At 60.7% G+C, this 56,145-nt stretch carries 58 protein-coding genes and 1 tRNA gene (1 of these 59 only partly in view); 24 read left to right on the top strand and 35 right to left on the bottom strand.

What is annotated here, in order from left to right:
- The 18 genes from CSE6_RS26050 to aceA form a co-directional block, all read right to left on the bottom strand.
- Positions 1–276: VCBS domain-containing protein (locus tag CSE6_RS26050; RefSeq protein ID WP_202967601.1), on the bottom strand; the 276-nt coding region annotated here is incomplete at its 3' end.
- Positions 264–1,451: a retention module-containing protein gene (locus CSE6_RS09380; protein WP_059440397.1), complete on the bottom strand. Its 1,188-nt coding sequence runs from the start codon at positions 1,449–1,451 to the stop codon at positions 264–266. The genes CSE6_RS26050 and CSE6_RS09380, both read right to left, overlap by 13 nt.
- A 257-nt stretch (positions 1,452–1,708) precedes the next feature.
- Positions 1,709–2,347, bottom strand: coding sequence for a DNA-binding response regulator (locus tag CSE6_RS09385; protein ID WP_045840509.1), 639 nt, complete (start codon positions 2,345–2,347; stop codon positions 1,709–1,711).
- Between the two features lie 33 nt (positions 2,348–2,380).
- Complete coding sequence (locus CSE6_RS09390; RefSeq protein ID WP_059440398.1) at positions 2,381–3,793, bottom strand: HlyD family type I secretion periplasmic adaptor subunit; 1,413 nt, start codon at positions 3,791–3,793, stop codon at positions 2,381–2,383.
- Positions 3,790–5,928 (bottom strand): type I secretion system permease/ATPase, encoded by a 2,139-nt coding sequence (locus CSE6_RS09395; protein WP_052057675.1) that lies wholly within the window; start codon positions 5,926–5,928, stop codon positions 3,790–3,792. The genes CSE6_RS09390 and CSE6_RS09395 overlap by 4 nt, the downstream gene beginning before the upstream one ends.
- 182 nt (positions 5,929–6,110) lie before the next feature.
- Positions 6,111–6,356, bottom strand: coding sequence for a hypothetical protein (locus CSE6_RS09400; protein WP_003069983.1), 246 nt, complete (start codon positions 6,354–6,356; stop codon positions 6,111–6,113).
- 38 nt (positions 6,357–6,394) lie between these two features.
- On the bottom strand, positions 6,395–7,906 hold the full coding sequence (locus CSE6_RS09405) for a TolC family outer membrane protein (RefSeq protein ID WP_059440399.1): 1,512 nt from the start codon (positions 7,904–7,906) through the stop codon (positions 6,395–6,397).
- Positions 7,907–7,947: 41 nt separating this feature from the next.
- Positions 7,948–8,523: a hypothetical protein gene (locus tag CSE6_RS09410; RefSeq protein WP_152668555.1), complete on the bottom strand. Its 576-nt coding sequence runs from the start codon at positions 8,521–8,523 to the stop codon at positions 7,948–7,950.
- Positions 8,524–8,713: 190 nt separating this feature from the next.
- Positions 8,714–8,790 (bottom strand) — tRNA-Pro (locus tag CSE6_RS09415).
- A gap of 30 nt (positions 8,791–8,820) precedes the next feature.
- Positions 8,821–9,270, bottom strand: coding sequence for a MerR family transcriptional regulator (locus CSE6_RS09420; protein ID WP_034358893.1), 450 nt, complete (start codon positions 9,268–9,270; stop codon positions 8,821–8,823).
- A gap of 241 nt (positions 9,271–9,511) precedes the next feature.
- A complete protein-coding gene (locus CSE6_RS09425; protein ID WP_012838976.1) occupies positions 9,512–9,838 on the bottom strand; it encodes an integration host factor subunit alpha in 327 nt (108 codons plus the stop codon).
- 28 nt (positions 9,839–9,866) lie between these two features.
- Positions 9,867–12,320 (bottom strand): phenylalanine--tRNA ligase subunit beta, encoded by a 2,454-nt coding sequence (gene pheT, locus CSE6_RS09430; protein WP_059440400.1) that lies wholly within the window; start codon positions 12,318–12,320, stop codon positions 9,867–9,869.
- A gap of 165 nt (positions 12,321–12,485) precedes the next feature.
- Complete coding sequence (gene pheS / locus CSE6_RS09435; RefSeq protein ID WP_003069975.1) at positions 12,486–13,538, bottom strand: phenylalanine--tRNA ligase subunit alpha; 1,053 nt, start codon at positions 13,536–13,538, stop codon at positions 12,486–12,488.
- A 200-nt stretch (positions 13,539–13,738) separates the two neighbouring features.
- Positions 13,739–14,098, bottom strand: a complete 360-nt coding sequence (rplT, locus tag CSE6_RS09440; RefSeq protein WP_003053572.1) for a 50S ribosomal protein L20 — start codon at positions 14,096–14,098, stop codon at positions 13,739–13,741.
- A 26-nt stretch (positions 14,099–14,124) separates the two neighbouring features.
- Positions 14,125–14,328 (bottom strand): 50S ribosomal protein L35, encoded by a 204-nt coding sequence (gene rpmI / locus CSE6_RS09445; RefSeq protein ID WP_003053571.1) that lies wholly within the window; start codon positions 14,326–14,328, stop codon positions 14,125–14,127.
- Between the two features lie 192 nt (positions 14,329–14,520).
- Entirely contained in the window at positions 14,521–15,153 is a 633-nt protein-coding gene (infC, locus tag CSE6_RS09450) for a translation initiation factor IF-3 (protein ID WP_080745935.1), read from the bottom strand.
- An 82-nt stretch (positions 15,154–15,235) separates the two neighbouring features.
- A complete protein-coding gene (gene thrS, locus CSE6_RS09455; RefSeq protein ID WP_034396897.1) occupies positions 15,236–17,155 on the bottom strand; it encodes a threonine--tRNA ligase in 1,920 nt (639 codons plus the stop codon).
- Positions 17,156–17,475: 320 nt separating this feature from the next.
- Entirely contained in the window at positions 17,476–18,807 is a 1,332-nt protein-coding gene (aceA, locus tag CSE6_RS09460; RefSeq protein ID WP_003053566.1) for an isocitrate lyase, read from the bottom strand.
- Positions 18,808–19,328: 521 nt separating this feature from the next.
- Between aceA and CSE6_RS09465 the strand changes: the two genes are divergently transcribed.
- A complete protein-coding gene (locus CSE6_RS09465) occupies positions 19,329–20,240 on the top strand; it encodes a DMT family transporter (RefSeq protein WP_034358902.1) in 912 nt (303 codons plus the stop codon).
- Positions 20,241–20,256: 16 nt separating this feature from the next.
- On the opposite strand, the gene rraA is transcribed toward CSE6_RS09465, so the two are convergent.
- A complete protein-coding gene (gene rraA, locus CSE6_RS09470) occupies positions 20,257–20,772 on the bottom strand; it encodes a ribonuclease E activity regulator RraA (RefSeq protein WP_059440401.1) in 516 nt (171 codons plus the stop codon).
- Positions 20,773–21,050: 278 nt separating this feature from the next.
- On the opposite strand from rraA, the gene CSE6_RS09475 reads away from it, so the two are divergent.
- Positions 21,051–21,359, top strand: coding sequence for an SWIB/MDM2 domain-containing protein (locus CSE6_RS09475; RefSeq protein WP_003053560.1), 309 nt, complete (start codon positions 21,051–21,053; stop codon positions 21,357–21,359).
- Positions 21,360–21,948: 589 nt separating this feature from the next.
- Here CSE6_RS09475 and CSE6_RS09480 read toward each other — a convergent pair.
- A complete protein-coding gene (locus CSE6_RS09480) occupies positions 21,949–22,209 on the bottom strand; it encodes a helix-turn-helix domain-containing protein (RefSeq protein WP_059440402.1) in 261 nt (86 codons plus the stop codon).
- A 105-nt stretch (positions 22,210–22,314) separates the two neighbouring features.
- Here CSE6_RS09480 and CSE6_RS09485 point away from each other — a divergent pair, with 105 nt between their 5' ends.
- Positions 22,315–22,710, top strand: coding sequence for a helix-turn-helix domain-containing protein (locus CSE6_RS09485; RefSeq protein ID WP_072248304.1), 396 nt, complete (start codon positions 22,315–22,317; stop codon positions 22,708–22,710).
- A gap of 104 nt (positions 22,711–22,814) precedes the next feature.
- Here CSE6_RS09485 and CSE6_RS09490 read toward each other — a convergent pair whose 3' ends face one another.
- The 5 genes from CSE6_RS09490 to CSE6_RS09510 all read right to left on the bottom strand — a co-directional run bounded on the left by CSE6_RS09490 (position 22,815) and on the right by CSE6_RS09510 (position 27,572).
- Positions 22,815–24,218 carry a sulfite reductase subunit alpha gene (locus CSE6_RS09490; protein ID WP_059440403.1) on the bottom strand — a complete coding sequence of 468 codons (1,404 nt, stop codon included), beginning with the start codon at positions 24,216–24,218 and terminating at the stop codon, positions 22,815–22,817.
- Positions 24,215–25,333: an FAD:protein FMN transferase gene (locus CSE6_RS09495; RefSeq protein ID WP_238585672.1), complete on the bottom strand. Its 1,119-nt coding sequence runs from the start codon at positions 25,331–25,333 to the stop codon at positions 24,215–24,217. Before CSE6_RS09495 ends, CSE6_RS09490 begins: the two co-directional genes overlap by 4 nt.
- Before the next feature lie 87 nt (positions 25,334–25,420).
- The gene (locus tag CSE6_RS09500; protein ID WP_003069955.1) at positions 25,421–26,221 is read right to left on the bottom strand and encodes a DUF4198 domain-containing protein; all 801 of its coding nucleotides are present in this window, start codon (positions 26,219–26,221) and stop codon (positions 25,421–25,423) included.
- A gap of 150 nt (positions 26,222–26,371) precedes the next feature.
- A complete protein-coding gene (locus tag CSE6_RS09505) occupies positions 26,372–26,893 on the bottom strand; it encodes a DUF2271 domain-containing protein (protein WP_012838986.1) in 522 nt (173 codons plus the stop codon).
- A gap of 28 nt (positions 26,894–26,921) precedes the next feature.
- The gene (locus tag CSE6_RS09510) at positions 26,922–27,572 is read right to left on the bottom strand and encodes a PepSY-associated TM helix domain-containing protein (protein ID WP_034358910.1); all 651 of its coding nucleotides are present in this window, start codon (positions 27,570–27,572) and stop codon (positions 26,922–26,924) included.
- 372 nt (positions 27,573–27,944) lie between these two features.
- On the opposite strand from CSE6_RS09510, the gene CSE6_RS09515 reads away from it, so the two are divergent.
- From CSE6_RS09515 to CSE6_RS09560, 10 genes are all read left to right on the top strand, one after another.
- Entirely contained in the window at positions 27,945–30,197 is a 2,253-nt protein-coding gene (locus tag CSE6_RS09515) for a TonB-dependent siderophore receptor (RefSeq protein ID WP_052052811.1), read from the top strand.
- 20 nt (positions 30,198–30,217) lie between these two features.
- On the top strand, positions 30,218–30,400 hold the full coding sequence (locus CSE6_RS26450; protein ID WP_059440404.1) for a hypothetical protein: 183 nt from the start codon (positions 30,218–30,220) through the stop codon (positions 30,398–30,400).
- Positions 30,401–30,509: 109 nt separating this feature from the next.
- Positions 30,510–31,190 (top strand): Fe2+-dependent dioxygenase, encoded by a 681-nt coding sequence (locus CSE6_RS09525; RefSeq protein ID WP_034358914.1) that lies wholly within the window; start codon positions 30,510–30,512, stop codon positions 31,188–31,190.
- A gap of 124 nt (positions 31,191–31,314) precedes the next feature.
- Positions 31,315–32,442 (top strand): alpha-hydroxy acid oxidase, encoded by a 1,128-nt coding sequence (locus tag CSE6_RS09530; RefSeq protein ID WP_059440405.1) that lies wholly within the window; start codon positions 31,315–31,317, stop codon positions 32,440–32,442.
- A 95-nt stretch (positions 32,443–32,537) separates the two neighbouring features.
- On the top strand, positions 32,538–32,831 hold the full coding sequence (locus tag CSE6_RS09535) for a bacterioferritin-associated ferredoxin (RefSeq protein ID WP_034358951.1): 294 nt from the start codon (positions 32,538–32,540) through the stop codon (positions 32,829–32,831).
- 144 nt (positions 32,832–32,975) lie between these two features.
- Positions 32,976–33,704, top strand: coding sequence for an energy transducer TonB (locus tag CSE6_RS09540; protein WP_059440406.1), 729 nt, complete (start codon positions 32,976–32,978; stop codon positions 33,702–33,704).
- A gap of 23 nt (positions 33,705–33,727) precedes the next feature.
- Positions 33,728–34,450, top strand: a complete 723-nt coding sequence (locus CSE6_RS09545; protein WP_003069935.1) for a MotA/TolQ/ExbB proton channel family protein — start codon at positions 33,728–33,730, stop codon at positions 34,448–34,450.
- A 3-nt stretch (positions 34,451–34,453) separates the two neighbouring features.
- Positions 34,454–34,870: a biopolymer transporter ExbD gene (locus tag CSE6_RS09550; RefSeq protein WP_034358920.1), complete on the top strand. Its 417-nt coding sequence runs from the start codon at positions 34,454–34,456 to the stop codon at positions 34,868–34,870.
- A gap of 4 nt (positions 34,871–34,874) precedes the next feature.
- On the top strand, positions 34,875–35,075 hold the full coding sequence (locus CSE6_RS09555) for a hypothetical protein (RefSeq protein WP_059440407.1): 201 nt from the start codon (positions 34,875–34,877) through the stop codon (positions 35,073–35,075).
- Positions 35,076–35,120: 45 nt separating this feature from the next.
- Complete coding sequence (locus CSE6_RS09560) at positions 35,121–35,330, top strand: hemin uptake protein HemP (protein ID WP_059440408.1); 210 nt, start codon at positions 35,121–35,123, stop codon at positions 35,328–35,330.
- A 202-nt stretch (positions 35,331–35,532) separates the two neighbouring features.
- Here the strand turns inward: CSE6_RS09560 and CSE6_RS09565 are convergent, their stop codons facing one another.
- Positions 35,533–35,940: a heme-binding protein gene (locus CSE6_RS09565; RefSeq protein ID WP_003053536.1), complete on the bottom strand. Its 408-nt coding sequence runs from the start codon at positions 35,938–35,940 to the stop codon at positions 35,533–35,535.
- Between the two features lie 192 nt (positions 35,941–36,132).
- Between CSE6_RS09565 and CSE6_RS09570 the strand changes: the two genes are divergently transcribed.
- From CSE6_RS09570 to CSE6_RS09595, 6 genes are all read left to right on the top strand, one after another.
- Positions 36,133–36,825, top strand: coding sequence for a Bax inhibitor-1/YccA family protein (locus CSE6_RS09570; RefSeq protein ID WP_003053535.1), 693 nt, complete (start codon positions 36,133–36,135; stop codon positions 36,823–36,825).
- Positions 36,826–36,970: 145 nt separating this feature from the next.
- Positions 36,971–37,324: a hypothetical protein gene (locus CSE6_RS09575; RefSeq protein WP_034358922.1), complete on the top strand. Its 354-nt coding sequence runs from the start codon at positions 36,971–36,973 to the stop codon at positions 37,322–37,324.
- 310 nt (positions 37,325–37,634) lie between these two features.
- A complete protein-coding gene (locus tag CSE6_RS09580; RefSeq protein WP_034358930.1) occupies positions 37,635–38,135 on the top strand; it encodes a DUF2325 domain-containing protein in 501 nt (166 codons plus the stop codon).
- On the top strand, positions 38,132–38,647 hold the full coding sequence (locus tag CSE6_RS26055; RefSeq protein ID WP_193751112.1) for a hypothetical protein: 516 nt from the start codon (positions 38,132–38,134) through the stop codon (positions 38,645–38,647). Before CSE6_RS09580 ends, CSE6_RS26055 begins: the two co-directional genes overlap by 4 nt.
- 31 nt (positions 38,648–38,678) lie before the next feature.
- Positions 38,679–39,314, top strand: coding sequence for a superoxide dismutase (locus CSE6_RS09590; protein ID WP_059440409.1), 636 nt, complete (start codon positions 38,679–38,681; stop codon positions 39,312–39,314).
- A 3-nt stretch (positions 39,315–39,317) separates the two neighbouring features.
- Positions 39,318–40,235: a ZIP family metal transporter gene (locus tag CSE6_RS09595; RefSeq protein ID WP_034392947.1), complete on the top strand. Its 918-nt coding sequence runs from the start codon at positions 39,318–39,320 to the stop codon at positions 40,233–40,235.
- 36 nt (positions 40,236–40,271) lie between these two features.
- Here the strand turns inward: CSE6_RS09595 and rlmD are convergent, their stop codons facing one another.
- Both rlmD and CSE6_RS09605 read right to left on the bottom strand, forming a co-directional pair.
- Positions 40,272–41,771 (bottom strand): 23S rRNA (uracil(1939)-C(5))-methyltransferase RlmD, encoded by a 1,500-nt coding sequence (rlmD, locus tag CSE6_RS09600; protein WP_059440421.1) that lies wholly within the window; start codon positions 41,769–41,771, stop codon positions 40,272–40,274.
- Positions 41,772–41,923: 152 nt separating this feature from the next.
- Complete coding sequence (locus CSE6_RS09605; RefSeq protein ID WP_012838997.1) at positions 41,924–42,235, bottom strand: hypothetical protein; 312 nt, start codon at positions 42,233–42,235, stop codon at positions 41,924–41,926.
- 230 nt (positions 42,236–42,465) lie between these two features.
- On the opposite strand from CSE6_RS09605, the gene CSE6_RS09610 reads away from it, so the two are divergent.
- Genes CSE6_RS09610 through CSE6_RS09625 form a run of 4 tightly spaced genes read left to right on the top strand, consistent with a single transcriptional unit; the run spans position 42,466 to position 44,840 of the window.
- Positions 42,466–43,005, top strand: coding sequence for a GbsR/MarR family transcriptional regulator (locus CSE6_RS09610; RefSeq protein WP_012838998.1), 540 nt, complete (start codon positions 42,466–42,468; stop codon positions 43,003–43,005).
- Between the two features lie 47 nt (positions 43,006–43,052).
- A complete protein-coding gene (locus tag CSE6_RS09615; protein WP_059440410.1) occupies positions 43,053–43,937 on the top strand; it encodes an NAD-dependent epimerase/dehydratase family protein in 885 nt (294 codons plus the stop codon).
- Positions 43,930–44,367: a DoxX-like family protein gene (locus tag CSE6_RS09620; RefSeq protein ID WP_059440411.1), complete on the top strand. Its 438-nt coding sequence runs from the start codon at positions 43,930–43,932 to the stop codon at positions 44,365–44,367. The genes CSE6_RS09615 and CSE6_RS09620 overlap by 8 nt, the downstream gene beginning before the upstream one ends.
- Positions 44,364–44,840, top strand: a complete 477-nt coding sequence (locus CSE6_RS09625; RefSeq protein ID WP_012839001.1) for a DUF2269 domain-containing protein — start codon at positions 44,364–44,366, stop codon at positions 44,838–44,840. The genes CSE6_RS09620 and CSE6_RS09625 overlap by 4 nt, the downstream gene beginning before the upstream one ends.
- A 108-nt stretch (positions 44,841–44,948) precedes the next feature.
- Here the strand turns inward: CSE6_RS09625 and CSE6_RS09630 are convergent, their stop codons facing one another.
- Together CSE6_RS09630 and CSE6_RS09635 are read right to left on the bottom strand one after the other, a co-directional pair.
- The gene (locus tag CSE6_RS09630; RefSeq protein WP_059440412.1) at positions 44,949–46,493 is read right to left on the bottom strand and encodes a PAS domain-containing methyl-accepting chemotaxis protein; all 1,545 of its coding nucleotides are present in this window, start codon (positions 46,491–46,493) and stop codon (positions 44,949–44,951) included.
- Positions 46,494–46,689: 196 nt separating this feature from the next.
- A complete protein-coding gene (locus tag CSE6_RS09635) occupies positions 46,690–47,166 on the bottom strand; it encodes an Lrp/AsnC ligand binding domain-containing protein (RefSeq protein ID WP_059440413.1) in 477 nt (158 codons plus the stop codon).
- Between the two features lie 115 nt (positions 47,167–47,281).
- Between CSE6_RS09635 and putA the strand changes: the two genes are divergently transcribed.
- Positions 47,282–51,136 carry a trifunctional transcriptional regulator/proline dehydrogenase/L-glutamate gamma-semialdehyde dehydrogenase gene (putA, locus tag CSE6_RS09640; RefSeq protein ID WP_059440414.1) on the top strand — a complete coding sequence of 1,285 codons (3,855 nt, stop codon included), beginning with the start codon at positions 47,282–47,284 and terminating at the stop codon, positions 51,134–51,136.
- Positions 51,137–51,435: 299 nt separating this feature from the next.
- Here the strand turns inward: putA and CSE6_RS09645 are convergent, their stop codons facing one another.
- From CSE6_RS09645 to ssuD, 5 genes are all read right to left on the bottom strand, one after another.
- Positions 51,436–51,651, bottom strand: coding sequence for a molybdopterin-binding protein (locus tag CSE6_RS09645; protein WP_003053517.1), 216 nt, complete (start codon positions 51,649–51,651; stop codon positions 51,436–51,438).
- Positions 51,652–51,998: 347 nt separating this feature from the next.
- Positions 51,999–52,931: a CysB family HTH-type transcriptional regulator gene (locus tag CSE6_RS09650; RefSeq protein WP_034356248.1), complete on the bottom strand. Its 933-nt coding sequence runs from the start codon at positions 52,929–52,931 to the stop codon at positions 51,999–52,001.
- Between the two features lie 69 nt (positions 52,932–53,000).
- Positions 53,001–53,999, bottom strand: a complete 999-nt coding sequence (locus CSE6_RS09655) for an ATP-binding cassette domain-containing protein (RefSeq protein ID WP_034406303.1) — start codon at positions 53,997–53,999, stop codon at positions 53,001–53,003.
- Positions 54,000–54,111: 112 nt separating this feature from the next.
- Positions 54,112–54,957: an aliphatic sulfonate ABC transporter permease SsuC gene (ssuC, locus tag CSE6_RS09660; RefSeq protein WP_034406305.1), complete on the bottom strand. Its 846-nt coding sequence runs from the start codon at positions 54,955–54,957 to the stop codon at positions 54,112–54,114.
- A gap of 10 nt (positions 54,958–54,967) precedes the next feature.
- Positions 54,968–56,145, bottom strand: the 3' portion of a protein-coding gene (gene ssuD, locus CSE6_RS09665; RefSeq protein WP_034406307.1) for an FMNH2-dependent alkanesulfonate monooxygenase. Its footprint extends 16 nt past the window's final position; only the last 1,178 of its 1,194 coding nucleotides appear in the window; its start codon lies off the right edge, out of view; its stop codon occupies positions 54,968–54,970.

A 56,145-nucleotide genomic window follows, 5' to 3' on the forward strand; every position in this document is an offset into this window, starting at 1 on the left:
AACCGTGTAGGTCTCGACAATGGTCTGGCCGGCTTTCAGGAACTGAACTGCAGCGTTGTCGACCGAGTAGGTGTAGGTGCCATCAGCATGGATGACGATGGCGCCCAACTGGCCGCCGCTGTGCGTGCTGCCGGTGAACTTGAGGCTGCCGGTGTCGAAGGTCGACTCGCCATCGTCGGTGTCCGTGATGGTGACTGCGCCGTCCACGCTCAGCTTGCCGCCGGAGACGCCAGCGTCTTCGGTGACGGACTGCGCATCATTGGTCAGCTCCGGCACGTCATTGGTGCCGTTGATGGTGATGGTGATGGTGCTGGAGTCGCTGTGCCGCCGTGGCCGTCGTCGACGGTCACGGTGATGGTGTCGGTGACCTTCTGACCTTCGGCCAGGGCCTGGACCTTGGGATCGTCGTTGTTCAGCACATAGGTCCACTCGCCGTTCTGGTCGACCGAGAAGCTGCCGTACTGGCCCTTACCTTCGTTGCTGACGCTCCAGCTGTGGGTATCGGTGATGTCGACATCGGCCACGTCGAGCTTGCCGGTGACCACCGACACGCCGTCTTCGGCCAAAGCGCCATCGGCCTTGCCGGTGAGGGCGGGGTCGTCGTTGGTGCCAACGATGGTGACAGTCAATGTCGCAGAAGAACTGGCGCCGTCTTTATCGACCAGGGTATACGTAAAAGTTTCGACCAGGGTCTCACCCACACCCAATGCCTGCACAGCATTCAAGCTGCTATCAAGCTGATAGCTGTAGCTGCCATCGGAGTTGAGGGTAATCTTGCCGTACAGCCCTTGATCTGCGCCGACCAGAACAACTCGATGCTCTGTGAGGACCCCTTCGCCCAATTTGTCGTTGGCGAGCACATTGCCTTGCAAGGCGGATACCGCATCTTCGAAGATCACACCCGAATCAGCACTTGCCTGGGGAATGCTTGTGACAGGCTGAGGCGGCGTAACTTGATCCGTGTTGTCCGCCAAAACGCCCACCCCACTAAAAAGTGGAAGGACGGTAGTCGCTGGTACAGGACGTCCATACTCCAGCACCAGCGGCGACACTGCCTCAATGATGCTGGAAAGGCGCACAAAAGTGCTGCCACCCTCGCTGCCGCCCGACAATGTGGCCGCCGTGGGATCCAGCTCATCGAACGGATCCTGGCCGGCATTGATGGCCGCAATGATCTGGTCAATCTGCGCATTCGCGGGGCTCGCCACAGCCGCCTCTTCCACGGTGGGCGGCTGAATCAGATCCGCAGTGAGATGCACATCCTGGTTCTCGCCCACCATCAGCGGTGGCTGACCGTCCGCCTGCAACTGCACGGTGCTACCGGAAGCCGTCACTATCTCGGCGTCGGCGGGGATACGCATGCCTTCACGGAGCACCGTCAGATTGCCATCAGAACCACGCATCCAAGCCTGGCCAGTGAGTTTGGTAACGAGAACGGTTTGAGCTGCCATGAGGGTCTGCCTATCCAGTCAGATTAAAAAGTGAAGGTGCACAAAGGCACCTCTCCAATATTTCAGCTGAATGGTAGAAGCCAAGACCCCACAGCACTATTGGCGCCAAAGCCAATCGGGATCTGTTTTATTCGATCTCTGCTGCTGTAAATCAAAAAAGCCTGAAGCCTGCATATTGCAGGCTTCAGGCTTTTCAGCAACAGGCACTCCAGAGGAAAGAGGTGACTATGTATTCATCAGTAACCCAAAAATCAGGTTCAAGCCAGTTGCTTGCGCCCGATACCGTGGACCTTCAGGGTCAGCGCCAGCCGATCCTGTACCTGCAGCTTTTCAAAAACCGCAGACAGATGGGCGCGCACGGTACGTTCGCTGATGGACATGCGTTCGGCGATCTCCGCATTGCTGTCACCCAGCGATGCATAGCGGGCAACCTCCTGCTCTCGTGCAGACAATGGTTCGGCCCAGTCCGACTCATACTCAGGCAGACGGGCATCCACATCGCGCAACAAGCGCTGCAACAGAGAACGTCCAAGCCAGATGTTGCCGCCGGCCATGCTTTGCAGCATCCGTGCCAGCACCTCCGGGCTCGATTGCGCATGGGCGTAGCCCGATGCTCCGCGGGACAGCAGGTTTCGACCCTCCTCATCGCTGGGGCGGTTGCTGAGAACCAGAACCTGAAGATCCTTCAGCAGCTCAATCCAGCGGGCCGCAGTCGACTCGGGCAAGGATGGCAGGGCTGCATCCAGCACCACCACGGTACGACCTTGCTGCTTCCAACGTTGCAAATCGGCCAGGCTCTGGCCGCGCGCAGGCATCCACTGAGGGCCTGCGATCTGCTGCCATTCCTGCCACAGCGTGGCATCCTGAGTCAGCATCAATACAGGCAAGGCATTCATAGAGTTCCTTTGTAATTGTTGGCGATCCATGAACTAACGTTCGATCAATGCATTGGACTTGGCACGCAGAATCGGCTTGAGCAGATACTGCATCAAGGTGCGCTTGCCCGTGAGGATATGCACCTCGGCCTGCATACCGGGAATGATGGGGCGCGAGTCATCGCCCACGTGAGCCTTCTCCGTGCGCACCTTCACGACATAAAAGGAGTTCCCCTTTTCGTCGGTAACGGTGTTGGCACCGATCTGCTCCAGCTTCCCCTGCAGGCCTCCATAGATGGCAAAGTCATAGGCCGTGAACTTCACTTCGGCCTGCTGACCAAAATGCAGGAAGCCGATATCGCGTGGATTGATCTGCACTTCCATCAACAAGGTGTCATCCAGCGGCACGATGTCCAGGATGTCCTTGCCCGGCTGCACAACACCGCCGACGGTATTCGCCATCAAGGTGTTGACCGTGCCGCGCACGGGCGAGCGCACTTCGGCCAGCTTGACGCGATCCTCCAGCGCCACCTTGCCTTGCTCCAGGGTGCCCAGTTTGGCCTGGGTTTCCGAGAGCTCGGAGCGAGACTGATTGCGCATATTCAGCTCCGACTCCTGAATCTTGCGCTCCGCCTCCTGAATCGCAGCCTGAATGCGCCCGAACTGCGCACCGGCCGCCTTGGCCTCGCCACAGAAGCGAGCCACATCACGTTGCAGGCGCAGCAAATCCACTTCGGACACTGCTCCACTCTTGAGCAAGGGGCGAGTCACCGAAAGCTCTTCGGACGTCAAGCTGCAACTGGAGGAAGCCTGGTCACGGTTGGCCTGGGTTTCGCGCAGCTCCTGCTGACGTTGGCGCAACTGGTCACGCGCAATATTGACGTTGGTATTGAGCTCCTGGGAGCGGCTCTCCCACATGCGCCGCTCCATCTCCACCAACTGAGGCGCCAGAGCCTGCACATCTTCCGGAGCCTTGAAAGGCTCGCCCGATGCCAGGGCCTGAAGACGCGCGGCCTTGGCCTTCAATGCCAGAAGTTCGGCCTTGTTCTCGCCCAGGGACGAACTGTAGCGCGTTGGATCGATGCGCAAGATGACCTGACCCTGCTCCACATGCTCGCCGGGGTGCACCAGAATTTCCTTGACGATGCCGCCATCCAGGCTCTGCACCACCTGAACCTGACGCGAAGGAACCACCTTGCCCTGGCCTCGCACCACTTCATCAATGCGACCCAGGCAAGCCCATAGCAGCAGAACCACCACGGTGACCAGAGATACCCATATCAACAGACGCGAACCACGCGCCTGCTGCTGCCCTGCAGCCCACTGCGCATCGGCCTTGAGGTCATCCGGCTGATGCGTTCCGACAACCTCGCTGCCGTCAAGCAGCCATCGCTCCAGTCGCGTCCAGCGCGTCTTGAGCGCATCCTTGAAGCGCGACGGCTTTTTTTGGGGTTTGGACTCGCTCATGCTCGCCCTCCTACTCCACCAATCCGCCCCTGCTTCAGGGCTTCGATCACCTGATCCTTGGCTCCATCGGCAACAATTCTGCCGCCGTCAATCACGATCAGCCGGTCAACCAAGGTCAACAAGGCCGTGCGATGAGTGACCAGCAAAATGGTCTTGCCCTGGGAGGCCTCTTCCAGACGACGTTTGAGTTGTGCCTCGCTCTGGTTGTCCAGATTGCTGCTAGGCTCGTCCAGCAGCAATATGGCCGGGTCGTTGATCAGGGCACGAGCGACAGCAATGGATTGGCGCTGGCCGCCAGAAAGTGACTCGCCCCGCTCGCCAACCAACATGTCGTAGCCCTTGGGATTGCGCGCCGCGAAATCATCCACACCCGCAATGCGTGCCGCATGCAGCATGTCTGTCTCATCCGCGAATGGCGCACCCACCAGCAGGTTGTGCTTCAAGCTGCCATAGAACAGCATCGGGTCCTGCGGCACATGCCCGATGGCCCGACGCAGATCCACCGGGTCTATCTGACGGGCATCCATACCATCGATCAGAACCGAGCCTTCACTGGGCTGATACAGACCCAGGACCAGCTTTTCAAGCGTGGTCTTGCCCGAGCCGATACGCCCAATGATGCCAACCCGTTCGCCGGGTCGGAGCGAAAAGCTCACTCCCGAAAGACTGGCCTGCTCGCTTCCCGGATAGCTGAAGCTGACATTGCGAAACTCGATGGCGCCACGCAGATCCGGACGTGAGACGAATTCGCGCTCAGCTTCGTGCTCGACCGGCATCTTCATATAGTTGTCAATGGAATTGAGCGAGGTGCGCGCATTGTGAAACTGCATCATCAGCCCCGCCACCTGACCAAAGGGTGCCAGACAACGCCCTGCAATCATGGAGGCTGCAATGATGCCGCCCATGGAAAGCGACGCATCCTGCACCTGATACACGCCGATGACGACCACGGCTATGGTGACCAGTTGCTGCAAGGTCTGAACGAAGTTCACCGTACCGGACGAGATGAACTTGATCTTGCCCCCCATGTAGGCAATGTACTGAGTGGAGCTCTCCCACAGACGCTGCACTCCGCTTTGGGCATTGAGCGTCTTGACCGCCTCCAGATTGGTCAGCGACTCCACGAGCAGCGCGTTGCGCTGAGACGAAGCCTGAAAGGTCTTGAGCGTCAGACTCTCCATGCGTGCCTGGGCCCAGAAGGAAACCAGCAAGATCGCGGCAATCGCCACCACAGGCGGAATCAGCATCCAGGGCGAAACCCATGCAATCGCCACCAGAAACAGAAGCACAAAAGGCAGATCCACCAAGGTCGTGAGACTTGCAGACGCAATGAAATCACGAACCGACTCAAACGAGCGCAGATTGGCCGCAAACGAACCGACGGATGCGGGTCGGCTCTCCATGCGCAAGTCCAGAACGCGCTCCATGATCTGCGCGGACAACTGCACATCCACACGCTTGCTCGCAGCATCCACAACATAGGCACGCGTCGTCGTCAGCACAAAGTTGAAGATCAGCACCAAAGAAATGCCGATAGCCAACACCCACAATGTTTCCACCGCGTTGTTGGGCACCACCCGGTCATACACGTTCATGCTGAACAAGGGCATTGCCAGTGCGAAGACATTGATGAGTACGGCTGCCAGCAAGGCATCGCGGTACAGGCGCCGATTCTCCAGGATCACCGCCCAGAACCAGTGACTGCTGCGAGGCTCCATGCCTTGCTGCACGGAGCGCGGCTCGAAGCGGAACTGCGGACGCACAAAGCACATCAGCCCCGCGTAGTCCTGCAGCAAAGCCTGGGCCTCTACCTCGACCGGACTCTCCGACTCCGGATACTGCAACAGGAAGCGACCGCTCTCCAGCGCTCTGAGCAACAGACAGGCACGGTCTCCATGGAGAATCAGAATTGCCGGCAGCAAGCCCTGAGGAACATCGTCAAGACCGCGCTGCACGATACGCGTGCTGAACTGCGCGCGAGCCGCAGCCCGAGCCAGCAATGAAGGCGTCAGGCGCTGATCCACCAACGGCAGACCATTGCTCAGTGCCTGCGCGGTGTAGGGCTTGCCATGCAGGTTGGTGAGCTGCACCAGGCAATCCAGCAAGGGATCCGCATGGGTCTCATGGGCCGGCATGCGCCAGTCCCCCGCCGGTGCATGCGCCGAGCTTCGCGCCCCCAGAAAGGCCGGGCCGGCCTGCTCCGCCGCTGCCGCGGCATCCGGCAAAGAACCTTGCCCGGCCTTCTGAGTCGCATCCGTACCGTTGCTCGATGCCAATGAAGGCTCAAAGTCTGGTCTGGTCATCTTCAACAATCAACCTATAAAAGCTCTTCGTCATCATCAATCAAGTCCAGCGAATTACGCATACGCTGGCGCGCCTGCTTGCGCTGGTTCAGCTTCTCCAGCGCCTGCGGCGGAAGATCCGTCAAGCGCAAAGCCCCATTGGCAAGCAAGGCGTCAATCAAGTCCTCGAGAACGCGGATGAAATCCGCATCCAGTGCCGACAATTCCTGCCGGGAGGACTGCTCCGACGGTGGTGAATCGCTTTTATCCATCTTGTTCATCAACTCCCACTAAAAGCTGCGCCAGGCGCCACCAGCTATCACTGACGGCCCGCTGCACCAGATGCCGGGGCTTGGGCTGGAGCCCCCAGATCAACCGCTGCGCTGGCAGGCACAGGCGTCAGATTGCTGGTGTCCGGCACCGAGGATTTGCAGCTACGCAGCAGATCATCCGGCAAGTTCAGCGCCTGCTGCTCATCCGGGCGGCTGTCGTCATGCGGCTGCGCGAGCCCCAGCACAGGCAGAATCTGGCTGGACAAAGTCAGCCACTGGTACTCGGCCTTTTTCAGGTCATATTGAGCGTTGACCAGAGCGCGCTGGGCATCGAACAGCTCGTTTTCCGTATTGAGCAGATCCAGCAGCGAACGCTGACCGATCTTGAATTGCTGCTGATACGCCACGCGGACCTTGGCCGTGGAAAGAACATGCTCACGCAGGAACGGCGTTTGCTGACGCAGGCGGGCCATGTTGTTCCAGGTAATCGACAGCTCCTGCTGGATGTTGCGGCAGGTGTAATCGCGCACATCCTGTGCGGCATAGCCCTGGGCAATCGTCTGACGCAGGCGTGCCTCGTCCGCACCACCGCGATACAGGTTGTAAGTCAGCATCAGCTGCACTCGCGAACTTTGCACATCCCAGTAGGCCGGCGAGTTCTGATCACGATCACGCCCCGTGGACGCCAGCAGCTCGAGCTTGGGCATATGCGCCCCCTTGGCAGCCTTCTGACCGGCCTCTGCCGCTTGCACCAGAGCCTGCTTGGACAATAGCAGCGGACTCGCGCGCAGCGACTCGCCGAAATCCTTGGCCACCCCGGAAGCAGGCAGCTTGGCACTCACATCGGGCACCGGGTCCAGCGTGGCCGCAGGATACTCACCCACCACGCGGCGGTAGCGCTGCAGCACATCGTTGAGGTTGTTGCTCTCGGTCATCAGATTGGTCTGCGCCAGCGACAGACGACCACTTGCCTGCTCCAGGTCAACACCGCGGCCCACGCCGGACTGCTGGCGCTCACGCAACTGCCCCAGCGTCACCTGGTGCGTGCCGAAATTCTCACGGGCCAGCTTTTCCATTTCGCGATAACGCTGCACATCCAGATAGGCGGCGACAACATCATTGGCCAAATTTTCAGTGGTGGCGCGCAGATCGTAGAACTTGGCCAGCTTCTCAAAGCCCAACTGACGGATATTGCTGCTAGTGGTGAAGCCATCAAAGATCAGCTGACGCAACTGCAGGTTCCAGCCCGGACGGCTCCAGTTCTGCGATGGAGCATCCTGGATATGGCTGCGCCACTCGCGACCGACCCAACCTTGCGCGGTGACTTGCGGACGCCAACCTCCCCGGGCCACGTTCTGACCTTCAGCGGACGAGCTGAAATCCTGAAAGCGCGCCTGCACTTCGGGATGAGTCATCAGTGCCTGCTCGACCACCTTTTGCAGTGCAACACCCTGCTCGTTGGCTTGTTGCGCATTCATGGTCGTCTGGGCCATACCCCCCATGGCCCACGAGGCCACACCCAGAGTGGCTACCACTTGTGCAATCTGACTGAATTTCATTGTTATCCCTCTTGTTTGACTCCGACCGGGCAATGCGATGCCTAGCTCGCCAACAAATTGGCGAGAGCAATCGGTGCGACTTCTACAAATCGTTCCCGCGGAAGCTGGTTGTTAATGTGGATCGGCTCGCTGCTGCCCGAAAAGGCATTGCATACGGCCTCAGAACTCGCAAAATGGAATTCTGTAACTCTCGTGCTCACAGCCTTTGGCGTCATGCCAGTACCGCACAGGAGACTGACGGTCAGGTCAAGCTTGTTGCCTGATCGACAAAACTCACTATTTTTGCTTGACGAGCCACCACTCAGCAGTGGTACAGGGATGACATCGCCAACCCCTTGACCAAACAAATAGCGCGGACAGGCTGTGGAGCGTCTATCGGCTAGACACAGCGCATTTGGAGATGTTCCTTTCCACGATAGCAAGGCGGAGCCTCCGGTTTCCGGCCGGTGTTCTTGACGCATAACCCTGCATGCGAAGCCGTGCGTTGATGGCAGATCTCCTGGCAACACCATCAAACAAATGGATTCAATTGCAAATCTAGCACAAGGCATGCAATGATTTGTTTCAAAAAACCACTCAACCAACCGAACTTCGATTTTCTTGCCGGGAATTGGCAATTCTTTTCATTCCTTCTTTATATCAAAGAAATTAAGAATCAATACCGCTTCCAGCACCGCAACCATAGCGGCGCAGGCGTTGCAAAGTGAAATCAGCCCACATCCAAAGTCGTAATCGAACAATTGACAATGAATTGATCCGAAATAGAAAAAGGGCTTCTGACTGAACAGTCAGAAGCCCTTGTCTAATTGGTCGGAATGGCGGGATTCGAACTCGCGACCCCTTGCACCCCATGCAAGTGCGCTACCAGGCTGCGCTACATTCCGAAGACTTGAATTATACACAGAAATTCGACATCAAAGAGAAAGCAGCGCCCTGATCTGCAAAAGCTCCTCTTTGACCTCCTCCATGCCCATTGCACCGGCAGGCTCCGAGCGGCCCTGCTCCAGCATTGCAGCCAACAGATGGCTTTGCGCCAGCTCTTCCCCCTGCAGGGGCAGGTCCGGATGCACAAGCACCGGCAGCTGCTCGACGGCCTTGCCGTGACCCGTCACCAGTTCGCGCAGACGATTTCGTGCGCCGCTGATGGTGAAGCCCTGCTCGTAAAGCAGCTCGCGAATGCGACGCACCATCAACACCTCATGATGCTGGTAGTAGCGGCGGTTGCCACGACGCTTCATGGGCTTGAGCTGCACAAACTCCTGCTCCCAGTAACGCAGCACATGAGGCTTGACGTCGCAAAGATCCGCGACCTCACCGATGGTGAAATAGCGCTTGGCGGGAATTGCTGGCAAAGAAGAAGCCATGGCTGGTTGCAAGCGGTCAGTGAAGGGATGGGTGAAAGATATGCAATCACGACTTGCGCAAATTCGGGTCAGGCACGGTGTTTTGTCGTTAGAAATGCCCGCCATGCATTCCTGTTTGCACAAGTCCTAGCAATATAGCGCGAAGAGCTGACAGGACCTTGCACCGCTCGCGACGCAAAACTGTCAGCTCCTCAGTCACCGATGCCTAGCCTGTCCGCGCATCAGTGGATTTACCAATCGCTTATGACCCCGAGCCTTCGCCCTGGATCAGTTCCTTGAGCTTGCTGCTGGCATGGAAGGTCACCACGCGGCGCGCAGCGATGGGAATCAGCTCACCGGTGCGCGGGTTGCGACCGGGCCGCGGTGCCTTGGTTCGAATCTGGAAGTTGCCAAAGCCCGAAAGCTTGACGTCTTCGCCCTCCACCAGCTTTTGCGAGATCAGGTCGAAAAACGCATCCACCATGTCCTTGGCTTCGCGCTTGTTCAAACCGATTTCGTCAAACAGCAGATCGGCCAGCTGCGCCTTGGTCAACGCGGGGCTGTCGATGCTCTCTACGGCAAGCTCCATGGGTCGATCTCCTTGTGGATTGAACATATCAACGCAGGCGAGCCGCAACGCGTTCAACCAGAGCCGCAATGGTGCCCTGCATGGCGGCATCGATTTCCGCATCGGTCAGCGACGCGGTGTCGCTGCCCAGCGTCAGACGCACGGCCAGGCTCTTCTCGTCCTGAACCAGGCTGCCCGGCGCCGCTTCCTCGCCAGCCTTGAGCTTCTTGGGACGGAATACGTCGAAGAGCACGGCCGAGCGCAGAATGCCGCCCTGCACGCCTTGCTGCACGGCTTCCATCACCTGGGCGTGAGTCACGGCTTCCTTGACGACCACGGCAATGTCGCGCTCCACGGCCTGGTGCTTGGCCACGGACTTGAACACGGGGACCTCACGGGCCAGCACGGCATCGAGTTCCAGCTCGAACATCACGGGAGCCTGGGCCAGATCCCATTCCTGGCGCCATTGGGGATGCAGCTCGCCGACAAAACCGATGGCCTTGCCGTCCAGCAGCACGCGCGCGCAGCGGCCGGGGTGCATGGCCGGATGCTCGGCAGGCTCGAACACGGGCTTGGCCGGGGCCAGCAGTGCTTCCACATCGCCCTTGACGTCGTAGAAGTCGACCTTGACCTCTGCCCTGCCCCACTGCAGCTGGTCGGCAGCGCCGTAGGCGAGACCCGCCACGCGCATAGGCTGATAAAAGCCCTTGACGGTGGTGTCGGAGTCGACCACGGACTCGTCCTTGAAGAACACGCGACCCAGCTCGAACACACGCACGCGCTGAGCCTTGCGGTCCACGTTGAACTTGAGCACCTGCAGCAGCGAGCCCAGCAGCGACGAGCGCATCACGCTCAGATGGCTGGCAATGGGGTTGAGCAGCTTGATGGCGTTATTGTTGCCAGCCAGCTCCTGCTCCCACTTTTCTTCGACAAAGCTGAAGTTGATGGTTTCCTGGTAGCCCAGGCCCGCCAGCTCGTGGCGCACGGCGTAGGGGCTGCGCTCGTTCTCGGCGCGCAGCTTGGGCGAGATCGGGGCCAGCGGCTTGGTGGTCGGCAGGTTTTCGTAGCCGATCATGCGTGCCACTTCTTCGATCAGATCTTCTTCCAGATTGATGTCGAAGCGGAAGGTGGGAGCGGTGACGCTGATCACGCCTTCGCTGGCCACGGTGGCCGGCAGACCCAGGCCGTTCAAGGCATCCAGGCATTGCTGCTGCGTCACGGCCATGCCGATGACCTTGGCCGCACGCGCCACGCGCAGTTGCACGGCCTTGGAGGCAGGCATATTGGGCTTTTGGTCGTCCATGGCACCGACTTGCGTCTCTGGCGTGCCACAGATTTCCAGCACCAGCGCGGTGATGCGCTCGATGTGCTCGGTGGTGAACTCGGGGTCTACGCCGCGCTCGAAGCGGTGGCCGGCATCGGTCGAGAAGTTGAAGTGGCGCGAACGGCCGGCCACGGCCTTGGGGAACCAGAACGCAGCTTCGATGTAGATGTTCCTGGTGTCGTCGGACACGGCCGTGGCGTCGCCGCCCATGATGCCGGCCAGGGACTCGACCTGCTTGTCATCGGCAATCACGCCGACCTTGAGGAAATCGTCGATCTTGATGGTGTTGCCATTGAGCAGCTTGAGCGTTTCGCCCTCCTTGCCCCAGCGCACATTCAGGCCGCCGCTGATCTTGTCCAGATCGAAGATATGGCTGGGACGGCCCAGCTCGAACATCACATAGTTGGAGATGTCCACCAGCGGGCTGACCGAGCGCTGGCCGCAACGGGCCAGGCGATCCACCATCCACTGGGGCGTCTTCACCCGCGTGTTGACATTGCGCACGATACGGCCAGAGAAGCGGCCGCACAGATCGGTGGCTTCAATCTTGACGGGCAGCTTGTCTTGCAAGGCCACGGCCGCAGCGGGGAAGGACAGGGCTTTGAGTGGCGTGCCGGTCAGCGCAGACAGCTCGCGCGCCACGCCATAGACGCTCAGGCAGTGCGCCAGATTGGGCGTGAGCTTGAGCGTGAACAGCGTGTCGTCCAGATTCAGGTACTCGCGCACGTTCTGGCCCAGGGGCGCATCGGCGGGGAACTCCAGCAGGCCGCTGGCGTCTTCGTCGATGCCCAGCTCCTTGGCCGAGCACAGCATGCCAAAGCTCTGCACGCCGCGCAGCTTGCCGATCTTGATCTTGAAGGGCTTGCCATCGGCACCGGGCGGCAGCTCGGCGCCCACGGTGGCGCAGGGAATGCGGATGCCCACGCGCGCATTGGGCGCGCCGCAGACGATGTTCAGCAGCTCGGGGCCGCCCACATCGACCTGGCAGATGCGCAGACGGTCGGCGTCGGGGTGCTGCACGGCTTCCTTGATTTCACCGACCACGATGCCGGTGAAGGGAGGCGCCACAGGATCCAGCTCTTCCACTTCCAGACCGGCCATGGTCAGGGTATCGGCCAGCTGCTGGGTGGTCAGGTTGGGGTTGCAGTATTCGCGCAACCAGGATTCAGGAAATTGCATAGTCAGACTCTTTGGCGTTCATGCCAGTCGCACCGCAAGCGGTCTGCCACTGGCTGGGCATGCGTATCTCAAAAAGATGAGCTATTAGCGCTCGGCATATAAGGATTTCAGCATCAAAACTATCTGAAATCGTTTCAGAGCATTCGCTAGCAGCTCACTTTTCAATTACTGAAACTGCGACAGAAAACGGATGTCGCCGTCGAAGAACAGGCGCAGGTCGTTCACGCCATAACGCAGCATGGTCAGGCGATCGGGGCCCATGCCAAAGGCAAAGCCGATGTATTTTTCGGGGTCCAGCCCCATGTTGCGCACCACATTGGGGTGCACCTGGCCGGAGCCCGCCACTTCCAGCCACTTGCCGGCCAGCGGGCCGCTCTGGAACTGGATGTCGATTTCGGCCGACGGCTCGGTGAACGGGAAGAAGCTGGGGCGAAAGCGCAGCACCAGGTCATCCTGCTCGAAGAAAGTCTTGCAGAAGTCGGTGAACACCACCTTCAGGTCCTTGAAGCTCACGTTCTCGCCGATCCAAAGGCCTTCGCACTGGTGGAACATGGGCGAGTGGGTGGCATCCGAGTCCACACGATAAGTGCGGCCGGGGGCAATCACGCGGATCTCGGGCATGGTCTGGCCGGCATCGAGCGCGTTGCGGTAATTCTTCACATGCTGCACGGCATGGCGCACCTGCATGGGGCTGGTGTGCGTGCGCAGCAGATTGGGCGCGTGCTGGGTGCCGCCTTCGACATAGAAGGTGTCGTGCATGGAGCGCGCGGGATGATCTTCAGGCGTGTTCAGCGCCGTGAAGTTGAACCAGTCGGATTCGATCTCGGGGCCCTGGGCCACATCAAAGCCCATGGAGCCGAAGATGCCCTCGATACGCTCCATGGTGATGGAGACAGGGTGCAGCCCTCCCGCGCCACGACGGCGACCGGGCAGAGTCACATCCAGCACCTCGGCCTTCAGATGGGCCTGCAGCTCGGCGTCTGCCAAAGCCTTGCGACGGGCGGTCAAGGCCGCTTCGATCGCCTGCTTGGCCACGTTGATGGCTGCGCCGCGCGACTTTTTCTCTTCGACGGAAAGCTGCGCCATGCCCTTCATGAGCTCGGTCATCTTGCCCGACTTGCCCAGAAACTGCGCCTTGGCATTTTCCAGATCAGCGGGGGTGTGGGCTTGCGCAAACAGTTGCTGTGCGCTTTCGACCAGAGAATCCAACTCGTTCATATCGACTCTTTATCGACTTGTAAAAATAAACAAGGGCTAGTGCCTTTTCAAGCCCTAGCCCTTGCTGTTTGTGCATCAGCAGCTACTGAACAAGACACGACTTCTGCAATCAAGTTCAAGCAAGATGCTCGCCCATCGGCAAATGCCTGTGGGGATCCTTGTCTGCAAAAGTCCTACAAGAGTAACTACCGATCGTGACCTCAGGCAGCCAGCTTGGCCTTGACTTGGTCGACGATAGCTGCAAAAGCAGCCTTGTCGTGCACGGCGATATCGGCCAGCATCTTGCGGTCGATTTCGATGGCAGCCTTCTTCAGGCCGTTGGCGAATTGGCTGTAAGTCAGACCCAGTTCACGTGCAGCAGCGTTGATACGAGCGATCCACAGCTGACGGAACACGCGCTTCTTGGTACGACGGTCACGGTAGGCATATTGACCAGCCTTCATGACCGCTTGCTTGGCAACGCGGAAGACGTTACCACGGCGACCGCGGAAACCCTTGGCCAGATTCAGAACTTTTTTGTGACGGGCGCGAGCCGTTACACCACGTTTGACGCGAGGCATGTGTTTTCTCCTAGTTCGTCAGTGAATTACAGGCCTGCGGAAGGCAACATCTTTGCGATGGAGCCCATATCGCCGGAATGCACGTTGACAATGCCACGCAGGTGACGCTTGTTCTTCGTGGTCTTCTTGGTCAAGATGTGACGCTTGAAGGCTTGACCGCGCTTGACGGTACCACCGGGACGAACGCGAAAACGCTTCTTCGCGCTGCTCTTGGTCTTCATTTTGGGCATGTGAATGCTCCTATTGAATTTGTGCTCGCAAGGCGGTGTGCAACCCGCACACACTTCGCTGGCCTCCGAGGCACTTGTTTGTCAGTCCGGCCAGGCCGGGCTGACTCTTGCAGGCAAGCCTGCAAATTCTTTATCTGCCGCACAAAACAAAAGTGGGCCAAGCCCACTTTTGCCGACAAGGCAAAACCGCAATTATGCCTTATCTGCAGCCTCAGGTGCAGCTGCGGCGCCATCAGCCTGTGGTTTTGCAGCACCAGCAGGCTTCTTGCCGCCTGCACGAGCCGGCGCAACCATCATGATCATCTGACGGCCTTCCAGCTTGGGGAACTGCTCCACCTGGATGGAATCGGCCAGATCGTCACGCAGACGGTTGAGCAGATTCAGACCCAGCTGCTGGTGCGTGATTTCACGACCGCGGAAACGCAGCGTGATCTTGCACTTGTCGCCATCCGCCAGAAAACGGCGGATATTGCGCAGCTTGATGTTGTAGTCACCATCATCCGTACCAGGGCGGAACTTCACTTCCTTGATTTCGATGACGGTCTGCTTGGCCTTGGCTTCAGCAGCCTTCTTCTGTTCCTGGTACTTGAACTTGCCGTAATCCATCAGACGGCAGACCGGAGGAGATGCGTTGGCCGCAATCTCCACCAGATCGACATCCAGCTCGCCGGCCATACGCAGCGCTTCTTGCAGCGGCACGATGCCCAGAGGCTCGTTGTCGGGACCAGACAGACGCACTTCAGGCGCCATGATTTCTCGGTTCAGTCGATGCTTGCGCTCTTCACGGTGGCGCCGATCGCGAAATTCAGTAGCTATGGTTTTCACCCTTGGATTGAAATGGCTACAACAGCGTAGCCGGCTAGCGTGCCTTGCACGCTGACCGGCCCGCCACAAAAATTAATCTGCTTCAGGCCTTGGCCGCGATGTCCTTGGCGAGCAATTCAATGAATGCATCAACCGACATCACTCCGAGGTCTTTGTTACCCCGGGCGCGCACTGCAACCGCACCAGCAGCCTTCTCCTTGTCGCCTGCGACAAGGATGTAGGGCAGCTTCTGCATGGAATGCTCGCGTATTTTATACGTAATCTTTTCATTGCGCAGATCTGTCACCACTCTAAGGCTTTGATTCGGCAATGCTTTTTGCAGCTTCTGCGCAACTTCCTGCGCATAGTCGGCCTGAGCGTCCGTGATATTGAGCACGGCAGCCTGCACCGGAGCCAGCCAGGCAGGCAGCGCGCCCGAGTGATGCTCAACCAAAATGCCGATGAAACGCTCGAGCGAACCCAGAATCGCGCGGTGCAGCATGATGGGTCGATGGCGCTCGCCATCCTCGCCCACGAATTCCGCATCGAGACGCTCGGGCATGTTCGGGTCCACCTGGATGGTGCCGCACTGCCATTCGCGACCCAGTGCATCCTTCAGGGTGTATTCGATCTTTGGCCCGTAGAAAGCACCCTCGCCCGGCAGATACTCGAACTCGCAACCCGATGCGCGCAGACCTTCGGCCAGCGCGTTCTCGGCCTTGTCCCAGGCTTCATCGGTGCCGATGCGCTTTTCGGGGCGAGTGGACAGACGGTACAGGATGTTGGTGAAGCCGAAGTCGGCATACACCTTCTGCAGCAGCGAGGTGAAAGCCGTCACCTCGGCCTGGATCTGGTCTTCGGTACAGAAGATGTGACCATCGTCCTGTGTGAAGGCACGCACGCGCATGATGCCGTGCAGCGAACCCGTGGGCTCGTTGCGATGGCAGTTGCCGAACTCGCCAAAGCGCAGAGGCAGATCGCGATAGCTCTTGATGCCTTGCTTGAAGATGATGATGTGGCCCGGGCAGTTCATGGGCTTGAGGGCATATTCACGCTTTTCCGAATCGGTGGTGAACATGTTTTCGCGGTACTTGTCCCAGTGGCCGGTCTTCTCCCACAGGCCCTTGTCCAGAATCTGCGGAGCCTTGACTTCCTGGTAGCCGTTGTCCTGATAGACGCGGCGCATGTACTGTTCGACCTGCTGCCAGACCGCCCAGCCCTTGGGGTGCCAGAACACGGTGCCGGGCGAGTGTTCGTCGATGTGGAACAGATCGAGTTCGCGCCCAAGCTTGCGATGGTCGCGCTTTTCGGCTTCTTCCAACCTGAACAGATAGTCCTTGAGCTCGTCCTTGGTTGCCCAAGCGGTACCGTAGATGCGCTGCAGCATCTCGTTGCGGTGGTCGCCACGCCAGTAGGCGCCGGCCACCTTCATCAGCTTGAAGTGCTTGAGCTTGCCGGTGCTGGGCACGTGAGGGCCACGGCACAGGTCTTCGAAGGCACCTTCACGGTACAGGCTCACATCCTCGTTGCTGGGGATAGAGGCAATGATCTCTGCCTTGTAGGCTTCGCCGATGCCCTTGAAGTACTGCACGGCCTCGTCGCGCGGCAGCACGCGGCGCACCACCTGCTCGTCCTTGTTGGCCAGCTCGGTCATCTTCTTTTCGATGGCGGCCAGATCTTCGGGAGTGAAGGGGCGCTTGTAAGAAAAGTCGTAGTAGAAGCCGTTTTCGATCACGGGACCGATGGTGACCTGCGCATCGGGAAACAGCTCCTTGACGGCATAGGCCAGCAAGTGAGCGGTGGAGTGGCGGATCACCTCCAGACCGTCGGCATCCTTGGCGGTGATGATGGACAGCGGCGAATCCTGCTCGATCACAAAGCTGGTGTCCACGACCTTGCCGTTGATCTTGCCGGCCAATGCGGCCTTGGCCAGGCCGGAGCCAATCGAAGCAGCGACTTCGGCAACCGAAACCGGGCCCGAGTATTCGCGCTTGGAGCCATCGGGGAGCGTGATGTTGATCATAAATTCCTTGTCAAACCAAATTTGTGTGGGTGAGGGCCAGCGCCAGAGCTTTGGAGTTGCCTGAAAGCAAAAAGCGCGGAACCAGTCCGCGCTTTGATGAGGGTGTCGAGAAATCTCGGGCAGGCGCGAACCGCCAGCTGCCATCAGCAGCTGAAGTACATCTCCGATGTAGTTCGCGGTGTCATAACCGTTGATGCCTTTCTCGCCCTTGTGAATTGAAGTCGCGCCATTTTAACCCGGCAAACAAAAAAGCGCCCGAGACTTTCGCCCCGGGCGCATAACCCCTTTTTTACCTAGACAGAATCACGATTCATCGTGGCTCAATGGAACTGCTCTTCCTCGGTGGAACCGGTCAGCGCCTTGACGCTGGAAGAGCCGCCCTGGATCACGGTGGTCACGTCGTCGAAGTAGCCTGCGCCCACTTCCTGCTGGTGCGAGACAAAGGTGTAGCCCTTGTCACGTGCCGCGAATTCGGGCTCCTGGATCATTTCCACGTAGTGCTTCATGCCTTCGCCGCGAGCGTACTCGTGGGCGAACTTGAAGGTGTTGTACCAGTTGCTGTGGATGCCGGCCAGCGTGATGAACTGGAACTTGTAACCCAGTGCGGACAGGTCTTCCTGGAAGGAAGCGATCTGGCTGTCGTTGAGGTTCTTCTTCCAGTTGAACGAAGGCGAGCAGTTGTAGCTCAGCAGCTTGCCTGGGCAGGCTGCATGCACGGCCTGGGCGAATTCGCGGGCAAAGCCGATATCGGGCACACCGGTTTCGCACCACACCAGATCCGCGTAGGGAGCGTAGGCCACGCCGCGGCTGATGGATTGCTCCAGACCGTTCTTGACACGGTAGAAGCCTTCCTGAGTACGCTCGCCAGTCAGGAACGGGATGTCGTTCTCGTCATGGTTGCTGGTGATCAGGTTGGCCGCTTCGGCATCGGTACGGGCCAGCACAATGGTGGGCACGCCCATCACATCGGCTGCAAAACGGGCGGCAATCAGCTTTTCGACCGCTTCGCGAGTTGGCACCAGCACCTTGCCACCCATGTGACCGCACTTCTTGACCGCAGCCAGCTGGTCTTCGAAGTGCACGCCGGCAGCACCTGCCTGAATCATGTTCTTCATCAGCTCGAACGCGTTGAGCACGCCGCCGAAGCCGGCTTCCGCATCAGCCACGATGGGCAGGAAGTAGTCGATGAACTCCTTGTCGCCGGGGTTGATGCCCTTGCCCCATTGGATTTCATCGGCACGCTTGAAGGTGTTGTTGATGCGGCGCACCATGGTGGGCACGGAGTCATAGGCGTACAGCGACTGGTCGGGGTACATGGTCTCGGAGGTGTTGCCGTCGGCGGCTACTTGCCAGCCCGACAGGTACACGGCTTCCAGACCGGCCTTGGCCTGCTGCATGGCCTGGCCTGCGGAGATGGCACCGAAGGCGTTCACATAGCCCTTCTTCGAGCTGCCGTTGATCTTGTCCCACAGCACTTCGGCACCGCGCTGGGCCAGGGTGTACTCTGGCTGCAGGCTGCCACGCAGACGCACCACATCGGCAGCGCTGTAGCCGCGCTTGACGCTCTTCCAGCGTGGGTTCTGTGCCCAGTCTTTTTCGAGGGCTGCGATTTGCTGTTCACGGCTCAGTTGCTGAGTCAGGGATTGGGGCATGGTGCACTCCTTAGCGGTTAAAACAAGATGAATTGGTGTTCGTCCTTGGGATCTACTTTATGCCTGCAACGTTCTTCCGCAGAGTCTTATGTCTTATAAAAGACTGAAATTTATATTCAATAAAATCAACGGTTTATTTTTATTTTTCACAATAAGAAAACACATTTCTCGTATTGAGAAATTTTGCGGCAGCGCAACATTTCAATTTTTCATAATAAGAAATTGGAATCTTGCTTCATGAAAAATTTACGGAAGCACGGCCTTTGGAGTCCGCATCCTTTGAACGCAGTACGAAAAAAGTCCCGGCGCATGCCTTGATCTGCTCATCCTTGATCTGCTCATTTATCCGGCACGAGACAGGCCAAGCCACTTGAACAAAAACAGGTGACACGACAAAGACATGGCGCCCAAGGCGGCGGGAATCAAAAAAACAACAGTTCCCTCCCCTGGGTCAAATGCATGCAACAGCCCTGCCACACTGCTTTGCATCACCTTCTCTTGTCATTGAAATTCATTTCGCCATGCACACGCCCAGCCGCCCCATCGCCTATCTCTGCCTGGCACTCAGCATGTCTTTGGTAGGAAGCTATGTGGCCTTGTCCAAGCCTCTGGCTGCCATCTTTCCGGTCATGCTGCTGGCTTGGCTGCGCTTTGGCATCGGTGCCGTGGCCATGCTGGGCTGGCTCAGGCCACCAGCGCACGAGACAACTCTGACCAGACAGACCAAGTGGCTGTTGTTTTTTGAGTCCTTCTTCGGCAATTTCCTTTTCACGCTCTGCATGATCAGCGGCGTGGCCTTGACCAGCGCGGTCACGGCGGGCGTGACCATGGCCGCAATTCCTGCCGCAGTCGCCATCATGAGCTGGCTTTTTCTGCGCGAAGCCGTTGGCGCGCGCACATGGACAGCCATTGCTTTCGCAGTGGCCGGCATAGGGCTGAATGCCTTGAGCAAGACCGAAAGCAGCAGCCTTGCCGCGCATCCCCAGCAAGGCCTGGGCCAGTTGCTGCTGATTGCCGCCGTGCTGTGCGAGGCCGCATATGCCGTGATCGGCAAAAAGCTCACCGCCAGCGTAAGCCCCAAACGCATTACGGCGCTGATCAATCTCTGGGGGTTTGTGCTTTCCACACCCGCCGGACTCTATCTGGCCTGGCAGTTTGATTTTTCCCGGGTTTCGGTGCCCGCATGGGGTCTGTTGCTGTTTTACGCCCTGGCCGCCTGCGTCTGGACGGTGTGGCTGTGGATGACGGGATTGCGCGCCGTGCCCGCATCGCGGGCCGGCATTTTTACCGTGCTGCTGCCCATCAGCGCCGCTGTAGTGGGCATGCTGGCCCTGGGCGAGCGCGTCGGCAGCATGCAATTGCTGGCCTTCGGCATTGCCCTGACCAGCGTGGTGATCGCAACCTGGCCCGGTTCATTGCAGATCAGGCGCTAGGCGCCGTCGATTCCAATCAGGAAAGCAGATTGCGGCGGCTCAGCACAATGCCGTCGGAGTCGGCATACAGCCAGTCGCCCGGGCGAATCCACAGGCCGGCGATCTGCACATAGACATCGCGCAGTCCCTGGCCTTGCTTGACGGTAGGCATGGGGTTGAGCGCCAGCGCATACAGACCCACGGGGGTGGACTTCAGCTCGGCCACGTCGCGCACGCAGCCATAGACAAGCACCCCGGCCCAGCCGTTCTGGGCCGCCGATGTCGCCACATTCCCCCCCACCAAAGCCCGGCGTAGCGAGCCGCCGCCATCGACCACCAGCACACGACCACCTCCCGGCTCGGCCAGCGCCGCTCGCACCAGGCTGTTGTCGTCCAGACACTGCACGGTGCTGACCTCCCCCATAAAGCCGACATTCCCGCCATAGCTGTGGAACACGGGCGGCAGCACACGAAAGTCGCTGCTGTCATCGCTGATATGCGCATCGCACAAATCGCAGGTGCTGAAGCCAAGAGAAACCGAGGAATCGCTCATGAAAATCTCCACAGAACCAAGTCTCCCGCATCTTGCCCTGAGCACCTGACATAGCACAAGCACCAGCGGACACACACAGAGAGCAACTTTTTCACAACACTCTCGAGGAAAAACCCGTGAAAACGGACACTAAAGGGCCTGAGAGCAACAAATCGAGGCAAAAAAACAGCCCACTAGCTTGGAAGAGCGATTTTTTGCCATTAGCATCAGACTCAGCCAGTGGATTGCAGCTGTATTTCGCTGGTGATAAGTCCACTACCCAATTAGGAATAAGCAATATGGCAACTGCAAAGAAGGCACCCGCTGCAGCACCGGCAGCAGCTCCCGCCGCTAAGAAGCGCACTCCCAACGCTGCCTTCATGAAACCCCTGACCCCCAGCGCCGCTCTGGCTGCCGTGGTTGGCAAGGATCCCCTGCCCCGTACTGAAATCATCAGCAAGCTGTGGGTCTACATCAAGGCCAACAACCTGCAAGACGCTGCCAACAAGCGCATGATCAACGCCGACGCCAAGCTCAAGGAAGTCTTCGGCAAGCCCCAAGTCTCCATGTTCGAGATGGCCGGCCTGATCGGCAAGCACGTCAAGTAAGCACTGCGCTTGCGCTGACCACAAAAAAGCTGGCCCGAGCCAGCTTTTTGTATTTCTGAGGCAAGTGTCGCGTACAGGCCGACGCGACTGGGGCGGCTTTACCGCAGCAATGCATGCGTGCATGCCCCGGTCTCGACGCCGACGGAATCACGGCCGCGAACGCTGGTCAGGACGGAACCGGCCGGCAGGTCTTTCCGACAACCGCGCGGCCCACCGATTGGCGCGGCCCTCACGAAGCTGACCCCGGGCTATCTCCGCCATCGTGCCCCGCCATGCTTGCACCCTGAACCGCACATTCCTGCAAGACTGCAGCTGCCGGGCAGCCAGGACATGGGCTCCACAGGCATGGAGACGCGTGCGCACGTTCGGGTCTCGGTGCGGCGAACGCCTCCCCGGCAGCCCCGGCCATGGGAGGTGCACAAGCTTGAGCGCTGTCCCTCAGTAACCGTCCAAAGCCGTCACGACGCCGGCAATGCCCATGAGACATCCGCAGAGGAGACCGGCCAAGAAAATCAGTGCTGCAATTCCAAAGCTCATTGAACGCCTCTCCTGCCGCGCAGGGCCGTGTGATTGCGGCACGCCGTGCGACTCATGGAGCCTCCCTTGCGATACGCGCGCCCGCTCCTTCTGGGCGTGTGCTGTGCAGTGCATGGCGCTCGTTGACAGACGGCCAGAGCATGTCGACGGGCATGCCTGTGATTTCTGCAATGCGCTGTCGAATGCGGGCCGATACCGCACGACCGCTGATGACTTGCGACACGCTGCTGTTGGCCACGCGCATTTCGGACGCCAATGCCGTGGGGGAAATGCCTTTCATGCGCAGCGCCGCTTTGATTTGCTCGGGATGCATCTGGTAGCCTTTCGCCTAATTATTTAGGTTAAAGCACGTCGTCGTGCTTTTGGCGAATTATGGGAAAGATTTCTTTCCCATGCAATACACCTTGGACAAATTTTTATGACCCTAGGGGAACGGCTGCGCGAAGAAAGAAACCGGCTGGGCATGAGCCAGCCAGCCTTCGCTGCACTTGCTGGCACTACGAAGCAAACTCTTTTTTCCTGGGAATCCGGCAAGACAGCGCCGGATGGCTTTCAGATGACCGCGCTGAGCGCACACGGAGTGGACCTGTTGTATGTGCTGGCAGGACACCGCACACCGGCAGTTCACCCTGCAGAGGCTTTGTCAGACGATGAACTCCGCCTCCTTCACGGGTATCGCAGGTGCAATGCGGATGGAAGGCAGCACCTCATACGATCCGCAGAACTGCTGTCTGCGGCACATGCCATGTCCGCCGAAGACCGCAAGCAGGCCCTCCAGGATCGGCCACATCGACCGGGTGAAGACGCCCTCTGATCCGTCCTGCCCGATGTCCGAGCGGTGCGGCACCTATAGGATGCGGTGCAGTCCTGCTCCAAGACGGTGACAGGGCCTGCTGCCATCCCCCCGCCTGGACGTGCTCAGTACACATCGCGTCGGTAGCGGCCCGAGCCCAACAGCTCGGTCACCTTGGCCTCGCCCAGAATGGCCTGCAGCGTCAGATGCACGCCTTGACCCATGCCGTTCAGGCTGCCGCAAACATAGATGGCCGCACCACGCTCCACCCATTGCCGGACTTCCTCTGCATGACTGCGCAACAAATCCTGCACATAGCGCGAATCCTTGCCGTTGCGCGACCAGGCCTGATCCAGCCGTGCCAGTCGGCCTTGCCTGAGCCATGCGCCCAGTTGATCGGCAAATAGCGCGTCATGTTGTGGACTGCGCTCTCCGAACAACAGCCATTGATCACTTAGCTCTTGCTGCACACGCGCCTTGATATGGCTGAGAAGGCCCGCCAGGCCCGAGCCATTGCCGATCAGAATCAGCGGCCGCCCGGCGTTGTCACCGAGCCTGAAGCCGCGGTGCTCGCGCAAGGTCAACGGCAGCACATCTCCCTCGGCCATGCCACAGCACAACCAGTGCGACGCAAGGCCTGGCGAACCATCGGCACGCGTGCTCTCTCGCACCAGCAGTTGCAGGCTGCCGTCGGCCGTGATCGAGGCGATCGAGTAGTCGCGCGCGCGCTCAGGGTCGGCAGGCACGCACAGAGACACCAGATCGCCCGACTCCCAGCGCGGCAGCTCGCCGGACTGCGGCGTCCACTCCAGCAGGTATAGCGCCCCGCCCTGGCTGCCGGGATTGAGCAAACGCCGCCGACTGAGCACAAAAGGCATGCTGACCGGCGCCTGCAACCAGTCCGAGTCCAGTTTCTGAGCGGGCGCAGACTCGCCCAGCAAGTCCTGTCGCATCTGAGCGACCTGGGTCTGCCAGCTCTGCAAGCTCGAGGCATCCATATTGTCCACGCAGACCAGATCGCTGCGCGCGCCGCTGGTCTGCAACCACTCATGCACTTTCACACCAAACGCACAGAACTCCTGATATTCACGATCACCCAGCGCCAGCACCAGGCTTTGGTGCTGGATCAGCGCAGGCTGCGTGGCCATGAGCTGCTGCACAAAGCCCAGCGCATGGTCGGGCGCATCGCCCTCGCCTGTAGTGGATAGCAGCCACAGGCTGTGCTCAAATTGCTGCAGCAGCACGGCCGTCAGTTTTTCCACGGGCAGCAGACGCACCTGCAGACCGCCGTCGACCAGCATCTTGCCCGTGGCGCGTGCCAGCGCCTCGGCCTGCCCCGTCTGGCTGGCATAGGCGACCAGGACGGCAGGCGCAGCGGCATCGCCCTGCGAGGCATTGCTCTCGGCCTCATCGGCCAGGCGCTGCTTGCGTACCTTGGTGCCAATACCCCAGCACATGCCTGCGTAGGCGGCTACCAAACCCATAGCCCCATAAATGCGCTCGGGCGTCAAAATCCATTCCACTGTCATGCCTCAAATTGGTTGATCCAGGCCGGTGTCTTGAGCACCTGTCTGCAGGCCTCATTGCCACCGGAGGCGAGATGCGATGTGAGCACAGCCGCAATCTCATGTTGGCGGGCAAAGTCCATGCCTTGCTGCGGACCCAGCACCGTGAGCACGGTGGCCAGCGCATCGGCGTGCATGCATTCCTCATGGAACACGGTCACGCTGGCCAGATCATGCGTCACCGGCCAGCCCGTGCGCGGATCCAGCGTGTGCGAATAGCGCCTGCCAGCCTGCGTGAACTGATGCCAGAAATCGCCCGAGGTGGCAAATGCACCCTCCCTGCAGGCCACGACCAGCGACTCGGCCTCGACAGAACCGCCCGTGCCCAGTTGCACCTGCCAGGGCCGCCCATCAGGGCGCGCCCCCCAGCTGCGCAGCTCACCGCCGATTTCGAACATGCCCGCAGCCCAGCCAGCCGCCTGCAGCTTTTGCACCGCCCAATCCACGGCAAAGCCCTTGGCAATGCCGCAAAAATCCAGCTCCAGACCACCGCTCTGCTGCAACTGCCGGGTCTGTGCATTCCAGCGCAGATGGCCATGGCCGCTGGTCTTCAGCAAGCGCTCGATCTCCTCGCCGGCCGGTGCCTGCCCTGAATGCGGCTGCAGCGGGTTCTGACGCGGCCCGAACCCCCATAGCGAAACCAGCGCTCCCATGCCGGGGTCTATCGCCGCGCCTGAAAGCCTTGCCCAATGCAAGGCCGCTTCCAGAACATGTGCGAACTCCGCCGGCACTACATGCGTTTCACCGGGTCTTGAACGATTGAACCGGGTGATCAGCGAATCCGCCTCCCAGTTGCTCATCTGGGCAATGACATCCTCAAACACCTGCTCCAGCAGGGCCTGCACCGGCTCCGTGGGCAGGTAATCAGGATTGACCAGGCGCAGCGACCAGTGCGTGCCCATGGTCTGGCCGGACAGGCGGTGAATGCGCCCGTCCTGCTGGTGCTGCAGACTTGCAGGTCTCCAGCGCTGCACGCCAAAGTCCAGCGCCGGCGTCCGGGGACGAGCCTGACTCTGTGCCGCCGACGAGGGCAGTTGCCAGAGACTGGCATCAAAGCGTACGCGGGGGGGGGTGGGCATGGGCATCCAGACAAAGACGAAAACAGCAGCGAAAACAACGACGCGCCCGTAGCGGGCGCGCGTATTCAGTCCATCAAGCGCCAACGCTTAAGGCAGGACTTCCAGAGTCGCGATATAGCCCAGGCGGCGCTCCGTTGCCTTGGCAATGCTGGTCTTCTTGTCCGTGGCATCGGCATTCAGCCAGAACAGACCTGCACGGGGGAACTTGATCTTGACCTGACCCTTGGCATCGGTCTTGAGCTTCATGGCGTCCACACCGTCGCGATAGCGAATACCGTCGGCCACCAGCTCCAGCTCCAGATCCGCAGCGGGCTTGCCGTCAAGATGGAATTCGAAAGTCGCCTCTTCGCTGGCCACCAGGTCATTGGGGTGGGTCACGGGCTTGAGCTCCAGACCCTTGCCGGTCAGCGCCAGCGCCGAAGGCTTGCCCAGAGACACAAAGGTTTCCATGCGGCGCAGATTCTCGGTCACGCGCACTTCCTTGGCATCGGCAGGAATCTGCTTGAGCACTTCCTCCACCGAACCGCGCAGGCGCTTGGGCTGGCCGTTGGCATCCTTGTAGCCGCCCATCACGCCGGTCATCAGCATGGTGACGCGGTAGGTACCGGTCTTTTCTGGCTTGAAGTCGAACATGCTGCGCAACTCGCCCTTGGCGACATTCTTCATTTCCACGGCCGCGCCATCGGGTGCGGTCACCTTGACGGCTTCCAGACCCAGCGGACGGTGGTTGAAGAAGAACACATCGTTGGACACGGCCGCATCCACCGTCACCCAGTCGGACTTGGACAGCACGGTGCTGGAAGGCTTGAACCACAGATCATGTGCCTGGGCGCCCAGGGCAGCCAGAGCCAGAGTTGCAGCGACGATGGCACGAGTTTGGAACTTCATATCAGGTCCTTGAAAACAGAAAGGGTGACAAATCCGAAAATGAGGCGAGGCCCAAGCCAGGAACACCAAGCAAGAGCCGCCTCGCAGCGAAGGTGTTGTCCCCCTCCGCGAAGCAGAGAGGGGGAAGGCGCGCAGCGCCTCAGGGGGTGATCAAGGCTTCAATTCCAGCTTGATCGCGCCCAGCTCGGTACTGCCATTGGCGCTCAGGCTGGTGGCCTGCTTGACGGGCCACTCGAAGGGAATGGACACCAGTTCGCGGCCACCGACTTCACGCGCGGCTTCCACCATCAGCTTGTACTGGCCGGGAGCCAGTTGGGGCAGCGGGTTCTTGCCTTCCGCAAAAGACAGCGCATGGGTGCCCACGGGCTTGGTCGGCTGGGTCACACCATCGATGGGAAAGCTCAGCTCGCGGCCGGTACGACGCCACCACTGGCGCATGTCCTTGAGCCACTTGGTGCCCTCGGCATTCTTCATCTTCACGTCATACCAGACGGACAGATTGGCAGCCACACCGCCGTCGGCCTTTTCCAGCCACACGGCGACATAGGGCTTGTGGTATTCGGCCACCTGCAACTGGGGCACGGTCACAGCCACATTCATGCCGCCCGCGATTGCCGGCAGGCCCACCACGGCGCTCAGCGCCACCGTGGTCTTGAAAATCCGCTTCGCCATTTTTTCTTCCTTCACAAAATTCTTGGGCTCAATGCACGAGCAGCAACACCAGCAAGGCGGGCAGCACCAGACCCAGGCCCACCATGGGCCAGGTCATGGGGCGGCGCTGCGCATGCATCTTCAGGATCAGCAGACCCGTGATGCAGAACACCAGGCAGCCAATCGCAAAGACGTCTATGAACAGGCTCCAGGCTCCGCCCGTATTGCGCCCCTTGTGCAAGTCGTTGAGGTAGGAGATCCAGCCCCGGTCGGTCTTCTCGTACTCGACCGAGCCCTCCTTCAGGTCCACACGCAGCCAGGCATCGCCACCCGGGCGCGGCATGGGCACATAGGCCTCGTCTTCGCTCCACTCCACGGCAAAATCCTTGGCACTGACCTTGATCTGCTGAGCCAGCCAGCCATCCACCTCGGCAGGCAAGCCCACGGCATTCTTGTCCGCCGCTTCCACGCCCTGCTTCTGGGCTTGTTGCAGTTTTTCGAGCAGATCCGGGGGCAGTTGCGCATCACGCGATTCGACCTTGGGCTTGGACTCGATCTGCCCGGCGTGATTCAAGGTGAATCCCGTCACGGCAAACAGCAGCATGCCGATCAGGCAGATGGCGGAGCTGATCCAGTGCCACTCATGTAATTTTTTGAGCCAGTACGCCCGCTGCGGGGCGTTGGAGGAAGCCGCGGTCATTCAGAACTTTCTGGGATTGCGTTGCCGCCGGGCCGGGCCGAGCCGACCTTTGGGACATAGCGCCACAAGGCCAGTCCTTGCTTGCGCAGCAAGGCGGCATTCTAGTTGCGCAAATTCTAAATGCATCTCACTTTTATTTACTTTACTTGACGTAAACAAAGCGCCCTCGCGCCCAGGGCTTTTGCCAGCTCAGCAAACCCGTGGCTCGACCGATTCCGGCGATCCGCTGCACGCCCTCCACTCAACAATCTGTTGCCTCACTGCAACAAAACGTAGATTGCCGATACTCATTATTGAATGGTATCGAGAATTATTATCAATATCACCTAGAATCCGCACGCTTTTTCAAAAAATCGACTCTTCATCAAAAGCATGTCCAACAACCATCTGACCCCGACCGACTCCAACGGCTTGCGCTGCGAGCTCAAGCAAATCGTGATTGCCGCAGGCCTGTGCCTGATTGGCGCCAGCGCGATGGCTCAGCAGGAAACCACCTTGTCCACCGTGAATGTGGAAGCCGCTGCCGAGTCCAGCTTCAAGACCGAAGCCAGCCCTCAAGGCAAGTTCACCGCTCCCCTGCTGGACACACCCAAGACCGTTCAGGTCATCAATGAAGAGATCATCAAGCAGACCGGCGCCACCAGCCTGCAAGACGCTCTGCGCTCCACCCCCGGCATCACCTTCGGCAACGGCGAAGGCGGCAACCCCACCGGCGACCAGCCTTTCATTCGCGGCATGGATGCCCAATCCAGCACCTTTGTGGACGGCATGCGTGACATCGCCTCCGGCACCCGCGAACTGTTCAACGTCGAAGCCGTGGAAGTCATCAAGGGCGCCGACTCGGCCTATGCCGGTCGTGGCGGCGCTGGTGGCTCCATCAATATCTCCACCAAGAAGGCCAAGAACGAGAACTTCATCTCCGGCGACGTGGGCCTGGGCACCGACAACTATCTGCGCGGCACGCTGGACATCAACCGCAAGATCAACGAGACCACCGGCATTCGCCTGAACGCCATGGGCCACAGTGCCGACGTTCCCGGCCGCAACGGTCCTGACAACAAGCGCTGGGGCATTGCCCCCACCGTGACTTTCGGCATGGGCACAGCCACCGAAGTGACCCTGTCCTGGCAGCATCTGCAGACCGACAATACCCCCGACGGCGGCGTGCCTTATCTGTACAGCAATGCCGCCATGGCCACCCTGCCCGGCGGCAGCACCGTGCGTCCCACCTATGGCAACGACCGTGCCAACTGGTACGGCCTGCACAACCGTGATTTCGAGAAGGAAAAGAGCGATCTGTTCACTGCTTCGGTCACGCACAAGTTCACTGACACCAACAAGATCCGCAACAGCCTGCGCTATAGCAAGACCAAGCAGGACTACGTCTGGACCCAGCCCGACGACTCCAAGGGCAATGCCATAAATGGCTATGTCTGGCGCCGCGGCAACTACCGCGTCTATGACACCACCACACTGCAGAACGTGACCGAATTTACCGGCAAGGAACAGACCGGCTCCATCGGCCACAGCTATGCCTTCGGTCTGGAACTGTCCAAGGAAAAGGCTGACGGCAGCTCGGGCGCCATCCAGAGTGGTGGCACCTGCACAGGCGTTTCCGATCCTTGGTGCACCACTTTGAGCAACCCCAGCGGCGCCAATGCCCCCTGGAACTTTGCCTGGTCACTGCCTGCGCAATCCACCGTCAACAAAATCGACACCATTGCCGTCTACGGCTTTGATACTCTGAAGCTCAACGAGCAATGGCTGGTGAATGCCGGTCTGCGCGTGGACCACTACAAGCTCAACGCCTCCGGCCCTGCCGGCGGCCGTGGCGCCAGCGCCTACCCGGCGTATGACCTGAGCCGTAGCGATACGATGTTCAACTACCAGCTGGGTGTGGTCTACAAGCCTGCATCCAATGGCAGCATCTACGCCAACATCGGTACCTCTTCTCGCCCCGGTGGCTCGACTCTGGGCAACGGCAGCGAGGACCTGACCACAACCACCGATGCGCTGATCAGCCTGAAGCCGGAAAAGACCAAGTCCATCGAACTGGGCACCAAGTGGGACCTGCTGGACAAGAAGCTGAACCTGACTGCCGCAGTCTTCCGCAATGAAGTGACCAATGTGCGCATCAGCGATGCAACCGGCACGTACATGGGCGGCAACAAGGAAGTCAATGGCATCGAACTGGGCTTTACCGGCCAGATCCTGTCCAATCTGAGCGTGTTCGGCGGCTATACCTTTATGGATAGCGAGTTCAAGAACATGGGCAAGGACGATGTTCGCAATGGCCTGCCCTTCTACAACACGCCCAAGCACAGCTTCAGCCTGTGGACCAGCTACAAGCCCATGGCCAAGCTGACCTTGGGTCTGGGTATCTATGCTCAGAGCGACGTTGCTGCCAGCTACATTCAAGGCAAGGGGGGCATCGTGACCAAGGGTGCTTCCGGCTATGCCCGTTATGACGCGATGATGGCCTACCAGATCGACAAGAACCTGAGCTTCCAGCTGAACGTCTACAACCTGGGCAACAAGGTGTACTACACCGGCGTGCGCTCGCCTCATTACGCCAATATGGGCGCCGGCCGCTCGGCCGTGGCTTCGCTCAAGTTCACGTACTAATTCATGTACTGACAGGAGCAATGACAGTCCTGCCTGCGCTTGATCTGGCGCAGCCTGGCTGCAAACCATGCCTCAAAGCCCCGCAGGCTCCTGATGCCAGCGGGGCTTTTTACATGCACACTTGGCGGATCAAGCGCATTGTCGCTGGCTCGCAAAGCCTGATCTTCGCCATCAAAACCATAGCTGATAGTGCCTTTCCATAAATGTTTTCAACCCAATAAATCATTGAAAGCTATAGACATCAAGCGCTACCAGCTATGGTTAATGATGTAACCCGGATCATCAACAAATAGATATCGCCTCACTCCCGCCATGTTGCTACGCATCCCCTGCCTGCTCACCCCCGATGAAGTACGCCACTGCCGTCAGGCGCTGGAAGCCGCCAGCTGGCAGGACGGAAAGACCACGGCCGGCCACGTGGCCGCTCAGGTCAAGAGCAATCTGCAGCTGCCGCTGGACAGCAAGACCGGCCAGCAGATAGGCGATCTGATCCTGGACCGGCTGGGCCGCAACCCGCTGTTCATGTCGGCAGCCCTGCCGCTCAAGGTCCTGCCGCCGCGCTTCAATCGCTATGAGGGTGGAGGCACTTATGGCAACCATATCGACAACGCCTTCTTCACCATTCCGGGCACGGCCATCAAGGTCAGAACCGATGTCTCCACCACGGTGTTCTTCAGCGATCCCGACGAATACGAAGGCGGCGAGCTGATGGTGGAAGACACTTTCGGCCAGCAAAGCGTGAAGCTCGCGGCCGGCGATGCCATCGTCTACCCCGGCACCAGCTTGCACCGCGTCAACCCCGTGACGCGCGGCACGCGCTATGCCTCGTTCTTCTGGACGCACAGCCTGGTCAAGTCGGCGGAGCAGCGCCGTCTGCTGTTTGATCTGGACCAGAGCATTCAGCAACTCACGCAAGAGCAGCCCGAGCATCCGCGCATCGCCGCCCTCTCGGGTACTTATCACAATCTCTTGCGCATGTGGTCTGAAAGCTAGCTTCCTGGGAGACGACAGCCTGCGCTGCTGGGTAGCCCTCGCCGGCTGTCTCCCCCCCCCTACACTGCGCCTGCTTTGCTGCCTCGCCCCCATCCAACCGGCTTGATTTATGACTGTTGAACCTTTGAATGCCGCTGGCCAGCCCGTCAAACCGCCACTGACGCAGATTTCCGCGCAGATAGGCTCCCTGGCGGACTACGCCCGGCTGGCCCGCGAGCATATGGAGGCTCAGGCCTGGGCCCACCTGGAAAGCGGTGCGGACCAGGGTCTGACTCTGGCCCACAACCGCCAGGCCTTCGACCGCATCCGTCTCTGTCCTGAGCCGCTGGCCGATCTGTCGGCCGCGCATACGCGGCAAAGCCTGCTGGGCCAGAGTCTGGACTGGCCGCTGCTGCTGGCACCAGTTGCCTATCAACAGCTGGCGCATCCCGAAGGCGAGCTCGCCACGGCGCGCGCGGCCATGGCCATGCGCACCGGCATGGTGGTCAGCACTCTATCCAGTTGCACGCTCGAAGAAATCGCCCAGGCCGCGCAAGCTGCAGCGCAGGAACTGGGGCGCAGCGGCCCGCTGTGGTTCCAGCTCTACCAGCAGCCAACGCGCGAGCACACGCTGCAGCTGATTCGCCGCGCCGAAGATGCCGGTTATCAGGCCCTGGTCTGGACGGTGGACGCCCATATCAAGCGCTCCAGCTACCCGCTGCCGCCAGGCGTGGAGGCCGTCAATCTGCGTGGCATGCCCCAGCAACGGCAGACCGGCGATCTGATGAGCGAGCACATTCTGTTCGGCAGCGAGTTGGCCCGAGGCGCGCCCACCTGGGACGACCTGGTCTGGCTGCGTCAGCAAACCCGGTTGCCGCTGATCATCAAAGGTCTGCTCTCGGCCCGCGCCGCCGCGCAAGCCGTGGAACTGGGGGCCGATGCCATCGTGGTCTCCAACCATGGCGGGCGAGTGCTGGACACCGCCGTCTCCCCCCTCGAAGTGCTGCCTGCCATTCGCGCGGCCACGCCTGTCCATATTCCGCTGCTGATGGATGGCGGCGTGCGCCAGGGCACCGATGTGCTCAAGGCCATCGCCCTGGGTGCCAGTGCCGTACTGCTGGGCCGGCCGCAAATGCATGCCCTGGCGGTGGCCGGCATGCTGGGGGTGGCACATATGCTGTATCTATTGCGCGCCGAGCTGGAGCTGGCCATGGCCCAGACCGGCTGCGCCAGCCTCGATCAGATCGGGCCTCGGCTTTTAACCACTTGCTGATTGTGCGTAATTTGGCGGCATGCATTGCAAATGCGATGGATTCTCATTTATACTCCGCCTATTACATCAATAGCCAGCAACAACTGCCTGTAGCCATGATCGTCTGTGTATGCCGCCGGGTTTCTGACCGAGAAATAGCACGCCACGCGCATGCGGGGATGAGCTTTGACGAAATCCAGTTTGAATTGGGTGTTGCCACACAATGCGGGCGCTGCGAAGGCTGCGCACGTGATGTCGTCGCCCAGTGCAGTGCAAGCCATCCGATCGCGGCCATCCACAACGAAGCGCAATCCTGCGCATCGGTGCAGACGGTTCAGCTTGCCACCAATATTCTGGAAAGCAAAGCATGGCCCACCTCTCCGTCCTCTCAGCCGTCTTTGGCAGTCTGATTCTCGTGATGGTATGCACCTGGTGGATCCTGCGTGAATGATGCGATCCTGTCTGCGTGCCCTGCTTCCTGTGCCTGCTATTGCCGGTTGACCAGCGCTTTTCCATTCTGATCCCAGCCTGCGCTGGTTGCTCTTCTCGTTCTTATGTCCCAGTCTGATCGATTTGCACCTGCCAGCGGCCCGAGCCGCAATATGGCAGTTGCTGGTGCTGTGGTTGTCGTGCACGCTGCCGCCCTGTGGGCCATGCAGCATGGCCTGGCACAGCAAAAGCCGCCAGAGATAGTGATTCCCGCCAGCGTGATTGCCCAGTTTGTGGCACCGCCGGCTGCCGAACCTGCCCCGCCGGCCCCTCCCTCTCCACCCAAGCCTCCGGCGCCAGCGCCCAAGCCCGAGACCAAACCGCAGCCCAAGCCCGAGGTCAAGAAGGCTCCGCTGCCCAAGGCCATCAAGGACCCGACACAGGCACCGGCTGCACCTCAGGGGGCATTGGAAGACAGCGACAGCAAACCGGACAAGACACCGCCGGCACCACCCGCGCCCCCGGCACCTCCGGCTCCGCCTGCGCCTCCCGCACCACCAGCTCCGCCCAAGATCGAGCAGCCATCAAGTAATGCTGCCTATCTGAACAACCCAGCTCCCGCTTATCCTTCGGTCAGCAAGCGCATGGGTGAACAAGGCAAGGTGCTGCTGCGCGTCTATATCAACGAGCAGGGCCAGCCCGAGAAAATCGAAATCAAGCAGTCCAGCGGGTTTGACCGCCTGGATGACGCCGCCGTCAACACCGTGCGCCAGTGGAAGTTTGTCCCCGGCAAGCGCAACGGCGTGGCCGAACCCATGTGGCACATCGTGCCCATCAACTTTGTTCTCAAATAAATCTGCAGTTCTCAGGAGTACCCATGGAATCCCAATTCGGCATTGCCCACGTCTGGACACAGGGCGACTTCGTGACCAAAGGCGTGGCCATCATCTTGCTGGTCATGTCGGTGGCCTCTTGGCTGGTCATCATTCTCAAGGCGCTGGATATTGTGAAATTCAAGAAATTCGCCACCCAGGCGCAGGACTTCTGGCACAGCCCCGATCTGGCCACCGGCCTGGAAAAGCTGGGTGACGACAAGCAGAACCCCTTCCGCTTCATGGTGCTCGAAGGCCGTGAAGCCTCCGCCCACCACCGCAAGACCAGCGTCCACCTGCATGACACGCTGGACATCAGCGACTGGGTGACCCGCTGCCTGCGCAACGGCATCAACGAATTCACGGCCCGCCTGCAATCCGGCCTGGCCATTCTGGCCTCCGTGGGCTCGACCGCCCCCTTCATCGGCCTGTTCGGCACCGTCTGGGGCATCTACCACGCTCTGGTGGCCATCGGCATGTCCGGCCAGTCATCCATCGACAAGGTGGCCGGCCCCATCGGCGAAGCGCTGATCATGACCGCCCTGGGCCTGGCCGTCGCCATCCCCGCCGTGCTGGGCTATAACGCTCTGGTACGTGGCAACAAGGGCATTTTGAACGCCCTCAACAGCTTCGCCCACGACGTGCACGCCTACTTCGTGACCGGCGCCCGCGTTTCCGTGGACGGCCAGGTCTCTGGCAATGTGCTGCCCCTGAAGAAAGGCGCCTAAGCCATGTCATTCGGAACCATGGACGATGGGGACAGCGATGATGTGATGAACGAGATCAATATGACGCCTCTGGTGGACGTCATGCTGGTTCTGCTCATCATCTTCATCATCACCGTGCCCGTGATGAAACACTCGGTCAACGTGGACCTGCCCCGCGCCACCAACCAGCCCGAGGACACCAAGCCTGCCACCGTGCAGCTGGGCATCACGGCCGATGGTAAATACTCCTGGAACGGCCAGGAAATCAGTGACGAGCAACTGGAGACCAATCTTCAGACCGAGGCCGTCAAGGAGCCGCAGCCCGACCTGCATATCCGCGGCGACAAGGAAGTGCGCTACGAGCGCGTGGCCCAGGCCATGGCCGCCGCCCAGCGCGCTGGCGTCAAGAAAATAGGCTTTGTGACCGACCCATCCAAATAAGCCCATGCTTGCAAAAAACGGCCCTCAGGGGCCGTTTTTTTTATTGTGGAACCTGCATCAAAACAGCATTCAAGCCGCCCGGCACAGGCACAAACTGCTGATGGACCGCAGGCAAAAGTCCTCAGATGCGGCTGGACAGATCTCACTTGAAAATAAATCGCATTTTTTTGCGAATGAGATTAAGTATCACTTGCTTTTCAATTGAGAATTGTTATCATTACACCAGTTTTTGATCTTAAGGAATCACGGCATGTCTGCACCGCTTGTTGCGACCTCACAGCCCAACAACCGTAGCACCCCCTCCATGGCTGCTGCAACCCCCTCAGCCGCTGCCGGCTCCAGCTTGGGTCTGGACAGCGCCCTGCTGCTCAACGGTCAGAAAGCCGTCACCATCTTGCACAACGGCACGCCCTATCGCCTGCAGGCCACCAAGCTGGGCAAGCTCATTCTGACCAAATAAACCGTTTCATCGTGGGGCGACACCGCAAGTGTCGATTCGCCAGCCATAGTCGTTGTAGAGCACCTGCCCTCTCTTGTGCTCACACTTCACATAGCCACGCGTTTTTTCCTCATTCGCAACCCGCCAAAACAAAACCCCTGCGCGCATCAGCGGCAGGGGTTTTGTTTTGGACTCTGCCACCGCAGCGGCAGAAATCAAGCCATTACAGGCCCAGGGCTGCGATGCCGGCCTTGGCAACCTGTGCGTCTTCGTTGGCCTTCACACCCGAGACACCCACAGCGCCCAGCACCTGACCGTCCTTGACGATGGCCACGCCGCCTTCGAGCAGGCCGTCCACAAACGGAGCGCTCAGGAAAGCGGTACGGCCATTGTTGATCATGTCTTCAAAAGCCTTGGTGTCCTTGCGGCCCACGGCTGCAGAGCGAGCCTTGGCGGGGGCGATATGCGAAGAGATGGGAGCAGCACCATCCATACGCTGCAACAGCAGCAGATGGCCGCCGTCGTCCACGATGGAGATCGTCACGGGCCAGTTGTTCTTCAGTGCTTCAGCTTCGGCAGCCGCAGCGATGGCTTTCACATCGGCCAGTTCGAGTTCGTGCTTGGTCTTCATGAGATAAAAAGCTCCGTTGGATTGTCAATGCAGCAAGCATATTCTGTACTTTGCAGGCAAAAGTAGATGCGATGTGAAAAACATTCCATCCTAAAACTGCCGCATTGCAACGGGGTATTGCAAAGGCTTCTCAAGACCCCCACCTAGAATGACAATGTTTCAACCCACAATTCCTGAAGGAGGAATGGCTACATGAACGAACAAGTCACCACACTGGGCTCTGCGGGCTACGGTGTCTCGCAGCAAGAGCGCAACCGTGTCTTGCGCAATACCTACTGGCTGCTGGCACTCAGCCTGATCCCCACCGTGCTGGGCGCTTGGCTGGGCGTAGCCACTGGCATGACTCGCGCGCTGACGGGCGGCGTGGGCCTGATCGTGTTCATGGTCGGCGCCTTCGGCTTCATGTTCGCGATCGAAAAGACCAAGCACAGCGCCGCTGGCGTGCCCGTGCTGCTGGCCTTCACCTTCTTCATGGGCCTGATGCTATCGCGCCTGATCGGCATGATTCTGGGCTTCTCCAACGGCACCCAACTGATCATGACGGCCTTTGCCGGTACCGCTGGCGTGTTCTTCGTGATGGCCATGCTGGCCACCGTGATCAAGCGCGACCTGTCGGGTATGGGCAAGTTCCTGTTCGTGGGTGCTCTGGTGCTGATGGTAGGCGCCATCATCAATGTCTTCGTGGGTTCCACGGCAGGCATGATGGCCATCTCCATGCTGGCCATCGGCATCTTCTCCGCCTACATGCTGTATGACCTCAAGCAGATCATCGACGGCGGCGAGACCAACTACATCAGCGCCACCCTGGCCCTGTATCTGGACCTGTTCAACGTGTTCCAGAGCCTGCTGGCCCTGCTGGGTATTATGGGCGGCGACCGCGACTAAACCTCGCCACCACCCAAGCAAAAAGGAGTGCCTTGCGCACTCCTTTTTGTTTCCGGTAACCTTGACGTCAAGCGCGGTCATCGCATTGATGGATATTTCAGTCATGGCCTAAATTTCCGACTGCCGCTGCCGATAAGCAGACAAGATGAAGCCAAACCACCTTCCCCGCGCACTTGCCATTGCCCTGCTGCCTCTGGTACTGGCAGGCTGCAAGATTGAAGACATTCCGGGCCTGGGTCCAGACCCACGCACCGTGGCGCGCGAGTCCGAAGCCAAGGCCATTGGCGGTGCCTGTAGGCATGCCATGCGCGGGCTGGAGGATTGCTACGTCCTCAACCCCAAGGCGCCCAAGGCGCTTGTGTTTGCGGGCTGGAAGGACATGGATGAATACATGCGCTCCAACAAGATCGAAGGCGTACCTTCCGTACTGGGTCAGAGCTCAGCCGAAAAGCGCAGCACTGCGGAGCCAGAAAACAGCCCCAGTCGCAACCGCAGCTGAAGTCGCTTGTGCCAGGCCCGGATTATGAGTTCCGGGCCAGTGCCAGCCAACGCCCGCACAGGCCGTAGCAACACTGCTACGGCCTTTTTCATGCTCGACATCTCTCACGCCAAGCTTTTCGGATGTCATATTTCTTTTACGGACTTTGAATACAAACAATTCTCATTTATATTCATTGACTATTGATTCCATTCTTAGCCGCACATACGCGCATCCCAGCGACAAGTTCTGTTGTGCTCTCAACCATGGGGACAAGACTGCCGTGCCAGATGATGACTTCAACCAAATACGCCTTGAGCATGAGGCCCTCATGCTGACCTATACGGAAGTGCAGACCCGCTGCACGGCACAGATGCAGTCGCTGGCACGGGAAGTCGAAGCACTCCAGCAGCAGCTCGTACAGCTCAGGGCCAAGGTCATTGTCCGCGACAGCGCTCTTGCCTGGGAGCGTGAGCAGCGCCACGCCCTGGCCCAGGCGATGGCACTGGATCTGCTGCGGGAAACACCTCAACCCACAGCTGAACAGACAGTGTCCGGCATCGACTGGCCTTTGGTTGAGGATACCGACACCCAGGCCTTGTCCGAGCAGCAGCTACTGGAAGACAGTCTGCACGCCGCCGACCTGGTGATTTGCCAGACAGGTTGCATCAGCGATGGAGCCTACTGGCGCGTGAAGGATCACTGCAAGCGCACCGGCAAGACCTGCTTGCTGGTGGATCAGCCGACCGCCTTGCGGGTGGTTCGCATTCACCCATCGGGAGAGAACGGAAAGGTCGTTGCTGCCCAAGCCTGCATCGAGGGTGCTCCATGAGCCACGGCACAGGAAAAACCTGGGCTGCAGATTTGCTGTCCGCATGGAAGCGGCACACCCGCACGGCGCTGGCCGCAACGCTGGAGCATCGCCATCTCTCAGCACTTGGACACTACCGACATGTACAACAGCTTGGCTTGCAGTTGCTGGTCGCGGAGTCCGGCGATATTGCCGACGATGACCGTATCGCCGCTTATGTCGTTGCTCACCTGAATCTGGCAGATGCTCTCTTCGAAGCGGACCGGGCAGGAGCTGCATTTGAATGCCTGCATGAGGCACAGCAAGCCCTGATGCCATTTCTGCAGCAGGACTCCACCAGCCGGTCCCTGAGTCTAGCGATATACCGTCATTTACCGCAGCTCCTGGCCGCGCAGGCTGAGCACGCGGCAGCACGGCCCCATACCTCCTCCGGTGCCGGCACCCCAGCACCCGCCCATCTTGTCGTTCACCCCGCCAGCAACAGGCACTCTCGCCTTGCCAGCTTCGAGTTCGTGCATGCATCACTGCACTGACTCCCTTCTCTCACTGCCAAGGCTTTTACTCATGAGCTACACCCTGCCCCCACTGGCCTACGACTACGCGGCGCTGGAGCCGCATATCGATGCGCAAACCATGGAGATTCACTACTCCAGGCATCACCAGACCTATGTCAACAACCTCAACACGGCGCTCGAAGGCAGCGAATACGCGCAATGGCCGCTGGACGATCTGCTCGTCAAGATCGAATCGCTGCCTCAGCCGCTTCGCCAGGCCGTGCGCAACAATGGCGGCGGCCATGCCAATCACAGCTTGTTCTGGCAAGTCATGTCTCCCAAAGGGGGCGGCCTGCCGCAGGGCGCTCTTGCGACAGCCATTGACAGGGACCTGGGCGGCTTCGAGAACTTCAAGACCGAGTTCACCAAGGCCGCCATCAGTCGCTTCGGCAGCGGCTGGGCCTGGCTCAGCGTGGACCGCAGCGGCAAGCTGCATGTGGAGAGCAGCGCCAATCAGGACAGCCCTCTGATGCCTGGCATTGGCAGCGGCAACACACCAATCCTGACCCTGGATGTCTGGGAACACGCCTATTACCTGAAATACCAGAATCGCCGTCCCGAATACATCGCTGCTTTCTACAACGTGGTGGACTGGAACGAAGTGGCACGCCGCTTCGCTGCCGCCACCCAGGCTGTCAGGAGCTGAACCATGGGCCCGGACGGACTGCAGAGCGCATCTTCAAGCCAATCGCCCCTGCCGCTCAGAACCCGGCTCGGGCTGCTGATCTCCGCAGCTGGGGCTCTGGTGCTTGCATCCATGGTCTGGAAGCAGCTGCAGAGCAATCCCGCAGCACTGAATGCACTGCTGGGCGGCAGCGTGGCGGCGCTGGCAACGGCGCTGGGCGCTTTGCCTGTGCTGCTGACCCAACATCCATCGGAGCGCACGCAGGACACTCTATTCGGCTTTGGCGCAGGCGTCATGCTGGCTGCCTGCGCCTTTTCATTGATTCTGCCCGGACTGGAAGCCGCCAGGGCGGCCACCCCGAGCGGGAGCAGCGAATGGCTGGGCGGCGCCATGATCGGCATCGCCATTTTGCTCGGCGGTGCCGCTCTGCTGGCCATGGACCGTCTGCTGCCGCACGAGCACTTCATCAAAGGCCGCGAAGGCAACCATGCCCGCCAGTTGCGACGCACCTGGCTGTTTGTGATTGCCATCACCCTTCACAACCTGCCCGAAGGTCTGGCCATCGGCGTGGGCTATGCCGCCAACGAGGGTCTGCGCGCCAGCTCGCTGACGCTGGGCATTGCCATACAGGACGTGCCCGAGGGTTTTGTCGTCGCAGCCTCTTTGCTGGCTGCCGGCTATACCCGAGGCTTTGCGGTAGTGCTGGGCGCACTGACAGGGTTGATCGAGCCTCTGGGCGCCGTGATCGGCGCCATCGTGGTCAGCAGCTCCACCATGCTGCTGCCCTGGGGCCTGGGCTTTGCAGCCGGTGCCATGCTGTTTGTCATCAGCCACGAGATCATTCCGGAATCCCACCGCAAGGGCCATGAAGCCTGGGCCACCACGGGACTCATGCTGGGCTTTGTGCTGATGATGATTCTGGATACGTCCCTTGGCGGCTGAACTGCGCCGCGCAGGCGCAGTTCAGGTCATGCTCGCTTATGCGCGCTCGAAAACGGCCATGGATTCCACATGCGCCGTATGCGGGAACATGTTCACCACACCTGCTGCCACGCAGCGATAGCCGGCCTGGTGCACCAGCAAGCCTGCATCACGCGCCAGCGTGGCCGGGTTGCAGCTCACATAGACAATGCGCTTGGGGAACTGCCAGCTTTCCTGCCCCTCGGGCAGCGGAGGCAGCAAATCGGGCTGCTGTTCGCTGGCCACACCGGTCTGCTTGGCACCGATGCGGATCTGGTGAATATCGGCCAGTGCCTTGGACAGGGCAAACGCCCCTTCACGCGGAGGATCGACCAGCCACTTGTCGGAGTTGCCGTCGGCAATCAGCATGGCAGGCGTCATCTCGAACAGATTGCGCGCCACGAAGCTGGTGGGAGCCAGCTTGTCGTCTTCGCTGCGAGTGGCATTGTTGCCCGCGTAGTTCTCGTGCGAGCGCTTGACCAGGGTTTCCGAGCCTTCGATGCCCAGCACCTCGCGCGCCATGGTGGCAATGGGCAGCGTGAAGTTGCCAAGACCGCAGAACCAGTCGATGACGCGTTCGTCCTTTTTCGCATCCAGCAGACGCAGCGAGCGCGTGACCAGCACACGGTTGATATGCGGATTGACCTGGGTGAAGTCGGTGGGCTTGAACGGCATGGTGATGCCGAAGTCCGGCAGACCATAGGACAGCTGTGTGCCGCCTTCTTCCATCAGGTGCACAGTATCCGGCCCCTTGGGCTGCAGCCACCACTGGACGTTCTGCTCGGCAGCAAAGTCGCGCAGGCGCTGCTTGTCGGCATCCGACAGAGGCTCCAGATGACGCAGCACCAGGGCAGTGACATGGTCACCGCAAGCCACTTCGATCTGAGGACAGGTTTCGCGCGCATCCATGCTGGCGATCAGTGCGCGCATGGGCATGAGCATGGCGTCCACATGGGGCGGCAAAATCTTGCAGACCTCCATGTCGGCGATGTAGCGGCTCTTGCGCTCGTGGAAGCCCACCAGCACCTTGCCCTTCTTGGCCACATAGCGCACCGACAGGCGCGAGCGAAAGCGATAGCCCCAGGCCGGGCCTTCGATGGGGCGCAGCAGCGTCTCAGGCTTGACCTTGGCCAGATGCCAGAGGTTGTCCTCCAGTACACGCTGCTTGATGGCGACCTGGGCCGCCACATGCAGATGCTGCATCTTGCAGCCACCGCAGGCGCCGGCATGCAGCCCGAAATTAGGGCAGCCGGGCGTCACGCGTTGCGAGGATTCGCGGTGGATTTCAGTCAGCGTGGCCGCTTCCCAGTTGTTCTTCTTGCGATGGGTGTTGGCGCTGACGATTTCACCGGTCAGGGCGCCGTCGATGAAGACCACCTTGCCGTCGGGCTTGCGGGCTACGCCCTGGGCATCCATGTCCATGGACAGCACTTCCAGCCAGCCCTCGGGCAGCGCCGGGGCATCAGACGGGACTTCGGGCAGGTTTTCGGGAATTTTGTTGTCGCGGGATTCACTCATGGTGCCCGATTGTCTCAGGCCACCCCATACCCGAGAGCCGACCACGGCAAAAAACTGCATGGGCGCCCATATCAAGCGCCCAGCCGATAGGCCTTCTGCAAGGCAAAATCAAGCCCCAATGTGCCGCCGACTCTTGTCTGACAGCTATGCAATCAGAAGCGTTGCTCTTCACGCAGCCGGCGCTCGCGGCTATTGCGCGCCGCAGCAATCTGGGCGCGCTCGGCGATCAGGTTGACCTCGGTGGCACAGTTGTACTCGTCGAGCGAAAAAAACATGCGGGCTCCGGGGGCGAGTTGCGACACCGTCTGATGCAGGGGCAGAGACAGGTCAACCGGCGCCACATTGGAGCGATAGATCAGTTCGTTATTGGGTGCATAGACAAAATAGCAGGCAGCCGATGCGACCTGGGCCCCAGCACAGGCCGACAGAACCAAGGCGGCACGCAGGACGGATGCAGCGGTCATGAACTCTCCCTTCCCTGACGGGGCTCCATGCCCCTGTAATGCGGCTATTTTACGAGTAGCGACGCAGCGACCAGGTCGATGCGAAATTTCTTCATTGCAAGAAAATTGCTTGCCGCCATGCTCCCTATGCGCACAGCCTGCACAAACACCTTGTGGAGCCCGTTCGGGCATTCGCACGAATATAAATTTCTGTATTGACAGAAATTTCAAGCAAGACCACACTTCACCTCATGCAACTGAGTCCTATCGCTGAACGCTTTGTGCACCACTGGGGAGATATGGGCAACGCCTGGGGCGTGAACCGCACGGTGGCGCAAATTCATGCACTGCTGTTCTTTCATGGCCGTCCCCTCAATGCCGACGAAATCTGCGAAACCCTGGGCGCGGCACGCTCCAACGTCAGCAACAGCCTCAAGGAGCTGCTGAACTGGAACCTGATTCGCAGCAGCCGCAAGAGCGGCGACCGGCGCGAGTATTTCGAGACCTCGGCCGATGTCTGGGAGCTGCTGCGCACCATTGTGCGAGAGCGCAAGCAGCGCGAGTTCGACCCCACCAGCGCACTGCTGCGCGAATTGATCGCCCAGCCCGAATTCGAGCAGGAAACGCCCGATGCCCAGGACCGCGTGCACGAGACGCTGCGCCTCATGGATTCGCTGGGTATCTGGACCGACGAAATGCTGCGCCTGTCTCCAGCCACGCTGGACAAGATCCTGCGCCTTGGCGCCAGCGTCCAGCGCTTTGTCCGAGGCAAGGATGGCGGCAACGATTGAAGCCGAACTGAATTCTGTCAAGGCAGAAAATTGCAAAGGAGTAGCGTATGCGAGTTCTGATCTGCGGCGGCACAGGCTTTCTGGGCCGACATATCGTGAATGCGCTGGCCCTGCTGGACCACGACCCCGTGGTGCGCAGCCGCCACAGCCAGCCGCCTGTGGACTTTGGCGGCTGCACCACGGCCGAGGCATGGCTTGAGCATCTGCAGGGCATCGATGCCGTCATCAATGCCGTCGGCGCTCTGCGCGACAAGCCCGGTCAGGATCTGCAGACCCTGCACTCTCTTGCTCCCATTGCGCTGTTTGATGCCTGCGCCCAGGCCGGCGTGCGCCGCGTGGTTCAGGTCTCGGCTCTGGGTGCCGGCCAGAGCGGCACCCAGTACGCAAGCACCAAGCGCGCGGCCGACGAACATCTGCTGGCGCTGGGCAGACAAGGCGGGCTCCATCCCGTTGTCGTGCGCCCCAGCATCATCTTTGGCGCGGGCGGTGCCAGCAGCCAGTTGTTCCTGAACCTGGCCAGACTGCCCGTTCTGCTGCTGCCCGAACTCATGCGCAGCAGCCAGATTCAGCCCGTGGCCGTGCGCGATCTTGCCGAAGTGCTCGCGCATATGGCGACATCGGACACCGGCGAAGGTATCGTCGAAATCGGCGGCCCCCTGCCACTTTCGACAGAGGCCTTTATCGCCAGCCTGCGCGCCCAGATGGGTTACGGCCCGGCTTCGGTGCATGCCCTGCCCGACTGGATGAGCAAGGGCAGTGCCAGAGTCGGCGACCAGATACCAGCCCTGCCCTGGTGCAGCGAAACCATGGCCTTGCTGGAAAACGACAACGTTACCGATCCTCAGACCCTGGCCTCGCTGCTGGGGCGCCCCCCCGTGGCTCCGGATGCCATGCTGGCCACCTTGCCCAAGGAAGGCCGCCGCCATGCCTGAGTTGCAAAACGGCAGCAGACCCAACCCGCAGAAGCAAGCTGCCCAATTCATGCACGCGAGTCTGGTCGTCGTCTGGCTGGGCACGGCTTTGGTCAGCGCACTGGACTATTTCGGACTCTCGGGGCTCAACCACGAAGGTGCCCGCTTGCTGGACCAGGGCGGCATTGGCGATGCACGCTGGCAGGCACTGCTCATCTGGTCCGGCCTGCTGGCCGATTTGGCTCTGGGTCTGGGCTTGCTGCTGCGCCCCGGCCGCGCCATCTACCTGAGCGCCCTGCTGCTGATGACGGCCATGACCGTGATCGGCACGGCTCTTCAGCCCACGCTGTGGCTGCACCCTCTGGGGCCGCTGCTCAAGAACCTGCCCATCGCCGCCATGCTGTGGTTCTTGCTGCAAACAGACAACTCGTACAACAGGCTTGAATCATGAATACCTATCTGTTGCTCAAGACACTGCACATCCTCTCCAGCGTGCTGCTGGTCGGCACCGGCCTCGGCTCGGCCTTCTACATGTTCTTTGCCAACCGCAGCGGCTCGGTCGCCGCCCAGGCAGTGGTCAGCCGCCTTGTGGTGCGGGCCGACTGGTGGTTCACTACTCCCTGCGTCTTCATTCAGCCGGTCACGGGCATTGCCATGGCCTATCTCGCAGGCTGGCCGCTCACCACTCCCTGGCTCGCGCTTTCGCTCGGCCTGTATGCGCTGGCCGGCATCTGCTGGCTGCCCGTGGTCTGGCTGCAGATCCGCATGGCGGCGATGGCGACCCTGGCGCATAGCCAGAGCCAGGCCCTGCCGCCGCTTTTTCGGCAATACCAGTTGCGCTGGGAGGCCCTGGGCTATCCCGCCTTTGTGGCCATGGCCGGCACCTATTATTTGATGGTGAACAAGCCACAGCTCTGGGGCTGAGGCGTCTGCCATGATCGGCTCGCCCACACCTCGCTCATCAGGAAGGACGGCAGCCCGCTCATTGCAGCGATAGCGGCCATGCCGTCTCAACCTTTTGCGACTCGTCAGCTATCGAAACACACCAATCGCTTCCACAAGATTCTTCACCTGCCATTGCATGCTGCTGGAAGCCTGCGCCCCCTGGGTCACCAGCTGCGCGTTCTGCTGCGTCAGATAGTCCATGTCCGCCACCGACTTCCCGACCTGGCTGATCTCCTCGCTTTGTTCTCGCGTGGCCTTGCTGATCTCGGCAATGAAGTCCGCCACGCTGCGCGCCTGGGAGACGATGTCGCCGATATTGCTCCCCGCATCGCTGACCACCAGAGAGCCGGCCTCGATGGTGGCCGTGCTGGCCTGAATCAGCGCCTTGATCTCCTTGGCCGCATCGGCGCTGCGCTGCGCCAGGGCTCGCACCTCGCCGGCAACGACGGCAAACCCCCTGCCATGCTCGCCCGCGCGGGCAGCCTCCACGGCCGCATTCAGCGCCAGCAAATTGGTTTGAAAGGCAATGCTGTCAATCACGCCGACGATGTCGGCAATGCGGCGGGAGTTGGCCGTGATCGACTCCATGGTGGAGACGATCTGATCCATGGACTGGCCCCCGCGCAAGGCCGCCGCGCTGGCTTCGCTGGCCAGCACGCCGGCTTTTTGCGCCGTATCGGCGCTGGACTGAACCCGGGCCGTGATTTGCTCCATGGAGGCCGAGGTCTGGGCCACATTCACCGCCAGTTGCTCCGTCTGCCCGTGCAGATAGCTGTTGCCCTGCTCGATTTCGTTACAGGCCTGCTGAACATTGAGCGCCTGCTGGTTCACATCGTCCACCAGCCAGCGGAACATGAGACCGATCTGGTTGACCGTGCGCAGCGTGGTGCCGATTTCATCCGAGCGCTGCAAGTATTCCGTCTGCCGGTTGTTGCCGGTTGCCACGTTCAGCGACTGACGCTTGAGCAGCTCCAGCGGCGTGGCGAACTGACTCTCGAGCAACAGCGTCATCACCATCAGGGCCACCGTCATGAAGGCCGCCATCGACAGGAACTGCATCTGGCTTTGAGCCAGCAGCCAGGCCCCAAGCACCAGGGCGCCCCACAAGGCCAGCGCGTTCAGGCGAATGCGCCGGCGCACCCCCATGTGCCGCCAGATCGACAGCAGCTTCCCCAGCCCTTTCTTGGAGACTATGCCTTTGTGCAGTTCGGGGGCTGAACCGCCCTTGTCGTGCATGGACTCATACAGCTTTTGCGCCGCCTCGACCTCTTTGCGCTCAGGCTGGGTACGCACCGACATATAGCCCTTGGGCTTGTCATTGCGGATGATGGGAATGGCATTGGCCCGAACCCAGTAGTGGTCCCCGTTCTTGCGCCGGTTCTTGACCAGTGCGCTCCAGGGCTCGCCGCTTTTGAGGGTGGCCCACATGTCGGCAAAGGCGGCCGGGGGCATGTCCGGGTGGCGCACCAGATTGTGCGTCTGGCCGAGGATCTCTTGCGGCTCGAAGCCGCTGACCTCCATGAACGCCTGATTGGCATATTTGATGTAGCTCTCCGTGTCCGTGGTGGACATCAGAGTCGCGTGCTCATCAAAGCTGTACTCCCGCTGTGTCACTGGTGCATTGACTCTCATAGATGCCGCTTTTTGGTCATTAATCGAGAAAAACTGCACAGCTTGTGCCGCAGCCTTCACTGCAGCAACCACCTCTGTGTGTATCAATTATTTACATGTTTTTTGCGGCCCATCTATTCCTGAAAAAGCAGTTGTTGCTAGCCTGCGTCAACGCAGATACAGAATCCTGAACTCTTCATTCAAACGCGCTTTTCTCCTACAGAGGCAGCCGCGCATCATCCTTGATCTCCTCCATCACCGCATAGGTTCTGGTCTCGCGCACGCCCGGAAGCTGCCACAGCACCCGGCCCGCGAAGTCACGGTAGGCCGCCATATCGGCCATGCGGGTCTTAAGCAGATAGTCAAACCCCCCTGCCACCATATGGCACTCCATGATGGCCGGGTAAGCCAGCACGGCGGCCTTGAATTCGTCAAACACATGGGGCGTGGTGCGGTCCAGCAGCACCTCAACAAATACCGTCATGCCCACGCCCAGCTTCTGCGGGTTCAGCCGCGCTTCGTAGCCCAGGATGTAACCATCGCGCGTAAGCCGGGCCACACGGGCCTGTACGGCCGTGGGCGACAGCGCCACCTGCTCTGCCAGACGCAGATTGGAGATACGCCCATCGGTTTGCAGAATTGCCAGTATTTTTCGATCAATCCTGTCGATATCCACTTCTGAAGCATCCTTCATTGGTGAATTCCTCTTTTTAATTCACTCAATATAGTGATTCATTTTTCGAAAAACCAGCAATGATTTTCCCTATGTAGACAGCTGCGTCCGCGCCGCTTGCAATGCAGCTGTGAACATGGTGAAGGCCGCGCACCCGCTCGCGTCCAGGCTCTACGACACCTGCACAGACATGCCGACTTTCACTGCGCTGCCAGATTCCAGCCGCCCTGCCGATGAACTGCGTCAAGCCATCAGTTGCGCCACCCGCATGGCCGAGTCCGATGCCGTGGCCCGGCTGCTGCCTGCCGCCACGCTGCCGCCCGCCCAGGCTGCCCAGGTCGCTGCCCATGCGCAAAAGCTGGTCGAGCAACTGCGCGCCCAACCCGCCAGCACTGGGCGCCAGGGGCTGGTGCAAGGTCTGCTGCAGGAGTTTTCGCTGTCCTCGCAGGAAGGCGTGGCACTGATGTGCCTGGCCGAAGCCTTGCTGCGCATCCCCGATGCGGCTACCCGTGATGCACTGATCCGCGACAAGCTGCGCGGCGGCGACTGGCAGGCTCATCTGGGCAAGAGCCCCTCGCTCTTTGTCAATGCAGCTGCCTGGGGACTGGTGGTCACCGGAAAGCTGGTCGATACGCATAGCGAGTCAGGCCTGCTCGCGGCGCTCAAACGCATCACAGCCAGGGGCGGCGAGCCGCTGGTGCGCAAGGGCGTGGACATGGCCATGCGCCTGATGGGCGAGCAGTTTGTGATGGGCGAGACCATTTCCCAGGCTCTGGAGCGCGCTCGCGAACTGCAGGCCAGAGGCTTTCGCTATTCCTACGACATGCTCGGCGAGGCCGCACTCACCGCAGAGGATGCGCAGCGCTACATGCAGTCCTATGTGAATGCGATTCATGCGATCGGCAAGGCCGCTGGCGGCGAGGGCGTCTATGAACGGCCGGGCATTTCCATCAAGCTCAGCGCCCTGCACCCGCGCTACAGCCGCGCGCAATGGCAGCGCGTGATGAACGAGCTGCTGCCGCGCGTGCTGCAACTGTGCGAGCTGGCACGCAGCTATGACATAGGGCTCAATATCGACGCAGAAGAAGCCGACCGCCTGGAGCTGTCGCTGGACCTGCTCGAACAATTGGCCCACGCCCCCGGCCTGGCAGGCTGGAGCGGCCTAGGCTTTGTGATTCAGGCCTACCAAAAACGCTGCCCCTATGTGATCGACTATCTGATCGACCTGGCCCGTCGCAGCAAGCGCCGTCTGATGGTGCGCCTGGTCAAGGGCGCGTACTGGGACAGCGAAATCAAGCGCGCCCAGGTCGACGGTCTGAGCGACTACCCGGTCTACACCCGCAAGCACCACACCGATGTGGCCTATATTGCCTGCGCTCGCAAGCTGCTGGCAGCACCCAGCGCCATCTACCCGCAATTCGCCACCCATAACGCCCAGACAGTGGCCAGCATCGAATCCCTGGCCGGTGCCCAGCCCTACAGCGCCGGACGTTACGAGTTTCAATGCCTGCACGGCATGGGCGAGCAGCTCTACCTGCATGTGGTCGAGGCCGAAGACAAGGCCGCACGCCGCCCCTGCCGCATCTATGCTCCCGTGGGTACGCACGAGACACTGCTGGCCTATCTGGTTCGCCGCCTGCTGGAAAACGGCGCCAACAGCTCATTCGTGCACCGCATCGCCAACCCCGACTGGCCCATCTCTGATTTGATAGCAGCCCCCGCAGACCAGACCTTGGCTGAGGGTCAACCGAATCCCCAAACCCGAGCCGGGGTGGAGACACTGATTGCGGTCGATGACATAGGCCTGCCCCACCCGCGTATAGTGCTGCCGCGCGAGCTGCTGGGTGAACAGCGCCGCAACTCCTCTGGTCTGGACCTGAGCGATGACGGTGTGTTGGGCGCTCTGTCTCAAGCGCTTGCGCAAAGCCGGCCTGCACAACTTCGCCAGGGTGTCCATGCCGTGCATGCCGCCGACGCCATCGGCACAGCCATAACCAACCCGGCCAGCCATCAGGAGTTGCTGGGCTATGTCAGCGATGCCGGGCCCGCGCAGATTCAGCAGGCAATGCAGGCGGCCGCACAGGCCCAGCCCGCCTGGCAAGCCAGCTCGGCCGAGCTGCGCGCCAGTCTGCTGCAGACCGCAGCCGAGCTCTTTGAAACGCAGATGCAGCCGCTGATGAGCCTGCTGATGCGCGAAGCCGGCAAGACTGCGGCCAATGCCGTGTCCGAGGTGCGCGAGGCCGTGGACTTTCTGCGCTATTACGCGGCTCAGATTCTGCGGCAGGCCGATGCGGATCTGCTCGCCCCCGGCATAGGCCCTGTGGTCTGCATCAGCCCCTGGAATTTTCCACTGGCCATCTTCACTGGCCAGGTCGCAGCCGCCCTGGGCGCTGGCAATGTGGTGCTGGCCAAGCCCGCCGAGCAAACCCCGCTGATCGCCCTTGAAGCCGTGCGCCTGCTGCATCAGGCCGGCATTGCGCCAGACGTGCTGCAATTGCTGCCCGGCCGGGGCGAGACCGTGGGCGCCGCGCTGGTGGCCGATGCGCGCGTGGCAGGCGTGCTGTTCACCGGCTCCACCGAGGTGGCGCGACTGCTGGCTCTGCAGACCGCCGCCAGGCTGCGCCCCGACGGCCAGCCTGTGGTGCTGGTGGCCGAGACCGGCGGCCAGAACGCCATGCTGGTCGACTCATCCGCCCTGGTCGAGCAAGCCGTGCAGGACATTGCTGCATCCGCCTTTGACAGCGCGGGCCAGCGCTGCTCGGCTCTGCGCCTGCTGTGCGTGCAAAACGACTGCGCCGACCGGCTGCTGGCCATGCTGCGCGGTGCCATGCAAGAGCTGCATTGCGGCAACCCGGCCGAGCTGGCCACCGATGTGGGACCCGTGATCGATGCCGATGCCAAGACTGGTATCGAGCGACATATCGCCAGACTCAGGGCTCTGGGTCTGCGCATCCATCAATCGCCGCTGAGCCCGGAAACTGCCGCACAAGGGCATTTTGTGGCGCCCACGCTGATCGAGCTGCCCGATCTGCATCAGCTCAAGCGCGAAGTCTTCGGCCCCGTACTCCATGTACTGCGCTATCAAAGGCGCGAGTTGCCGCAGTTGCTGGAGCGCATCAATGCCCTGGGCTACGGCCTGACCATGGGATTGCACACGCGCATCGACGAAACCGTGCAGCAGGTCGCCCAGGCGGCACATGTTGGCAATCTGTATGTGAATCGCAATATGGTGGGGGCCGTGGTCGGTGTTCAGCCCTTTGGCGGCGAGGGGCTGTCGGGCACCGGCCCCAAGGCCGGCGGCCCCCTGTATCTGCCGCGCCTGCAGCAGACACCCGGCTCGCCCCTGCGTTTGCTCAGTCTGCTGCTGCATCAATCCGGAGAGCTACAGGCACAGGCAAGCGCCACGTCCGTCACGGCAGCAGCGGCGACCGCCTTGCAGCAACTGGGCCACTGGGCCAGGCAGCATGGTGAGGCCATCGTCAGCCACGATTGCGAGCGCCTGCAATCGGCCCTGCCCGATCTGCATGCCGCGCGTCTGCTGCCCGGCCCCACAGGCGAGCGCAATCTCTACCAGTTGCTTGGCAAGCCGCGCACACTGTGCCTGGCACAGGAGAGAACCATGCTGCTGCTGCAACTGGCTGCAGCACTGGCCTGCGGCTCGCAAGCCCTGTGGCTACCCGGCCCGCTAGGCACCGCAGTTCACGGCAAGCTGCCAGATGCACTGCGCCTCCATGTGCGGCTGCTGCCTGCCGAGCTCAGCGTCGAGGAAATTGCAGAAACCGAGCCCATGGATGCAGCACTGCTGGAATGCGACGCCCCCCAATTTCTGCGCTGGGCGCAGGCCTTGGCAAGGCGACCAGGCCCGTTGGTACTGCCCACACGCTGTGTGACAGGCCAACCCATCCGGCTGGAGCGACTCTGGCATGAACGCGCTCTATCGCACAACACGGCGGCAGCGGGCGGCAATGCGGCATTGATGACGCTGGAATAGGCAAGCCCCCTGAGGCGCTTTGCGCCTTCCCCCTCTCTACTTCGCGGCGGGGCCGCCAAGGCCCTTGCTTGCTGTCCACGGCTTAGGCCATGCCTGTTTGGCACTGTGCGCCCGATGCTCACCATGTCCCTCAGAACCGCTAACACTCCCCAGCAAACCGCAGGCTTGCCATTGAGACCAGGCGCGAAGCCGCAAGGCGAAGCAACGACATATCAAGGGTGGTATTAGCGGATCCCAAAAAGAAAGCACCCAGCGCAAGCAGTACCTGCGCTGGGTGCTCTTTTGAGAGCAAATGAGATTTACAGCTTGGCGATGGACACCTCTGTGGACTTGACCAGAGCGACAACCTCCGAGCCCACCGCCAAGCCCAGATCATTGACCGAGCGTGTGGTGATCACCGAAGTGACGATGCCCCAGGGCGTTTCCACATCCACTTCCGAGACCACGTCACCGCGGATGATTTCCTTGACCTTGCCCTTGAACTGATTGCGTACGTTGATGGCTTGAATGGACATACAAAATTCTCCTGAGAAGTCATGAAGGTTCTGAAAAACAGTGTTTGCTGCACTGCATGAAAACAATTCTGAAACCTTCTTCAAAAAACTCAAAAGAATAAAAACAAAAATTTTTATATCAAAAACATCTTATGAAAATAAGCGACCGTAGCGTGGCACAAGCCTGCGCGGCCATGCATCGCGCAGCAGTCCGATCGCGCGGATGACAAGGACGCCCAACACCACGATATGGCTGCGCAAAAAGTTCGAGACATTGAGCACCACCTGTGCCAGCCCCTGCTGCACAGTCGCCCCATGTAGTGCAATACCAGGGGCTTGAAGCTCTTTCGGGAGGTTCGAGTTGAAATTCAGTCTTCGGCAGATTGCAGTGCCGCACGCACCACCTGGGGCGTCAGCGTAGGCACAAAGCTCTCGATGAAGGCATAGGCATAGCCACGCAGCCAGGCATCGCGGCGCAGAGCCAGGCGTGTGAGATTGACCTCGAACAGATGACGGGCATCGATAGCGCGCAGATGGCGGTCGCGCTCGGCATCGAAAGCGATGGAGGCAATGATGCCCACACCCATGCCCAGCTCCGCATAGGTCTTGATTACATCAGCATCCATGGCGGTGAGCACCACATCGGGCACCAGCCCGGTCGCCGCAAACGCCTTGTCGATATGGGCACGCCCCGTGTAACCCTGCTCGTAGGTGATGATGGGGTGGCGCGCCAGCGCCTCCAATGTCAGTGCTCCGTCCGTATCGAGCAGTTCATGGCCGGGCGGCACGACCACGCTGTGCGACCAGCGGTAGCAAGGCAGGGTCACCAGATTCTCATAGCTGCCCAGCGCCTCGGTGGCCACGCCGATATCGGCCTCACCCGAGAGCAGCATCTCGGCCACCTGGCGTGGCGAGCCCTGATGCAGATGCAGCGAAACCTGGGGGTAGAGCCTGCGGAAATCGCGCACCACCTGGGGCAAGGCATAGCGTGCCTGGGAATGCGTGGCAGCAATCGACAGGCCACCACGCTCGCTGGCGTGGAAGTCCTCGCCCGCGCGACGCAGATTGTCGGCCTCGAGCAGCATGCGCTCGACAATAGGCAGCAAGGCCGTGCCGGGCGGCGTCAGCCCCGTCAGGCGCTTGCCGGCGCGCACAAAGATATCGATGCCCAACTCCTCCTCGAGCTCGCGAATCTGCCGGCTCACACCGGGCTGCGAGGTGTGGAGCATGGCCGCCACCTCGGTCAGATTGAAGCCACGCCTTGCCGTTTCCCGGACCGAACGCAGTTGCTGAAAATTCATATCTTGATGGCAGGCGGCACAGCTTATGGCTGCGCCAGCCGCCTGTTTCTCTTTGTTTTCGTTGGATGCTCAAATCGCCCAGCGCAGACCCGTAGCCGGCACGCCAGGCCAGCTCGGCAATCCGGTTGGCTGTTCTGACTCGGGCTTTTGCAGCACGCGATCCAGAATGCGTGTCTCCAGCGCGGCAAAGCGGGCATCGCCATGCACACGCGGACGCGGCAAATCGATGCGCTCGTCGAGCGCAATGCGCCCATCCTCGATCAGCACCACGCGGTCGGCCAGGGCCACGGCCTCCTGTACATCGTGCGTGACCAGCAAGGCCGTGAAGCCATGACTGCGCCACAGACCTTCGATGAGGCGGTGCATCTCGATGCGCGTCAGCGCATCGAGAGCGCCCAGCGGTTCATCGAGCAGCAGCAGTCGCGGCTGGTGAACCAGGGCACGGGCCAGGGCTACGCGCTGGCGCTGGCCGCCAGACAGCCGCGCCGGCCATTCGTTTTCGCGATCAGCCAGTCCTACCTGCGCCAGCACCTTGCGGCCGCGCTCGCGTGCCGAATCGGGCAACCCCAGAATCACGTTGTCCAGCACCCGCTTCCAGGGCAGCAGACGCGCGTCCTGAAACATGATGCGCGTATCCCTGTTCTGCCGGCGCTGCTCGCGCGCATCGCCCGCATCGATCAGTAGCTGCCCGGCACTGGCCTCTTCCAGCCCGGCCACAAGGCGCAGCAAGGTGGACTTGCCGCAGCCGCTGCGCCCAACGATGGCGATGAACTCGCCGGGCCGGACATCGAGCTGCACCTGTTTGAGCACTTCCCGCTCGCCATAGCGCTTGGTCAGCTGCAGCGTCTGCAGATGCACACCCTGGGCCGCTTTCTGCTGCACATCCGGCTGCTTGCTGCTGCCCTGCTGCTCTTCTTCTGCATCCTTGGTCCGCTGCCACAGCTTTCCACTCGCCTGCAAGGCCTCGGCCTCGTCCCAGGAAGCCTCCCAGGCCACCAGCGGCTGACGCGCATTCAGCGCACCCGCACCCACCAGCGACTGCGTCAAACGATTCCACAAACTACTCATCACCAACTCCCGTCTTTGTCTGTTCAAAACTGGCGCAGCACATGCGCGTGACAGCGAGCAAGCGCCGCCGCGCAGCGAGGCTGTCGTCCCCTGGGGGAAGCCGCAATGCGGCTCAGGGGGCTCCATAGCTCGGATGCCAGCGCAGCCACCAGCGCTCCAGCGAACGGGCAAACACATCGGCCAGCTTGCCCAGGATTGCGTAGAGCAAGATGCCCACAAGCACCACATCGGTCTGCAGAAATTCACGCGCATTCATGGTCAGGTAGCCGATGCCCGCCTGGGCCGAGATGGTCTCGGCCACGATCAGAATCACCCACATCAGCCCCAGCGAAAAACGCAAGCCCACGAGGATGGAAGACAGCGCTCCCGGCAAGACGATGTCGCGATACAGCTGCCAGCGCGTGAGGCCATAGCTGCGGCCCATCTCGATCAGACCAGGGTCCACGTTGCGAATGCCGTGAAAGGTGTTCAGATAGATGGGAAAGAACACCGAGACGCTGATCAGAAACAGCTTGGCCGATTCGTCGATACCGAACCACAGAATGACCAGCGGAATCAGCGCCAGCGCAGGGATGTTGCGCACCATCTGGATCGTGGAATCGAGCAGCGTCTCGGCCCAGCGCAGCGAGCCTGTGAGCAGCCCCAGCAGCAAGCCCAGGCTGCCGCCAATGGCCAGCCCCGCCAGCGCACGCCCGGCACTGACCTTGACATGGGTCCATAACTCGCCCGACTCTGCCAGAGCCCAGGCTGCACGCAACACATCCAGCGGTGCGGGCAGCACCCGTGTGGACAGCCAGCCATAGGCCGATGCGGCCTGCCAGGCAGCGATCAGCGCGACCGGCAACAGCCAGGGCAGCAGCCGCAAAGCGAACTGACGCGCCAGCAACTCAAGGCGCGGCACCGGCGGGCTTGCAGGCTGGGCAGCGGATTGCAAGGTCAGCGTTTGAACATCACTCATACACTCTCCTTCAGCTTTGCGACACTCGGACCTGCTCGCGCTCTGGAGCGGCGGCTCGCGGCGAGTACAGATTGGCCACGGTCTCGCCGAACGGGCCGCCGGGGTTGCCACCGCCGAGCTTTTCCTGCACGTTGACGGGCAGCAACGGGAAGACCAGCTCGGCAAAGCGATAGGCTTCCTCGAGATGCGGGTAGCCCGAGAGCACAAAGGTGTCTATGCCCAGATCGGCATATTCCTTGATACGGTCGGCCACAGCCTGGGCGCTGCCCACCAGGGCCGTGCCCGCACCGCCACGCACCAGACCCACACCGGCCCATAGATTGGGGCTGATCTCCAGGTCCTTGCGGCTGCGCTTGGTGCCGCCCGCATGCAGCTGGGCCATGCGGCGCTGGCCTTCGGAATCCATGCGCGCAAACGCAGCCTGGGCCTGCACCACAGTCTCGTCCTTGAGGCGGCTGATCAATCGCTCGGCGTCGGCCCATGCCTCCTCATCGGTCTCGCGCACGATCACATGCAGACGGATGCCGAACTTGACCTGGCGGCCACGGCGATCGGCCTTCTCGCGCACATCGGCAATCTTTTTGGCGACTTCGGCCGGTGGCTCGCCCCAGGTCAGATAGGCATCGACCTGCTCTGCCGCCAGCTCGTGGGCGGCAGGCGAAGAGCCGCCGAAATACACGGGTGGATAGGGTTTTTGCAGCGGCGGGAACAGCAGCTTGGCACCCTTGACCTGCAGATGCCGACCTTCGAAATCCAGCGACTTTCCCTCATGGCTGCGTGCCAGAATCTCGCGCCAGATCTCGATGAACTCGGCCGATTGTTCATAGCGCGTCGCATGATCGAGAAACACGCCATCGCCCTCCAGCTCGGCCTGATCGCCGCCGGTGACCAGATTGATCAGCAGCCGCCCGCCGGAAAGCCGGTCGAAGCTGGCGGCCATGCGAGCAGCCAGGCTGGGCTGATGCAGGCCGGGACGCACGGCCACCAGGAACTTGAGGCGCTTGGTGACGGGCAGCAGGCTGGACGCCACTACCCAGGGATCTTCGCAGGAGCGGCCCGTGGGAATCAGCACGCCTTCGTAGCCCAGGCTGTCGGCCGCCACAGCCACCTGCTTGACATAGTCATGGCTCAGCTGGCGTGCGCCTTCGCTGCTGCCCAGGTAGCGGGCATCACCATGGGTGGGAATGA

The organism is Comamonas sp. E6 (genome assembly GCF_001010305.1).
GTDB classification, from domain to species: domain Bacteria; phylum Pseudomonadota; class Gammaproteobacteria; order Burkholderiales; family Burkholderiaceae_C; genus Comamonas; species Comamonas thiooxydans.

Bases quoted from the DNA above. Each gene is read 5' to 3' on its own strand.
- CSE6_RS09575 (WP_034358922.1), top strand. From the start codon at position 36,971: ATGAAGCCAAACCACCTTCCCCGCGCACTTGCCATTGCCCTGCTGCCT.
- CSE6_RS09555 (WP_059440407.1), top strand. From the start codon at position 34,875: ATGCTTGCAAAAAACGGCCCTCAGGGGCCGTTTTTTTTATTGTGGAAC.
- CSE6_RS26450 (WP_059440404.1), top strand. From the start codon at position 30,218: ATGACAGTCCTGCCTGCGCTTGATCTGGCGCAGCCTGGCTGCAAACCA.
- CSE6_RS09610 (WP_012838998.1), top strand. From the start codon at position 42,466: ATGCAACTGAGTCCTATCGCTGAACGCTTTGTGCACCACTGGGGAGAT.
- CSE6_RS09515 (WP_052052811.1), top strand. From the start codon at position 27,945: ATGTCCAACAACCATCTGACCCCGACCGACTCCAACGGCTTGCGCTGC.
- CSE6_RS09590 (WP_059440409.1), top strand. From the start codon at position 38,679: ATGAGCTACACCCTGCCCCCACTGGCCTACGACTACGCGGCGCTGGAG.
- CSE6_RS09550 (WP_034358920.1), top strand. From the start codon at position 34,454: ATGTCATTCGGAACCATGGACGATGGGGACAGCGATGATGTGATGAAC.
- ssuC (WP_034406305.1), bottom strand. From the start codon at position 54,957: ATGAGTGATGTTCAAACGCTGACCTTGCAATCCGCTGCCCAGCCTGCA.
- CSE6_RS09425 (WP_012838976.1), bottom strand. From the start codon at position 9,838: ATGGAGCTTGCCGTAGAGAGCATCGACAGCCCCGCGTTGACCAAGGCG.
- CSE6_RS09405 (WP_059440399.1), bottom strand. From the start codon at position 7,906: ATGAAATTCAGTCAGATTGCACAAGTGGTAGCCACTCTGGGTGTGGCC.
- CSE6_RS09615 (WP_059440410.1), top strand. From the start codon at position 43,053: ATGCGAGTTCTGATCTGCGGCGGCACAGGCTTTCTGGGCCGACATATC.
- CSE6_RS09625 (WP_012839001.1), top strand. From the start codon at position 44,364: ATGAATACCTATCTGTTGCTCAAGACACTGCACATCCTCTCCAGCGTG.
- CSE6_RS09650 (WP_034356248.1), bottom strand. From the start codon at position 52,931: ATGAATTTTCAGCAACTGCGTTCGGTCCGGGAAACGGCAAGGCGTGGC.
- CSE6_RS09505 (WP_012838986.1), bottom strand. From the start codon at position 26,893: ATGGCGAAGCGGATTTTCAAGACCACGGTGGCGCTGAGCGCCGTGGTG.
- rraA (WP_059440401.1), bottom strand. From the start codon at position 20,772: ATGAGCGATTCCTCGGTTTCTCTTGGCTTCAGCACCTGCGATTTGTGC.
- putA (WP_059440414.1), top strand. From the start codon at position 47,282: ATGGTGAAGGCCGCGCACCCGCTCGCGTCCAGGCTCTACGACACCTGC.
- CSE6_RS09400 (WP_003069983.1), bottom strand. From the start codon at position 6,356: ATGAACAAGATGGATAAAAGCGATTCACCACCGTCGGAGCAGTCCTCC.
- CSE6_RS09495 (WP_238585672.1), bottom strand. From the start codon at position 25,333: ATGCCCACCCCCCCCCGCGTACGCTTTGATGCCAGTCTCTGGCAACTG.
- rpmI (WP_003053571.1), bottom strand. From the start codon at position 14,328: ATGCCCAAAATGAAGACCAAGAGCAGCGCGAAGAAGCGTTTTCGCGTT.
- CSE6_RS09565 (WP_003053536.1), bottom strand. From the start codon at position 35,940: ATGAAGACCAAGCACGAACTCGAACTGGCCGATGTGAAAGCCATCGCT.
- CSE6_RS09485 (WP_072248304.1), top strand. From the start codon at position 22,315: ATGACCCTAGGGGAACGGCTGCGCGAAGAAAGAAACCGGCTGGGCATG.
- rlmD (WP_059440421.1), bottom strand. From the start codon at position 41,771: ATGAGTGAATCCCGCGACAACAAAATTCCCGAAAACCTGCCCGAAGTC.
- CSE6_RS09595 (WP_034392947.1), top strand. From the start codon at position 39,318: ATGGGCCCGGACGGACTGCAGAGCGCATCTTCAAGCCAATCGCCCCTG.
- rplT (WP_003053572.1), bottom strand. From the start codon at position 14,098: ATGCCTCGCGTCAAACGTGGTGTAACGGCTCGCGCCCGTCACAAAAAA.
- CSE6_RS09395 (WP_052057675.1), bottom strand. From the start codon at position 5,928: ATGCCGGCCCATGAGACCCATGCGGATCCCTTGCTGGATTGCCTGGTG.
- CSE6_RS09645 (WP_003053517.1), bottom strand. From the start codon at position 51,651: ATGTCCATTCAAGCCATCAACGTACGCAATCAGTTCAAGGGCAAGGTC.
- CSE6_RS09475 (WP_003053560.1), top strand. From the start codon at position 21,051: ATGGCAACTGCAAAGAAGGCACCCGCTGCAGCACCGGCAGCAGCTCCC.
- CSE6_RS09500 (WP_003069955.1), bottom strand. From the start codon at position 26,221: ATGAAGTTCCAAACTCGTGCCATCGTCGCTGCAACTCTGGCTCTGGCT.
- aceA (WP_003053566.1), bottom strand. From the start codon at position 18,807: ATGCCCCAATCCCTGACTCAGCAACTGAGCCGTGAACAGCAAATCGCA.
- CSE6_RS09480 (WP_059440402.1), bottom strand. From the start codon at position 22,209: ATGCATCCCGAGCAAATCAAAGCGGCGCTGCGCATGAAAGGCATTTCC.
- CSE6_RS09540 (WP_059440406.1), top strand. From the start codon at position 32,976: ATGTCCCAGTCTGATCGATTTGCACCTGCCAGCGGCCCGAGCCGCAAT.
- CSE6_RS09380 (WP_059440397.1), bottom strand. From the start codon at position 1,451: ATGGCAGCTCAAACCGTTCTCGTTACCAAACTCACTGGCCAGGCTTGG.
- CSE6_RS09560 (WP_059440408.1), top strand. From the start codon at position 35,121: ATGTCTGCACCGCTTGTTGCGACCTCACAGCCCAACAACCGTAGCACC.
- CSE6_RS09465 (WP_034358902.1), top strand. From the start codon at position 19,329: ATGCACACGCCCAGCCGCCCCATCGCCTATCTCTGCCTGGCACTCAGC.
- CSE6_RS09570 (WP_003053535.1), top strand. From the start codon at position 36,133: ATGAACGAACAAGTCACCACACTGGGCTCTGCGGGCTACGGTGTCTCG.
- CSE6_RS09525 (WP_034358914.1), top strand. From the start codon at position 30,510: ATGTTGCTACGCATCCCCTGCCTGCTCACCCCCGATGAAGTACGCCAC.
- pheT (WP_059440400.1), bottom strand. From the start codon at position 12,320: ATGCAATTTCCTGAATCCTGGTTGCGCGAATACTGCAACCCCAACCTG.
- CSE6_RS09605 (WP_012838997.1), bottom strand. From the start codon at position 42,235: ATGACCGCTGCATCCGTCCTGCGTGCCGCCTTGGTTCTGTCGGCCTGT.
- thrS (WP_034396897.1), bottom strand. From the start codon at position 17,155: ATGATCAACATCACGCTCCCCGATGGCTCCAAGCGCGAATACTCGGGC.
- CSE6_RS09635 (WP_059440413.1), bottom strand. From the start codon at position 47,166: ATGAAGGATGCTTCAGAAGTGGATATCGACAGGATTGATCGAAAAATA.
- CSE6_RS09580 (WP_034358930.1), top strand. From the start codon at position 37,635: ATGCTGACCTATACGGAAGTGCAGACCCGCTGCACGGCACAGATGCAG.
- CSE6_RS26055 (WP_193751112.1), top strand. From the start codon at position 38,132: ATGAGCCACGGCACAGGAAAAACCTGGGCTGCAGATTTGCTGTCCGCA.
- CSE6_RS09655 (WP_034406303.1), bottom strand. From the start codon at position 53,999: ATGAGTAGTTTGTGGAATCGTTTGACGCAGTCGCTGGTGGGTGCGGGT.
- pheS (WP_003069975.1), bottom strand. From the start codon at position 13,538: ATGAACGAGTTGGATTCTCTGGTCGAAAGCGCACAGCAACTGTTTGCG.
- CSE6_RS09510 (WP_034358910.1), bottom strand. From the start codon at position 27,572: ATGACCGCGGCTTCCTCCAACGCCCCGCAGCGGGCGTACTGGCTCAAA.
- CSE6_RS09420 (WP_034358893.1), bottom strand. From the start codon at position 9,270: ATGGCTTCTTCTTTGCCAGCAATTCCCGCCAAGCGCTATTTCACCATC.
- CSE6_RS09535 (WP_034358951.1), top strand. From the start codon at position 32,538: ATGATCGTCTGTGTATGCCGCCGGGTTTCTGACCGAGAAATAGCACGC.
- CSE6_RS09620 (WP_059440411.1), top strand. From the start codon at position 43,930: ATGCCTGAGTTGCAAAACGGCAGCAGACCCAACCCGCAGAAGCAAGCT.
- CSE6_RS09630 (WP_059440412.1), bottom strand. From the start codon at position 46,493: ATGAGAGTCAATGCACCAGTGACACAGCGGGAGTACAGCTTTGATGAG.
- CSE6_RS09385 (WP_045840509.1), bottom strand. From the start codon at position 2,347: ATGAATGCCTTGCCTGTATTGATGCTGACTCAGGATGCCACGCTGTGG.
- CSE6_RS09390 (WP_059440398.1), bottom strand. From the start codon at position 3,793: ATGAGCGAGTCCAAACCCCAAAAAAAGCCGTCGCGCTTCAAGGATGCG.
- CSE6_RS09490 (WP_059440403.1), bottom strand. From the start codon at position 24,218: ATGACAGTGGAATGGATTTTGACGCCCGAGCGCATTTATGGGGCTATG.
- CSE6_RS09545 (WP_003069935.1), top strand. From the start codon at position 33,728: ATGGAATCCCAATTCGGCATTGCCCACGTCTGGACACAGGGCGACTTC.